The sequence below is a fragment of the Amycolatopsis sp. genome (assembly GCF_036008905.1).
Lineage (GTDB): Bacteria > Actinomycetota > Actinomycetes > Mycobacteriales > Pseudonocardiaceae > Amycolatopsis.
Window position 1 is genome coordinate 56656 of the sequence record NZ_DASYMU010000255.1, and the last position, 57671, is coordinate 114326.

At 66.6% G+C, this 57671-nt stretch carries 47 protein-coding genes and 1 pseudogene (2 of these 48 only partly in view); 24 read left to right on the forward strand and 24 right to left on the reverse strand.

Going from position 1 to position 57671, the window contains the following annotated elements; translation table 11 throughout:
* The 3 genes from VGP60_RS40610 to VGP60_RS40620 all read right to left on the reverse strand — a co-directional run.
* On the reverse strand, positions 1-1009 hold the beginning of the coding sequence (locus tag VGP60_RS40610) for a PhoX family phosphatase (RefSeq protein ID WP_327553557.1). The gene continues 1094 nt to the left of window position 1, outside the view; only the first 1009 of its 2103 coding nucleotides appear in the window; its start codon is at positions 1007-1009; its stop codon lies beyond the left edge, outside the window.
* Positions 1010-1122: 113 nt separating this feature from the next.
* Positions 1123-2340: an MFS transporter gene (locus VGP60_RS40615; protein WP_327553558.1), complete on the reverse strand. Its 1218-nt coding sequence runs from the start codon at positions 2338-2340 to the stop codon at positions 1123-1125.
* Positions 2330-2776: a MarR family winged helix-turn-helix transcriptional regulator gene (locus VGP60_RS40620; RefSeq protein ID WP_327553559.1), complete on the reverse strand. Its 447-nt coding sequence runs from the start codon at positions 2774-2776 to the stop codon at positions 2330-2332. Before VGP60_RS40620 ends, VGP60_RS40615 begins: the two co-directional genes overlap by 11 nt.
* 66 nt (positions 2777-2842) lie before the next feature.
* Between VGP60_RS40620 and VGP60_RS40625 the strand changes: the two genes are divergently transcribed.
* Positions 2843-3484, forward strand: a complete 642-nt coding sequence (locus VGP60_RS40625) for an HAD family phosphatase (protein ID WP_327553560.1) — start codon at positions 2843-2845, stop codon at positions 3482-3484.
* Here VGP60_RS40625 and VGP60_RS40630 read toward each other — a convergent pair.
* The 3 genes from VGP60_RS40630 to VGP60_RS40640 form a co-directional block, all read right to left on the reverse strand.
* Positions 3474-4319 carry an SDR family oxidoreductase gene (locus VGP60_RS40630; RefSeq protein ID WP_327553561.1) on the reverse strand — a complete coding sequence of 282 codons (846 nt, stop codon included), beginning with the start codon at positions 4317-4319 and terminating at the stop codon, positions 3474-3476. The genes VGP60_RS40625 and VGP60_RS40630 overlap by 11 nt on opposite strands.
* A 138-nt stretch (positions 4320-4457) precedes the next feature.
* Entirely contained in the window at positions 4458-5552 is a 1095-nt protein-coding gene (locus VGP60_RS40635; protein WP_327553562.1) for an inositol-3-phosphate synthase, read from the reverse strand.
* A gap of 54 nt (positions 5553-5606) precedes the next feature.
* Positions 5607-6164, reverse strand: a complete 558-nt coding sequence (locus tag VGP60_RS40640) for a PadR family transcriptional regulator (protein ID WP_327553563.1) — start codon at positions 6162-6164, stop codon at positions 5607-5609.
* 282 nt (positions 6165-6446) lie between these two features.
* Between VGP60_RS40640 and VGP60_RS40645 the strand changes: the two genes are divergently transcribed.
* Positions 6447-6851, forward strand: coding sequence for a DUF5318 domain-containing protein (locus VGP60_RS40645; RefSeq protein WP_327553564.1), 405 nt, complete (start codon positions 6447-6449; stop codon positions 6849-6851).
* A gap of 310 nt (positions 6852-7161) precedes the next feature.
* Entirely contained in the window at positions 7162-9726 is a 2565-nt protein-coding gene (locus VGP60_RS40650; protein ID WP_327553565.1) for a transglycosylase domain-containing protein, read from the forward strand.
* A 96-nt stretch (positions 9727-9822) separates the two neighbouring features.
* On the opposite strand, the gene VGP60_RS40655 is transcribed toward VGP60_RS40650, so the two are convergent.
* The 5 genes from VGP60_RS40655 to VGP60_RS40675 form a co-directional block, all read right to left on the reverse strand.
* Complete coding sequence (locus VGP60_RS40655) at positions 9823-10284, reverse strand: hypothetical protein (protein ID WP_327553566.1); 462 nt, start codon at positions 10282-10284, stop codon at positions 9823-9825.
* Between the two features lie 68 nt (positions 10285-10352).
* Entirely contained in the window at positions 10353-10844 is a 492-nt protein-coding gene (locus VGP60_RS40660; RefSeq protein ID WP_327553567.1) for a hypothetical protein, read from the reverse strand.
* 8 nt (positions 10845-10852) lie between these two features.
* On the reverse strand, positions 10853-14719 hold the full coding sequence (locus VGP60_RS40665) for an SGNH/GDSL hydrolase family protein (RefSeq protein ID WP_327553568.1): 3867 nt from the start codon (positions 14717-14719) through the stop codon (positions 10853-10855).
* A gap of 272 nt (positions 14720-14991) precedes the next feature.
* A complete protein-coding gene (locus VGP60_RS40670) occupies positions 14992-16635 on the reverse strand; it encodes an amidohydrolase family protein (RefSeq protein WP_327553569.1) in 1644 nt (547 codons plus the stop codon).
* Between the two features lie 33 nt (positions 16636-16668).
* On the reverse strand, positions 16669-17727 hold the full coding sequence (locus VGP60_RS40675) for a Gfo/Idh/MocA family oxidoreductase (protein ID WP_327553570.1): 1059 nt from the start codon (positions 17725-17727) through the stop codon (positions 16669-16671).
* Positions 17728-17782: 55 nt separating this feature from the next.
* On the opposite strand from VGP60_RS40675, the gene VGP60_RS40680 reads away from it, so the two are divergent.
* Together VGP60_RS40680 and VGP60_RS40685 are read left to right on the forward strand one after the other, a co-directional pair.
* Positions 17783-18880, forward strand: a complete 1098-nt coding sequence (locus VGP60_RS40680; protein WP_327553571.1) for an ROK family transcriptional regulator — start codon at positions 17783-17785, stop codon at positions 18878-18880.
* A 10-nt stretch (positions 18881-18890) separates the two neighbouring features.
* Positions 18891-20453, forward strand: a complete 1563-nt coding sequence (locus VGP60_RS40685) for a glycosyltransferase family 87 protein (RefSeq protein ID WP_327553572.1) — start codon at positions 18891-18893, stop codon at positions 20451-20453.
* Between the two features lie 98 nt (positions 20454-20551).
* Here VGP60_RS40685 and VGP60_RS40690 read toward each other — a convergent pair whose 3' ends face one another.
* Complete coding sequence (locus tag VGP60_RS40690; protein ID WP_327553573.1) at positions 20552-21322, reverse strand: deoxyribonuclease IV; 771 nt, start codon at positions 21320-21322, stop codon at positions 20552-20554.
* A gap of 171 nt (positions 21323-21493) precedes the next feature.
* Here VGP60_RS40690 and VGP60_RS40695 point away from each other — a divergent pair, with 171 nt between their 5' ends.
* The 13 genes from VGP60_RS40695 to VGP60_RS40755 all read left to right on the forward strand — a co-directional run bounded on the left by VGP60_RS40695 (position 21494) and on the right by VGP60_RS40755 (position 32383).
* Positions 21494-22243 (forward strand): hypothetical protein, encoded by a 750-nt coding sequence (locus tag VGP60_RS40695; RefSeq protein ID WP_327553574.1) that lies wholly within the window; start codon positions 21494-21496, stop codon positions 22241-22243.
* Positions 22244-22386: 143 nt separating this feature from the next.
* The gene (locus VGP60_RS40700; protein ID WP_327553575.1) at positions 22387-23277 is read left to right on the forward strand and encodes a hypothetical protein; all 891 of its coding nucleotides are present in this window, start codon (positions 22387-22389) and stop codon (positions 23275-23277) included.
* A gap of 98 nt (positions 23278-23375) precedes the next feature.
* Entirely contained in the window at positions 23376-24269 is an 894-nt protein-coding gene (locus VGP60_RS40705) for a hypothetical protein (protein ID WP_327553576.1), read from the forward strand.
* Between the two features lie 134 nt (positions 24270-24403).
* Positions 24404-24763, forward strand: a complete 360-nt coding sequence (gene rpsF, locus VGP60_RS40710) for a 30S ribosomal protein S6 (protein WP_327553577.1) — start codon at positions 24404-24406, stop codon at positions 24761-24763.
* Positions 24764-24777: 14 nt separating this feature from the next.
* Positions 24778-25293, forward strand: a complete 516-nt coding sequence (locus VGP60_RS40715; RefSeq protein WP_327553578.1) for a single-stranded DNA-binding protein — start codon at positions 24778-24780, stop codon at positions 25291-25293.
* Positions 25294-25331: 38 nt separating this feature from the next.
* Positions 25332-25580, forward strand: a complete 249-nt coding sequence (gene rpsR / locus VGP60_RS40720; RefSeq protein ID WP_327553579.1) for a 30S ribosomal protein S18 — start codon at positions 25332-25334, stop codon at positions 25578-25580.
* Positions 25581-25592: 12 nt separating this feature from the next.
* Entirely contained in the window at positions 25593-26051 is a 459-nt protein-coding gene (rplI, locus tag VGP60_RS40725) for a 50S ribosomal protein L9 (RefSeq protein WP_327553580.1), read from the forward strand.
* A gap of 182 nt (positions 26052-26233) precedes the next feature.
* Positions 26234-26623, forward strand: a complete 390-nt coding sequence (locus VGP60_RS40730) for a hypothetical protein (protein WP_327553581.1) — start codon at positions 26234-26236, stop codon at positions 26621-26623.
* A 14-nt stretch (positions 26624-26637) separates the two neighbouring features.
* A complete protein-coding gene (locus tag VGP60_RS40735) occupies positions 26638-27252 on the forward strand; it encodes a DUF3558 domain-containing protein (protein WP_327553582.1) in 615 nt (204 codons plus the stop codon).
* A gap of 4 nt (positions 27253-27256) precedes the next feature.
* Positions 27257-28618 (forward strand): PPE domain-containing protein, encoded by a 1362-nt coding sequence (locus VGP60_RS40740; RefSeq protein ID WP_327553583.1) that lies wholly within the window; start codon positions 27257-27259, stop codon positions 28616-28618.
* A gap of 80 nt (positions 28619-28698) precedes the next feature.
* The gene (locus VGP60_RS40745; protein WP_327553584.1) at positions 28699-29496 is read left to right on the forward strand and encodes an ESX secretion-associated protein EspG; all 798 of its coding nucleotides are present in this window, start codon (positions 28699-28701) and stop codon (positions 29494-29496) included.
* A 522-nt stretch (positions 29497-30018) separates the two neighbouring features.
* A complete protein-coding gene (gene dnaB, locus VGP60_RS40750) occupies positions 30019-31425 on the forward strand; it encodes a replicative DNA helicase (RefSeq protein ID WP_327553585.1) in 1407 nt (468 codons plus the stop codon).
* A 169-nt stretch (positions 31426-31594) separates the two neighbouring features.
* Positions 31595-32383: a class III extradiol ring-cleavage dioxygenase gene (locus VGP60_RS40755; RefSeq protein WP_327553586.1), complete on the forward strand. Its 789-nt coding sequence runs from the start codon at positions 31595-31597 to the stop codon at positions 32381-32383.
* Between the two features lie 84 nt (positions 32384-32467).
* On the opposite strand, the gene VGP60_RS40760 is transcribed toward VGP60_RS40755, so the two are convergent.
* From VGP60_RS40760 to VGP60_RS40775, 4 genes are all read right to left on the reverse strand, one after another.
* Positions 32468-35368: a PE-PGRS family protein gene (locus tag VGP60_RS40760; protein WP_327553587.1), complete on the reverse strand. Its 2901-nt coding sequence runs from the start codon at positions 35366-35368 to the stop codon at positions 32468-32470.
* A 194-nt stretch (positions 35369-35562) separates the two neighbouring features.
* The gene (locus VGP60_RS40765) at positions 35563-36600 is read right to left on the reverse strand and encodes a hypothetical protein (protein WP_327553588.1); all 1038 of its coding nucleotides are present in this window, start codon (positions 36598-36600) and stop codon (positions 35563-35565) included.
* A gap of 248 nt (positions 36601-36848) precedes the next feature.
* Complete coding sequence (locus VGP60_RS40770) at positions 36849-40154, reverse strand: hypothetical protein (protein ID WP_327553589.1); 3306 nt, start codon at positions 40152-40154, stop codon at positions 36849-36851.
* 198 nt (positions 40155-40352) lie between these two features.
* A complete protein-coding gene (locus tag VGP60_RS40775; RefSeq protein ID WP_327553590.1) occupies positions 40353-41225 on the reverse strand; it encodes a hypothetical protein in 873 nt (290 codons plus the stop codon).
* Positions 41226-41503: 278 nt separating this feature from the next.
* Here VGP60_RS40775 and VGP60_RS40780 point away from each other — a divergent pair, with 278 nt between their 5' ends.
* The 4 genes from VGP60_RS40780 (at position 41504) to VGP60_RS40795 (ending at position 45243) form a co-directional block, all read left to right on the forward strand.
* Positions 41504-42721, forward strand: a complete 1218-nt coding sequence (locus tag VGP60_RS40780) for an AI-2E family transporter (protein ID WP_327553591.1) — start codon at positions 41504-41506, stop codon at positions 42719-42721.
* A complete protein-coding gene (gene macS / locus VGP60_RS40785) occupies positions 42718-43860 on the forward strand; it encodes a MacS family sensor histidine kinase (protein ID WP_327553592.1) in 1143 nt (380 codons plus the stop codon). Before VGP60_RS40780 ends, macS begins: the two co-directional genes overlap by 4 nt.
* Complete coding sequence (locus VGP60_RS40790) at positions 43857-44522, forward strand: response regulator transcription factor (RefSeq protein WP_327553593.1); 666 nt, start codon at positions 43857-43859, stop codon at positions 44520-44522. Before macS ends, VGP60_RS40790 begins: the two co-directional genes overlap by 4 nt.
* Positions 44523-44583: 61 nt before the next feature.
* Positions 44584-45243, forward strand: coding sequence for a DUF1707 SHOCT-like domain-containing protein (locus tag VGP60_RS40795; protein WP_327553594.1), 660 nt, complete (start codon positions 44584-44586; stop codon positions 45241-45243).
* On the opposite strand, the gene ptsP is transcribed toward VGP60_RS40795, so the two are convergent.
* Genes ptsP through VGP60_RS40810 form a run of 3 tightly spaced genes read right to left on the reverse strand, consistent with a single transcriptional unit; the run spans position 45232 to position 48533 of the window.
* On the reverse strand, positions 45232-46875 hold the full coding sequence (gene ptsP / locus VGP60_RS40800) for a phosphoenolpyruvate--protein phosphotransferase (protein ID WP_327553595.1): 1644 nt from the start codon (positions 46873-46875) through the stop codon (positions 45232-45234). The two genes, VGP60_RS40795 and ptsP, sit on opposite strands and share 12 nt — an antisense overlap.
* A complete protein-coding gene (locus VGP60_RS40805; RefSeq protein ID WP_327553596.1) occupies positions 46865-47614 on the reverse strand; it encodes a hypothetical protein in 750 nt (249 codons plus the stop codon). Before VGP60_RS40805 ends, ptsP begins: the two co-directional genes overlap by 11 nt.
* Positions 47615-47651: 37 nt before the next feature.
* Positions 47652-48533: a ribokinase gene (locus VGP60_RS40810; protein WP_327553597.1), complete on the reverse strand. Its 882-nt coding sequence runs from the start codon at positions 48531-48533 to the stop codon at positions 47652-47654.
* Positions 48534-48985: 452 nt separating this feature from the next.
* Here VGP60_RS40810 and VGP60_RS40815 point away from each other — a divergent pair, with 452 nt between their 5' ends.
* The gene (locus VGP60_RS40815) at positions 48986-49729 is read left to right on the forward strand and encodes a TetR/AcrR family transcriptional regulator (protein WP_327553598.1); all 744 of its coding nucleotides are present in this window, start codon (positions 48986-48988) and stop codon (positions 49727-49729) included.
* Here VGP60_RS40815 and VGP60_RS40820 read toward each other — a convergent pair whose 3' ends face one another.
* The 3 genes from VGP60_RS40820 to VGP60_RS40830 all read right to left on the reverse strand — a co-directional run bounded on the left by VGP60_RS40820 (position 49730) and on the right by VGP60_RS40830 (position 52516).
* Positions 49730-50467: a 3-oxoacyl-ACP reductase family protein gene (locus tag VGP60_RS40820; protein WP_327553599.1), complete on the reverse strand. Its 738-nt coding sequence runs from the start codon at positions 50465-50467 to the stop codon at positions 49730-49732.
* A 71-nt stretch (positions 50468-50538) separates the two neighbouring features.
* The gene (locus VGP60_RS40825; RefSeq protein ID WP_327553600.1) at positions 50539-51180 is read right to left on the reverse strand and encodes a DUF5753 domain-containing protein; all 642 of its coding nucleotides are present in this window, start codon (positions 51178-51180) and stop codon (positions 50539-50541) included.
* Positions 51170-52516, reverse strand: coding sequence for a helix-turn-helix transcriptional regulator (locus tag VGP60_RS40830; protein ID WP_327553649.1), 1347 nt, complete (start codon positions 52514-52516; stop codon positions 51170-51172). Before VGP60_RS40830 ends, VGP60_RS40825 begins: the two co-directional genes overlap by 11 nt.
* 164 nt (positions 52517-52680) lie before the next feature.
* On the opposite strand from VGP60_RS40830, the pseudogene VGP60_RS40835 reads away from it, so the two are divergent.
* A pseudogene (locus tag VGP60_RS40835) lies at positions 52681-53519 on the forward strand (helix-turn-helix domain-containing protein).
* A gap of 216 nt (positions 53520-53735) precedes the next feature.
* Here the strand turns inward: VGP60_RS40835 and leuS are convergent.
* Both leuS and VGP60_RS40845 read right to left on the reverse strand, forming a co-directional pair.
* Positions 53736-56591 (reverse strand): leucine--tRNA ligase, encoded by a 2856-nt coding sequence (gene leuS / locus VGP60_RS40840; RefSeq protein ID WP_327553601.1) that lies wholly within the window; start codon positions 56589-56591, stop codon positions 53736-53738.
* Between the two features lie 164 nt (positions 56592-56755).
* Positions 56756-57671, reverse strand: the 3' portion of a protein-coding gene (locus tag VGP60_RS40845; protein ID WP_327553602.1) for an esterase-like activity of phytase family protein. The gene runs 227 nt beyond the window's last position; the window shows 916 of its 1143 coding nt (coding positions 228-1143); the start codon falls outside the window, past its right edge; the stop codon is at positions 56756-56758.

Below are 57671 nucleotides of genomic sequence, written 5' to 3' on the forward strand. Positions count from 1 at the left end.
TCGCGAGATCCCAGCGCTTGTCGAAACGCTCCCACTTACGGGTGGACGCCGCGCCGGAGAAGCCGTACCGCTTGAGGCGGGCCAGCGCGATCGGGTCGGTGACCGAATTGGTGTTGGCGAAGTACTGGTTGAAGTTCTCCTCGCCCGACAGCACGGTGCCCCACGGCGTCACGCCGCCCGAGCAGTTGTTCTGCGTGCCGAAGACCTTGCGGCCGGTCGGGTCGGCGGAGGTCTTCAGGTACTTCGACCCCGCCGCGTGCCCGCGCACCTCGAACTCGGTGTTCAGCGTGATGCGGCGGTTGTACTTGCTCGGCACCGCGCGCAGCGCGCCGCGCACCGGGTCACGGAAGGTCTGCACCACGGACATGCCGTGCGCGGCCCACGCGATCTTGACCTGCTCCTCGGTCGGGTTCGCCGGGTCGTACTGGTCGACCGGGAACATGTGGATCTCGGTGGTGTACTCGTGGTTCACCACGAGCAGGTTCCGGATGCCCAGCGGGTCCTGCGGGATCAGGCCGACGAAGTCGTTGTTGTAGCCGAACTGCTTCGCCTGCGCGGCCGCCGTCTGCTTGGCGAAGTCGAACTTCGGCGCGCCGGCCTCGACGCCGTCACCCCAGCGGATGACCACGCTCTGCTCGTAGCCCTGGGGGATGCTGACCACGTCGAGCTTGTTCGGCGGGACGACGTCGAAGTCGGTACCGGGCACCGGGCGGCCGGGCTTCGGGTGGGAGGAACCGGTGGCGATGTGGGCCTCGGTGGCGGGCGAAGCGGCGGCGGTACCGGACAGCGCGGCGAACCCGCCGGCGGCAGCGGCCATGACCGCCCCCGCCTTGAGCGCACCCCGACGGGAGACGACGTCCTTGACGACGTCACCGAAGTACTCGTTGTCGGACGTGTTCGGCTCGGGGTGCGCGCATGCGTTGCCGCAGCGGTATTCGCAGGTAACCGACGATCGGCCGCCCGCGTGGGGCGCGAACAAGGGCAGCAAGCGCCCAGGCTCGAAGGACACAAGGCCTCCAGGGTCACTAGTTCGGGAACGCGCTGACGCTAAGCGCCCAAAACGAGCCGACAAGGACATCCAGGTGAACAAAGGATGTATTGACCCTTCGGAGCCGAATGCTCTCAGAACTCTTCGCCGACCAGCACCGCTTCGGCGGGCACGGACTTCGGGTCCGGCTTGCGTTCCTTGATCGACAGGAGCCCGCCGGCGACCACGCACAGCACCGCGGCGACCACGAACGGTGCCTGCGGCGAACCGAACCACTCGGCGACGTGACCGACCAGCGTCGCCGCGACCGCGCCACCCAGCCAGCGGCAGAAGTTGTACCCCGCGCTGGCGACCGGCCGCGGTGCGTCGCTGATGGACATCGCGGTGCCGGTGAACAACGTGTTCAGCAGCCCCGAGACGATCCCGCTGGCGATGATGCCGACGACCAGCACCGGCTTGCTCGGCACGGCCATGACCAGCAGCAACACCGCGTACCCGACGACCGCGACCACGGTCGCGTGCCGCTCGCCTAGACGTCCGGCGAGCTTCGGCGCCAGCAGCACCCCGGCGACCGCGACACACAGGCCCCAGCCGCAGAAGATCAGGCCGACGGCCACCGCACTCCAGCCGAGCACGAACGGCGACCAGGCGAGGACGGTGAAGAAAGCGGCGGTGTAGAGCGCGGAACCGATCGACGTCCGCAGCAGCCCGGGGTGCCCGAGCGCACGGAACGGGTCGAGCAGCTTGATCGGCGGGCGCTTCTCGTGCGCGTCACTCTTGAGGAAGATCGAGCAGAGGACGAGCGCACCGGCCATCAGCAAGGCCGTGCCGAGGAACGGGCCGCGCCACGAGATGCTGCCGAGCAACGCGCCCAGCAGCGGCCCGACCGCGAGCCCGACGCCCAATGCGGCTTCGTACAGCAAGATCGCGCCACCTTGGCCGCCGGTGGCCGCGCCGACGATCACCGAAAGCGCGGTCGCGATGAAGAACGCGTTGCCGAGCCCCCAGACCGCGCGCAGGCCGACGAGCTGCTCGATGGACCCGGCCGCCGCACACAACGCCGTCGCGACGACGACCAGCGTCAGCCCGACCAGCACCGTGCGCTTGGCCCCGAACCGGGCACTCGCCGCGCCCGTGACCAGCATCGCGACCGCCTGGATCCCAAGATAAGAGGAGAACAGAAGCGTCACCTCGGACGGTGTCGCCTGCAGTCCCTTGGCGATCGACAACAGGATCGGGTCGACCAGCCCGATGCCCATGAACGCGATGACCGCGGCGAACGCCGTGATCCAGACCTGCTTGGGCTGACCTTTGATCGCGTCCAACAGGCTTGAGTGGCTCTCAGAGCTCACTGCGTGCCTCCTTGTTCTCCAACAGTTTTCGTAGTGCCGGCAACGCGGCCTCGATCGCCGCCCGGTCGCCTTCGTCCAGCGTCAGCAACCGTTCGCGGAGGAATTCCTCCCTGGCGACGACGAGCTCGTCGTAAAACCGGCGCCCTTCCGGGGTGACCGCCACGAGCACCGCCCGCCGATCCGCCGGATCCGGCGCGCGGCTGACCAGCCCGAGCCGCTCCAACCGGCTGACGACGTCGGTCATCGACGGCATTCGCACGCCTTCGATCTCGGCGAGCGCGCTCATCCGGCGCGGGCCATCGGTGACCAGCTCCTTGAGCACCGAGCCCTGGGTGAGGGTGAGCTGGTGCTGCGGGGTCTCCCGGCGGACGACGTAGTACAGCCGGAAGACCAGCGGACGCAGTTGATGGGCCAGTTCGGCCACTCCGGAGATCACTTAGCCATGCTAACAAATTTAACTTAGCTTGCCTAAGTAATACCGGCCACAAGGTACGGTCGCGGCATGGATGCGGTGGTTTTCGACCTCGACGGGGTGCTGGTCGACTCCGAGCGGATGTGGGACGAGGTGCGGCAGGGGATCGTCGCCGAGCACGGGGGCACCTGGACTGCGGAAGCGACGCGGGCACAGCAAGGGATGAGCACGCCGGAGTGGGCGCGGTATCTCGTGGAGGAACTCGGCGCGAAGCTGACTCCGGAGCGGATCGCCGAGGTCGTGATCTCCGCGATGGCCGACCGCTACGCCGAGGGACCGCCGGTGATCACTGGCGCCGCCGAGACAGTGCGAGCGGTGGCGGAGCGCTATCCGGTGGCCATCGCGAGCTCGTCGCCGCCGGTGCTGATCAAGGCGTTCCTCGAGGCCACCGAGCTGATCGGGCTGGTGCGGGTCGCGCTGTCCAGCGAGCAGGTCGCCGCCGGGAAACCCGCGCCAGACGTCTACCTGGAGGCCGCGCGGCAGCTGGGTGTCGAACCGACGGCTTGTGCCGCGGTGGAGGACACGACCAACGGACTGCGGTCGGCGCTCGCCGCCGGGATGACCGTCTACGCCGTGCCGAACCCGCATTTCCCGCCGGATCCGGCTGTCCTCGCGCAGGCGGCGAAGGTGCTCGACGACATCACGGACCTGCCGAAGACGCTCACTGACTGAAGGCGACTGACGCCGCCAAGTCCTTTTGGGTTTCGAGCGCGGTGAGACGTTCGTTGAGGGCGTCGCGGATGGCTTCGTAGGTGTCGGAGCCGAGGGTGAGGCGCACGGGCGGGTTCGGGTCGCGGGTGGTGTCGTAGATGACGGCGGCCAGCTTGGCCGGGTCGCCGGTGAGGGCGCTCTCGTCAAGGGTTTCGAGGGCGTACCTGGTCTGACCCACGGCGTTGTCCCGATAGGCGTCCGTCGCCGTGGTGAACTGCATGGCCGAGGCGAAGCCGGTGCGGGTGCCACCGGGTTCGACCACGGTGAGGTGGACACCGAAGTCGGCGACCTCACGGCTGACGCTCTCGGTGAAACCTTCCAGGCCCCATTTGGCCGCGTGGTAGCCGCTGTGCGTGGGGATCGCGACCTGGCCGCCCATGCTGGAGATCTGGATGATCCGGCCGCCGCCCTGTTCGCGCATGGGCTTCAGAAACGCACGGGTGATCAGCATCGGAGCGAGCAGGAGGACCTCGATCTGGTCCCGGACCTGCTCGACGGTCATCTCCTCGGCGGCGCCCACGACCACGTAGCCGGCGTTGTTGACCACGACGTCCACCGGCCCGGACCGGAGGGTCCGCTCGATCACCTCGGTGACCTCGGCAGGGCGGGTGAGGTCGAGGATCTCGACGGTCAGCCGGTCGCCGTAGGTCCCGGCCAGGTCGTCCAGGGCCGTCGGGCGCCGGACGGTGGCGGTGACGCGGTCGCCGCGGCTCAGCGCGTGCTCGGTGAGGTGACGCCCCAGGCCACCGGAGGCGCCGGTGACGAACCAGTGGCGTACGGCCTTGTCCGAGGTCATGGGAGTCTCCCGAAATGCTCGACAAACGGAGTGCGTTCCGCTTCAAGGGTAATCGGAACGCGCTCCGGATCGCCAGCGGGGCCGGTCGACGAAAAGCGGCCCGCGCACCGAGGTGCACGGGCCGTTCGAGAGAGAGACCTAGTTTCCGGTCGTCTCACCTTTGATGAAGCGCTCGACCTCGTCGCGGGCCTTGGAGTCGTCGTACTGCTCCGGCGGCGACTTCATGAAGTACGAGGACGCCGAGAGGATCGGGCCGCCGATACCGCGGTCCAGCGCGATCTTCGCGGCACGCACCGCGTCGATGATGATGCCGGCGGAGTTCGGCGAGTCCCACACCTCGAGCTTGTACTCGAGGTTCAGCGGCACGTCACCGAAGGCGCGGCCTTCGAGGCGGACGTAAGCCCACTTGCGGTCGTCGAGCCACGGCACGTAGTCCGACGGGCCGATGTGGACGTTGTTCTTGCCGAGGTCGCGATCGACCTGCGACGTGACCGACTGCGTCTTCGAGATCTTCTTCGACTCGAGGCGGTCGAGCTCCTTCATGTTCAGGAAGTCCATGTTCCCGCCCACGTTGAGCTGCATCGTCCGGTCGAGCTGGACGCCGCGGTCTTCGAAGAGCTTCGCCAGCACGCGGTGCGTGATGGTGGCGCCGACCTGGGACTTGATGTCGTCACCGACGATCGGGATACCGGCGTCGGTGAACTTCTTCGCCCAGACCGGGTCCGAGGCGATGAACACCGGCAGCGCGTTGACGAACGCCACCCCGGCGTCGATCGCGGCCTGCGCGTAGAACTTGTCGGCCTCTTCGGAGCCCACCGGCAGGTAGGCGACGAGCACGTCGACCTCGGCCTCACGCAGGGCGGCGACGATGTCGACCGGCGTCTCGTCGGACTCTTCGATGGTCTCGCGGTAGAACCGGCCGAGCCCGTCGAAGGTGTGACCGCGCTGGACGGTGACACCGAGCGGCGGCACGTCGGCGATCTTGATGGTGTTGTTCTCCGAGGCGAAGATGGCCTCGGACAGGTCACGGTTGACCTTCTTGGCGTCCACGTCGAACGCGGCCACGAACTCGATGTCGCGGACGTGGTACTGACCGAACTGCACATGCATCAAGCCGGGTACTCGCGCGCCGGCATCGGCGTCGCGGTAGTACTGGACGCCCTGAACCAGCGACGCCGAGCAGTTCCCGACGCCAACGATGGCCACCCTCACACTGCGGCGGTGCTCGCCCATGCCGGTGTCTCCTTCATTCGTGTAGCTGTTTGTAGGTGCTTTGCCGAGCGCGGTTCAGGTGTCCTGGCCGCGTTGCTCGGCTTGTTCGTGCGCGATCAGCTCGTTGAGCCAACGCACCTCCCGCTCGCTGGTCTCCAGGCCGAGCCTGTGCAGTTCGCGGGTGTAGCGGTCGATCTTTTCCTCGGCCCTGGACATGGCCGCGCGTAGTCCTTCGCGACGTTCCTCGACGCGACGGCGACGGCCTTCCAGAATGCGCATCCTGACGTCTGCCGGTGTCCTCGAGAAGAACGCCAGATGGACGCCGAAACCTTCGTCGTCCCACGTCTGTGGTCCGGCGTCGCCGAGGAGCTCGGCGAAATGCTCCTTGCCCTCGGCAGTGAGTTTGTACACACGGCGTCCCCGCCGCGCCCACGTCTTCGGTTGCTCCGTCGTCTCCGGTTCGTCCTGCTCTTCGACGATGAAACCGGCTCGCAGAAGCCTTCGCAGGGTCGGGTACAGCGAGCCGTATGAGAACGCACGGAACATCCCGAGCGTCTCGTGCAGACGTTTGCGCAAGACGTAGCCGTGCATGGGCGCCTCGTGCAGCAGCCCCAAGATCGCGAACTCCAGCACGGTGCACCCCCCTTTCGGGATCAATGCGGCGCCTCCGGGAACAACCGGGGGCCCACGGCGTTGCCATGGATAACCGCTACCGCTGTAAGTAACCTACCGCCCGAGTATATCGCGCCGATACATCGAAGTGGCGTACCTAACCTTTTAAGCGACCCGGTACGGGTGACGGCAGGGCGATATTCACCCGAGAGTTACCGAAATCGCGGCGTGTCGGACTTGTCGCGGTGCGTGCGCAAAACAACAGCTCGTGGCCTACACAGCAAGAACCCGTACTCTGTTGTCGTGCGAAACCAGCGGCAGGTCGTGGACTACGCGTTGCAGCGCCGTGCGTTGCTGGCCGGCGTGCAATCCGGACGCGTCGGCCCCAACGACGTCTGCGACGCCAGCCCGTACCTGCTGAAGGCCGCCGGATTCCATGGCGAACCGAGCGAGCAGTCGTGCCCCGTCTGCCGAAAAGAAGCGTTGACGCTGGTCTCCTGGGTCTACGGTGACGAACTCAAGCACGTGGCGGGATCCGCCCGTGCGCAGGAGGAGCTCACCCGCATGGCAGGACTGTTCTCGGAGTTCACCGTCTATGTCGTGGAGGTATGCCGGAGCTGTCGCTGGAACCACCTGGTGCAGTCATACGTCCTTGGCACAGGAGACCCGCAAACGCGGTCCGGCTCGCGGAAAACCGCGGGCCAATGACGTCAGCTGAGAAAACCGCTGTTGACCACAGAACGGCGTACCCCGAAACGCCGATCTGGGAGGCCATTTCGTGAACGACCATCGCAATCGCTCCTGGCCTGGCCAGGAGCCTGATGAGCCCCGCCGTGCCCAATGGCCGAGTGGTGACGAAGCGGGGCCCCAGTGGCCCGGCGAAGACGCACCCCGGCGACCGCAGCGCCCGCCCACGCCTTCGCGTGGGGTCCCGCAGGGGAATTCACCGCAGTGGCCCTCCGGCGAGGACGAAGTTCCCCGTCGTCCGCAGCGACCCCAGAACCCACCGCCCGGTGCCATGCCGCCCCGGCGTCAGCCCCCGCCCCCTCCCGGCGCGCGCCCGCCCGGCCCGCCGTCACCCCCCGGTGGCTACCGTCAGCAGCAGCAGCAGCAGCCGCCGCCCCAGCCGCCTCGGCGCCCGAAGGTGGATCAGCCCACCGGCATGGTCCAGCCCGTCATCGGGCCGAACGACCGTGAGCCGTCACTGCTGACCCATCATGAGCACAACGGCAGCAGCCCGGACGACTTCGACTACGACGACGGCCCGTACACCGGCGACCAGGCCCGCTTCAACGAGCAGGGCCAGGACGACGACGGTTACGACGACGAGCCCGAGTACGACGAGAACGGCAAGCTCAAGAAGCCGCCGCTGACGCCCAAGCAGCGCAAGAAGCGGCGCTGGAAGATCATCCGCCGGGTGCTCTACGCGATGTTCGGCCTGTTCGTCGTGGTACCGGCGATCGTGTTCGTCATCATGTACTTCTCGGTCGGCGTGCCTTCGCCGGACAGCGTCGCGGCCCAGCAGAACCAGGCCGTCACGTACTACTTCAGCGACGGCACCACCGTGATGGGGAAGGACACCCCGCCGCAGGGCAACCGGGTCATCCTCAAGTACGAGCAGATCCCGGACATCATGCGCAAGGCCGTCTACGCGACCGAGGACGCCACCTTCGAGACCAACTCCGGTTTCGACATCACCGGTATCCTCCGCGCGGTCTACAACCAGGCGACCGGTGTCGCGGGTGGTGGTTCGACCATCTCCCAGCAGTACATCAAGCAGGCCACCGGGAACAAGGACGCGACGCTCACCCGTAAGGCGACCGAGCTCGTCCAGTCGTTCAAGATGAACCAGACCTACAGCAAGAACGACATCATCACGGCGTACCTGAACACGATCTACTTCGGTAACGGCGCCTACGGTGTCGGCGCCGCGGCGCAGACGTTCTACAACAAGAACGTCATGGACCTCAACGCCTCCGAGGCCGCCCTGCTCGCCGGGCTCATCCAGCAGCCCGGCCGCGCCGGCAAGCCGGAGGTCCAGCAGGCACGGTGGACCGTCGCGATCGACCGGATGGTGAAGAACAACTTCATCACCCAGGCCGAGCGTGACAGCGCGGTGTTCCCGACCCCGGTCGAACGGACGGAAGCCAACCAGAAGGAAGGCGAGGTCAACACCTTCATCAAGAACCGGGTGGCGGACGAACTCGCCAACCAGGGCTTCACCGACGAGAAGCTGTATGCCGGTGGCTACAAGGTCGTCACGACGATCGACCCCAAAGCCCAGACGGCCGCCGAAAAAGCCGTCGCCGACAACATGAAGGGGCAGACGGACCCGCAGATCCTCAACGCGCTCGTCGCTACGGACCCGAAAACCGGTGGCGTGCTGGCGTACTACGGCGGGCCGACGCTCACCACGGGTCCCAACGGCCAGCAGCTCGCGGGCCGAGACCGGGCCAACGAAGCACGTAACCCGGGTTCGTCGATCAAGGCGTTCGACCTCACGGCGTTCCTGAAAATGGGCAAGGGCCTCGGCGAAACCTTCGACGGTACGTCGCCGCGGACGTTCCCCGGCGTCGCGAAACCGGTCCGGAACGCCGGCGACAGCCTCAACTGTGGCAAGGAATGCACCGTCGCGGCCGCCATGGAGGTCTCGGCCAACACCGTGTTCTACGACATGGTCCTCAACGTGACGAAGCCCGCCCGGGTCGCGCAGGCGGCCAGGGATGCGGGCGTCAGGGAATCTGCCCAGGGCGGCCGGTCGAAGTTGGGTGAGGACAACAACATCTCCCTCGGTGGTGGTAGCACGGTCGCCACTCCGGAGGACATGGCCGCGGCCTACGGCACCTTCGCCAATGACGGCATCCGGCACAAGACGCACTTCGTCAAGAAGCTCACGAACTCGAGCGACGAGACCGCGTTCGAGTTCCAGGACGAGAACACCCCCGCGTTCGCCAAGGACGACGCCACGTTGAGCAAGCAGATCGCGGGCAACGTCACCGAAGCATTGATCCCGGTCATCAAGCACTCCAACCTCAAATGCCCGACCGGCCATGAATGCGCCGGCAAGACGGGAACCCAGCAGTACGAACTGCGTGACGGAGATAAGCCCGCACTGGCCAACTTCAACGCACAAACCTGGATGGTGGGCTATACACCGTCGGTATCCGCAGCAGCCTGGGTCGGAGGTGACGGCATTAAGGCGTTGAAGGGCAAGGACGGCAAGCCGATCTTCGGTTCCACCCTCGCGGGCCCGATCTGGGAAGACTTCATGTCGCTCTACCTGACCGGCACGCCTTCGGAGAAGTTCCCCGCGGTGAAGGCGATCGGCAAGGACAAGGACGCGGCCCCGCCGACGCCGACCACCACCCCGACCACCCCGACGACGACCACCACCCCGACGACCACGCCCACCACGCCCACCACCCCGACGGACACGAACACGCAGGAGTCGACCCCGACTTCGCCGACGCGGTCGCGGCCGGGGCCGAACCCGCCCGGACTCGGTAACGGCGGCGGACCGGCGTTGGGGAGCAACGGCGGCGGCAGCGGAGGTGCGCTGCTACCGAATGACCCGGCCGGCTAGCAGCCGGCACGACAGAAATGAAGGGGCCCTTGGTGCGACTGAGTCACACCGAAGGCCCCTTCATTTAATCTGACCAGCGCTGCCTTTCAGTGATATTCAGTGCCAATGCGAGAGTTGCATTTCACCATTGACCAATGCACCGGCACGGAAGATCCAGTAAGGGCTGGAGCTGGTCTTTTTCGCAGCCGAAGTGATCGAAGCTTTGCCCTTGGAATTCGAAAACGGTCCACACTGAATCCAGGTTTTGCCGCCATCCTGAGACCAGTCAAGCCACACGCTCGCATTCGTCTGAAGGGGTTCAAAAGACCCCTCGAACAGCAGAGCCCATCCCCGAGTGGCGCCGCTCACCGTCCCGAAGTTCAAGTACAACCAGTGATTGCCGATGCGTACATCTTCAACGTCGGTCCCACCAAGAGTGTCCGGGATATCAACAAATCCGTTCGCCCCGCCCGCGCAGTCCGCAGCCGACGCTGACGCGGAACCCGGAACCGCGACGGCCGTAACTCCAGCCAACATCATGCCTACGACAAAAATACCGAACTTTTTCTTCAAAGACACTGTTGTCAACCCCTCAAGTAATCCGAAAAACGGACAAGCTCCAGCCACTTTGCGATATGCGGCAACTATCAACCACCGAGAGTCGTCGTGCTTTCGACAGGCAAATTCTTGACAGACGAAGGCAAGCCCGCCGGACAAGTAAGATCTATAATTTCCACTCGCCCCATTGGTCCCACCGTTCCCGAATAACGCACACAGAGACGCACGGCTTTCTGCACGTAGTCACCTCCACCGCCGGCCGCAGTAATGGCAACAAAAGACATGTCGGCCAAGAAAATTCCAGCAGGATCCATACTGCTGCCAATTATGCCAACCTCGGTTACTTCCCCGACCTTAATATCATCCAAGACCTTCTGCACCACGCCAGGAGCAACCGGTGAGATCAGAAGTTCCTCCCGTATGCGCTTCAACGATCTCTCCGCCGCTTCTCGGGCAGCTTTCGCGGACGAGGCCCGCGCATCATCCGCCGAAGAACCGATCAAACCGGAACATCCGAAGCATCCCAATACCACCAGGCCGACAATACAGAATACTTCGAGCGAACTCCTGCGCATACTCATGTCTCAATCTACATTTCACGAAAAGCTGCTGTGGCCACACCTGCGTAAGTGGTCGCACCTTCGACCGTGGGATGCAACGTCTGAGCCGAGGTGACGCCATGACCAGGCCAAAGTTCAGTTTTGTCATCACCTCTGGTCAATGCCAGAACCACACCATGAATCTGAGCGTTCTGACTACAGGCGCCTTTGCCTTCGAAAGCTGTACGCGGATCAGCAAACGTAGCTTCAATACCTGCAGCATGTGCATTATGCGCCGCAGTTCTGATGGCTTCGTCCAACACATTTCCCATCTCAACGAGCCACGGGTACTCCGACGTTCCGAGCCCAAGGATACAACTTCCTCCTGCGTCCAATAATTTCGGATAGCCCATCACGAGTATCTTCGCATTTCTCGCCTTCGAATGTATTTCGTTCAGCGCACTTTCAATGGCCGGACGCACCTCGTTGTTGATGCGCTTAGGCTCCCAGTCGACCAGTGGTTCCGGATCACCCGGCAAGGTTGAATTCTGACAAAGGCCGGTAAGTTTCACCACGCATTCCTGGATGATAGGAGTGAACTTCGCGTCATTTCCACCAACCGACAGGGTCACCAATGTGGTGTTCTGATCAAGGTAACCCTGATCAGGCTGCGGGCCCTCCTGATATTGCCCGGAGCCGCCACTACGCAGGTTCTGCGCTACCGCCCCACTACACGCCGACATGTGGTAGTCGAGAGATTGATCGAAATTGTCCGAACGGTAACCAATACTCTCCGTACTGTCAGGAAGTCTTGCTTGCCTTGACCAAGCCCACGGCGACCGGTGGCAGGCATCACGGAATCGGTTGTCATCTCCGCTGCCGTCACGGCCGTCGTGATCGCTCGACCGTAGGTACGCCCACGCGCCCCTCACTGGGTCGCTGCTGGCTCCCTCACCTGAAGCGTACGAGTCGCCGAGCGCAACAACCTGGTTCGTGGGCTTTCCGGGCAACTTCTCGAACGCGACCGCGTCCCACGGCACATCCCGAAGGTCGTCCACCCAAGCGCTGTCGACCCCGGCATGTGTCATGTTGTCGAGCGACACGCTTGGGATACCGGAAAAGTTGAAGGCACCGATCGAAACCCACCGCCCCGAAGCCGGACGACGATCGTCGTCAAGGTAGTTCCCCTCAACCACTGACCGGCTCGGTGCCTCGGAGTCAGAACCGTTCACCGTGTAAAACGCCTGCGGCGTGCCCGCCCGATGATCAGGGACATATACCAGGACCCGAGCCCAGCCATTGATCTGCTGATCCAGAGTCCAAGTACCAGTCACCTTGTGCTTCGCGTTGCCAGGAGTGTTCGTCCAGGTATGGGCACTCCACATATGTCCACCGAATCCGCCATCAACCTGATGAAAGTCAATTTTGGACGGGAAGTTGCCCTTGGCGTCCGCAGCGAACTTGAAGCTCAGAGTGCCGTGGTTGTCCCAGTCCTTCTGGCAGCTTCGTTGCGTCGTGACACTCGTAGGCACGTCATCGATGACGAGCGCACCGACAGGAAGCTGAGACCGACCGGAGCAGTCTTGCGGATAGAGTATTTTTCCGTCGAAGGAAGGTTCGGCAGTTCCCGGCGGATAGGTGATGTTTTCGGCCCCACACGAACTGGCGCAGACTGTCCAGGTGGTGGATACATGCCACCAGCACTTCAGATCGTCCCGCAGGCAATGGCTTCCTGGGTCTTCCGGATACTGACTCGGCTTGTGGATCTGATCCATATCGCACTGAACCGCGCTTGTACAGAAACTTCCGAGAGGCGGTCGGACCGGCGAATTATTGGTCCACCTCGCCGCGACGTAGGCCTGTCCGTATTCACCGGTTTTCCAGTTCAGCCGTAGTAGGGGATGGTGAGCCCAGCCAAGAACGCGTTCCGGATATGCCCAGTGGTTGGGGAACTTCGCGTCACCGAAACCGGCATCAAGAAAGCCCAGCCGGTCCGCCGGGAAGTCCTCGTTGGCAACATTGTTGCCCCAGCCCAAACCGTAGACACCGGAAGGATCTCCGCCTTGAAGGTGCCAGCCACTGTTGTAAGCCCACAGGGCATACCACCAGTTCTCGATCTTCGACGGATCGCCGTCGTTAACGCTGACACCGAGCTGCTTCATTTGATTCCACTTGTCGACCAGGATCTGCAGGCCCGCAGCGATATTGGCGGCGTAGTCGACAGTGAGTGCCGTCCGCTGGGTTGGCGTATAGACAACGGAACCAGCTTCCATACCCGTGGTTACCTGTGTTGCGCCGTAGCCGCAGTCAGCGGTGCTGAAATTCACGCTGTCCACACCGACATTGCGCCCGTAGAAGCCGCCCTGGTTGAAGTTTCCGCTCTCACCGTCAGTGGTCGTGGGACCGGCCTGCCACATGTTCGACTCCTGGGCCATGATCCCGAGCAAGACCTGCGCGGGAACCTGTCCTCCGCCGACCAAAGCTCGGGGTGGAAACAGTCCTTGTGGACTGTATGCAGGCAGTGTTGAACCGTTCCAGTTCGCCGGTCGCTGGATGTTCAACTGTCCCTTGACCGCAAGATCCGCCGCCCATTCACTCATTTCCGGAGTGGGCTGCAGCGACTGGATCTTTGGATCATTTCGTAGGACTTGGCACTTGGCGTTGTTGTCGGTAGTGACGGTTGACAGGTCCTCCGTGACCTTCATTCCTCCCTTGGGTACACCTTGACTACCAAAGGCCACTGGCGAAGGCGTGATACCGGCCGCGAGTTTGAGTGCTTGAGGCTGGACCGAGAAGCTCGGTTGTGCTCCCGTGGCCATAACTTTGGCTGTGATCGTTACGGCTAACGGGCTTCCAGGCGTACTCGCCACTGGCTTGTCGCCAGCGCTGCCCTTCACATTGGTCGATCCCGTGATAGCGAGCGCCCCGGTTGTGGACATCTGCGCAGCGCTGGCGACGTCTGCTGCTTGCCAAGATCCCGGAAGCACCGTGGCAGCGAAGTCCTTTCCTACGCCACTGCCCTGAACGAAAACTTGCCCCCCGACCTGGTGAAGCTGCACCGAGTCAACTGGCACGATCGCGACTGTGGTGTCACCGGCAACGGTGTATCGGTGGATCTCGGTATGGCTAATTGTCCGGACCTCGTAGCCGATACCACCAGCCTTGTCAACGCCCAGACGGAACGGCGTATCCGCCGCTTCGGCAATCCGGTGTAGCGTGCCTTTTTCATCAACGCTCGAAAGCCCGCCTCTAGCGGCAACAATTGTGGTGTCCCGATAGGGAACAGCCGATGTCACCTGCCCCTTGGCATCCACTTTCCTGACGACTGAGCCAGTGGCCGCGTCAACAGTGGTCAAACGGGACACATACTTGTCCACCGCGAAGAAGTTTTGCGTCAAGACGACGTTGTCATCGGCTCCGCAGCCGGGATTGTAGTAGGCGAGCGAGACCAGCAGGGGTAGCTTCCGCACGTCACCGGTGACGAGGTCGACGATCGCAGAGAATCCGCCCGACCGGAACGCTTCCTCATGATTGACTGCCTGCCGCGGGGCGTAAACAACTGCGGCATACCGTCCGGAACCGGTGACACATTGCTGTCCTACCCATTGATCGGTTTCGATTCCAGGTTCAGCCAGCGTCGCCGCCGTTCGCCACGTATATCCGTCTTTCGCGTCGGCGGTCAGTACATGGAGACCGGTCGAATCACCATCAGTGGTGACCGCCCGATCGGCGGAGTTACGCCAATCATTGGGAAGAACGCGATCCCGATCCGCTTCCAGCACGGATGCCCGGTTTTCTCGAGCCGTCGGTGCAGCGCCCGGTGCCGGAGGCTTCTCCGGTGGCGCCGCCAGGGCCGCCGGCGCCGCGGCCAGCGCACCGGCCAGCACCGTTACCGCAGTCAGGACTCTCGCAACCATGGACGCAGGTCTGGACAGACCACGCGCACAGCTTGAACGGTTCAAAGCTCCCCCTCAGAAGATGGTTAATTTCTGGCAAACTCGTCTTTTTGCCAGGAATTAATCCGCAGGAGAAGTACATCTCATCCGAGATCCGGACCGCAATAGGGCAGTCGAGTGATCGTCTATCCTACCCGGAATCCCAAATGGCCCATAGAAGCGATATGTCCGATACCTACGTTTCAAGAGGTCGAAATCCCAGTCAGTGGCAATAAACTCGACGTAAATAGGATTTATGAATATACAGAGACGATTCGACTAGAATATCCGCCACTACGGGAAACGGGGGAGTGGCAAGCACATCCGGCGGCCACGGCCGCACCGGGCGGTGTCTCCGCGGCGGCCTTTTCGACGTCGGCGAGCATTCGTGTCCGTTCGTCCGACGGGATGTACCGGCCGCGCAGGACCACCGAGTCGATCTTCGTGGTGTTGCGGATGTCGTCGAGCGGATTCGCGTTCAGCACCACCAGATCGGCGATCTTCCCGCGGGCGATCGTGCCGGTGTCACGTTCGGTGCCGAGGAACCTCGCGGGCTCGGAAGTGGCCGCCTGTAAGGCATTCATCGGCGAGAGCCCGGCGCTGACGAGATGTCCCAGTTCTTCGTGGAGGGCGAATCCCGGGTAGACCTCGGGAGTCCCGGTGTCCGTCCCGGCCATGATCGGCACGCCCGCGCGGTGCATTTCGCCGACGAGGTCGAGCCGGTGGTGGAACATCTCGGCCCATTCCGCGTCGAGCTGCGGAGTGCGGTTCTTCAGGTAGAACTCGTCCCGGATGAAATCGTTGAACTCGACGGTGTCCTTGGGAAGGTACTTGCGCAACGGATTGTCGCGGGGAATCGCCCGCGCGTTGTCGAGGACGTGGTTCAGGATGAGGGTCGGGACCTGCCGGGCTTGCCGCGCGGCGAGTTTGGCGTACAGCGCTCGCGCCTTCACCGGGCTTTGCGTGAGTGCGGCTTCCCGTTCCACCGGGTGCATCGCGGTGAACCAGCTGTTGTAGTCGCCGTCGGTGAGCTTGAGTTTTTCCAGCTTGGCAAGGAGTTCGGCTTCCTTGCGCGAGTTCGCGTAGAAAATCCCGAACAGGTGCTCGAAGCTGCGCTGGCCCAGATCCACCGCCTCGGTCAGCGGCACCATGTCCGGGCAGTGGCCGACGAACGCCAGCCCTTGGCGCCGCGACTCATCCGCGACCGCGCGCAGGACCTCGCGCGAGAGCCGGGTGTAGACCTTCACGAAGTCGGCGCCTTCGCTTTTGACCAGACGCACCGCCGCCCGCGCTTCGGCCTCGGTCTTGACGATGATGACCGGGACCAGCGCCGGATCCCATGGTGACGGCGAACCGTCGATGACCCGGCTGCCGACGTACCACCTCGGCCCGGTCAAGGTCCCGTCGTCGATCCGGCGGAGCCAGTCGGCGAATCTGGGGTCGCCGCTCATTTCCCGGACCGTGGTGACGCCGTTGGCGACGTACAGCGCCGGTTCGATCCGGTCCGAACCGCTGTGGACGTGCATATCGCACAGCCCCGGGATCAGGTATTTGCCACGCAGGTCCACTTTCCGCACCCCGGGCGGGACGCGGACGTCCTGAAAACGGCCGAGGGAAACGATCCGATCATCCTCGACGACCACGGTCATGTCGGGCTGTGCCCGTGCCCCCGTGGCGTCGATGACCGTCGCATGAGTAAAGGCGATTCCCTTGCGGGTCACGGTTTCCGCGGACACAGCCGCGGACGCGTGCCCGGCGAGTCCCACAGTGGCCCCCGCGGCGAGCCCGGCGACGAGCGCGCCCCGACGGGAAAGTTCCTTCGACATTCCAACCCCCAGCTGATCGACGACGACTTCACTTTGTCGCGCCGAACCACCGAAGTCCCTACCGCCGGCCACCGGGCCGACGGTAGGGCTAACCGGAATACCGGGTTATCCCAGGCGAACCACGCGACGCTCGGCACCGGAGAGATGCGCGGCCTCGATCACGCGCAGCGTCTCCACCGAGCTTTCCGGGTCGACCGGGAACTCGCCCTTGCCGAGCAGCGCGTCCCGCACCTCGGCGTAGTACTGCTCGTAGTGGCCCGTCTCGGTCGGCACGATTTCAACGTCGTCGTTCACGCCCAGCGTGCCCGCGTCGGCTTCCGGCTCCACGCCCCAGCCTTCGTCGCCGGGCCGCAGACCGTCCTTGATCTGCGGTTCCTGCACGTCCAGGCCGTACTTGGTGAAGGTCGCCTGGGTACCCATCAGCCGGAAGCGCGGGTTGCGGGTGGCCGCGAGCGTCGACGCCCACAGCTGCGAACGGACACCGCCGGTGTGGTGCAGCGAGACGAAGACGTCGTCGTCGACGGCGACACCGGGGCGACGGCGATCGACCTCCGCGTACACCTCGTCGACCGGGCCGAACAGCTGCAGTGCTTGGTCGATGATGTGCGCGCCGAGGTCGTAGAGCACGCCGCCGGCTTCGGCCGGGTCGCCGAGCTCGCGCCAGTTTTCGCGCGGCTTCGGGACCCAGCGGTCGTAGCGGGACTCGAAGCGCACGACCTCACCGAGGCGCCCGGCGTCGAGGAGCTTCCGCACGGTGAGGAAGTCGGAGTCGAAGCGCCGGTTCTGGAACACGGTCAGCCCGACGCCGGCGGCCTTCGCGGCCTGGACGACGGTTTCCGCTTCGGCCGCGGTGGGCGCGAACGGCTTGTCGACGAGGACCGGCAGGCCGAGCTCGATCGCCCGCAGCGCGAGCGGCACGTGGGTGCGGTTCGGCGTGCTCACGACGACCAGTTCCAGCTCGCCGGGCTGCGCGAACAGCGCGTCCGCGTCGGCGACGACGTCGGCCTCCGGGTAATCCGCGTGGGCCTGCGCGGCGCGTTCGGGGTTGGCGGTGACGATGGTGGCGACGGTGAGCCCCGGGGTCGCGGTGACCAGTGGCGCGTGGAAGACGCGGCCGCCGATGCCGTAGCCGAGGATGCCGACACGCAAGTCCGAATTAGCCATGCACCCATTAAACAACAGTGTTGCTTAATTGGCCAGACGTGGAAGACTCCGCACCATGACGGAATCCGGGGTGAACCTGCGTGGCCTGCGCCAGCACAACCGGGCCATGCTGCTCACCGCGATCCGCCGCGCCGGCGGGCTGAGCCGCGTCGAGCTGGCCGGACGCAGCGGGCTCACCCAGCAGGCGGTGTCCAAGATAGTGCCCGAGCTGATCGCCGCGGGCCTGCTGGACGAGCAGCAGCTTCCCGCGGCGGGCGTCGGCAAGCCCAGGATCCGGCTCGCCATCCGGCCCGAAGCTCGCTACGCACTGGGCGCCCAGTTGGATCGCGACGAGGTCCAGGTCGTGCTGACCGACCTGCTCGGCGCGGTCGTGGCCGTGACCACCGCGGCGCTACCGCCCGGCTTCCCGCCCGCGGAAGGTGTCGCGGCGATCGGGCTCGGCGTCGACCGGTTGTGCGCCGGGATCGACAAGACCAGGGTGCTCGGGCTCGGCGTCGGCGCGACCGGGCCGCTCGACCACCGCACCGGAATGGTCCGCGACGCGACGCACCAACCCGCCTGGCACGACGTGCCGCTGCGCGACCTGCTCACCGCCCGCACCGGCTTCGACGTCGTGGTCGACAAGGACACGAACGCCGCCGCCTTCGCGCACCAGTGGCAGACCGACGGCCCGACGCCCGCGACCGCGGTGGTGCTCGTCGGCACCGGAATCGGCGTGGGCCTGCTCATCGGCGGGCGGCTCTACCGCGGCCCGCGCACCAACGCCGGTGAGTTCGGGCACACGACGTTGTCCTACGACGGCCCGCGCTGCCCGTGCGGGCGGCGCGGCTGCGTCGAGGTCCTCCACAACCTGGCGAAAAGCCCGGAAGAGGCCGCCCGATTGCTCGGCATCGGACTCGCGGACCTGGTGCAAGTGCTCGACCTCGAGCGGATCGTCCTGGCCGGACGTGCCGTGCGAGCGGCACCGACGATCTACGCCGAAGCCGTCGCGGCCCAGCTCGCCGAACAGCTCCCGGCGCCGCACTGGCAGCGGATCCGGCTCGACGTCAGCGAGCTCGGTGAGGACGTGGTCGCGATCGGCGCGGCGGCCGAAGTGCTTTCCGTTTTCTATGCGGAACCCCAAATGACAGGTGGCTCACCTCCAGCGCAGTAAAGTCCGCCTCGTGCCCGAACCGACCGCCAAGGAAACGGCCCTCACGCTCACCCCTGAGCAGCGGGTCATCCCGAGCTGGAACGACCCACTGGCGGCCGCGGTCACGAGACCCATCGGCGGTCCGCTCGGGGAACACGCCGTCGTCGGCAAGCACTGGTTCTGGTCGCCGGTGCGGGTCGGGCTGCTGCTCGCCGTGATGGCGCTGGTCGCGAGCTGGTTCGGCAAGGCGTCGTGCATCCAGCAGTACCAGGACGACCAGGGCGTGAGCCAGCTCGACTGGCGATCGGGCCGCCCGTTCGTCGCGATGTGTTACACCGACATCGTCCCGCTCTACAGCGCCGAGCGGCTGAACAACCCGGACACCTTCCCGTACCGGACGTCGTGGACCGACAACGCGGGCACGCCGGAGGCGCAAACCCGTTATATGGAGTACCCGGTGCTGACCGGGATGTTCCAGTGGGTCAACGCGAAGATCACCCACGCCTGGCTGAAGGTCGCCGAATCCGGGTGGCTGCCCTCGGCGTTGCCGGTGGCGGTGTACTTCGACATCACCGCGGTCTGGCTGGCGCTGGCGTGGTTGATCACGGTGTGGGCGGTGGCCCGGACACACAGACGAAGGCCATGGGACGCGGCGCTGGTGGCGATCTCGCCGATAGTCCTGGTGCACGCGTTCACGAACTTCGACACCCTCGCCGCCGCATTCGCCGCCACCGGCCTGCTCGCGTGGTCGCGGAAGAAACCGGCGCTCGCCGGGCTGTTGCTGGGCTTGGGCGCCGCGACGAAGTTGTACCCGCTGCTGTTGCTCGGCGCGCTGCTCGTGTTGTGCCTGCGCGCGGGCAAGATGCGGGCGTGGGGGACCACCGCGGCGACCACCGTCGGCACCTTCCTGGTGATCAACCTGCCGTTCGCGCTGCTGACGCCGGACGGCTGGCAGGAGTTCTACCGCCTCAACACCACCCGGCCGATGGACCCCGACTCGCTCTACAACGTCGTGTCCTTCTTCAGCGGCTGGACCGGGTTCGACGGCGTACTCGCTCGCGGCGAAACACCGATGTGGCTGAACTTCGTCAGTGGCACGCTGTTCCTCGCCTGCTGTGCGGGTATCGCGTACGTCGGGTTGAAGGCGCCGATGCGGCCACGCCTGCCGCAGCTGTGTTTCCTCGTCGTCGCCGCGTTCCTGCTGACCAACAAGGTGTGGAGCCCGCAGTACTCGCTCTGGCTGGTGCCGCTGGCCGTGCTGGCCATTCCGCGCTGGCGGGTGCTGCTCGCCTGGATGGTGCTCGACGCGCTGGTGTGGGCGCCGCGGATGTTCTACTACCTCGGGGCGGATCACCGCGGGCTGCCGCAGGGCTGGTTCCTCGGCACTGTCGTGGTGCGTGACCTGGCCGTAGTCGGGCTGTGCATGCTCGTGATCCGGGAGATCTACCGGCCGGGTACGGACCTGGTCCGGCTCGCGGGCGACGACGACCCGGCAGGCGGGTTCCTCGACGGCGCGCCGGACAAGGTGCCCGCCGCGCCGCGCGAGCCAGTCTTGTCGTCAAACACGGCAGGGCCCCGGCCGTCGGTGCCGTGACCCTGCCGCTTTTCGTGCTACCGCGGTCGTGAGTGGCAACAAGTGTTAGAACACTTGTTGCCACTCACGAGCCACCCACTCAGCCGCACCGGCGTAGCTCAGGCTTTGGAGCGGACGTAGGCGATGTCGGCGGCCTGGCCGTCGGCGGGGGTTTCGACGATGACCGGCGCGCCCGCTTCGGCGGCGACCGCGGCGAGTACCTCGGGGTCGATCGTGCCTTCGCCCTCGACGACGCTGGCGTGCCTGTCCCGCGTCGAGCCGAACTCGTCGCGGGAGTTGTTGAGGTGCACCAGGTCGATCCGGCCGGTGATGGCCTTGACCTGCGCGACGGCCTTGCTCAGGTCCCAGCCCGCCGCGAACGCGTGACAGGTGTCGAAGCAGAATCCGGCACCGAACTCGCCGACCTGGTCCCACAGCTTCGCGATCATGTCGAGCTCGCGGGCCATCGCGGCGTCCCCGCCGGCGGTGTTCTCGATCAGGATCGGCACCGGGAACCCGCCCTGGTCGGCCTGGCGCTCGAACATCTTGCGCCAGTTGGCCAGCCCGGTTTCGAGGTCTTCGCCCTGCCGGACGTGCCCGCCGTGCACGACAAGCCCTTTCGCGCCGATCGCGGCCGCGCCCGTGGCGTGCTGCAGCACGGTCTTACGGGATGGGATGCGGATCCGATTGTTCAGCGACGCGATGTTGACCGGATACGGCGAGTGGATGAACACTTCGACGTCGGAGCCGAGGATCTCCTCGGCATTCGGCAACGGTGGTGGTGTTTTCCAACTCTGCGGGTCGGCCAGGAAGAATTGGACGACGTCCGCGTCGCGCTCGCGGGCGGCGGCCAGTACATCGTCGGAGTGGATGTGGGCGCCAATCTGCATGGCAGCACGTTACCGCTGAACAAGCGAGGCCTGAGCGCGGACTTGGTGACGCTCGTGGAGTACCGTGGGTGCGTTCTGTGATCACGTTAGGCCGAATGCCGTCATCTGCGGAGCACGCAGCCAACGCTGGAGGGCGAATCGATGGGGAAGAACGCAAGAAGGTTCTGCGTGATGGGGTTCGCGGTGGCCGCTTCGGCGACACTGGCCTTCCCCGGCAGCGCCTTCGCCGATGACACCTTGTCGGGCAGTTGCGCGACGACCCTCGAAGGCGCCCGGGCCCAAGGCCTGACCCTCGACCTCGGCGCGCCGCTCAACATCCCCGGCACGCTCACCGTCGGCCTCGACGCGCAGAACTCCGCAGCCCGCCAAGAAGGCGCCCCGCTGCTTTCGCTGCCGGTCGGCGACGTGGTCCGCGGGCTCGGCGTCGGCAAGGTCCCGGTCGTGGCCGAGGCGTGCAACGGTGTGCAGAGCACGGTCAACGCCGTCGGCAACACGACCCAGGGCCTGCTCGGTGGCAATCAGCCCGAGAACCCGGGCCAGCCGCCGACGGAACCTGGCACCCCGCCGACCAACCCCGGTACCCCGCCGACGAACCCGGGCGGCCCCGGCAACGAGATCGGCCCCGTGGTGACCGGCCCGAACGGCGACCTCGACGCGATCTCCGGGGTGTTCATCAGCGCCGCGTTCGTGCCCGGCGGCCTCGGCGCACCGGTGATCATCCCGATCGTCCCGCCTGGCCAGGCCCCCATTGTCGGTGAGGCCGGCGCGCCGCCCGTCGTGGTCGCCGACCGTTCCGGCACCGCCGAAGCCCTGCCCGCCTCCAACACCCCGGCCCGGCTGCCGTTGCTGCTCGCCGTGCTGGCGCTCGCCATCGTCGCGGCCGCGCTGATCCGCACCTGGCTGCGCCGCAACCCGGCCTGACGATCACCCGCAGTCATCACCGGTGACGTCCGTTCCACTCGATTGCCAGATCTTTTTCGAGTGAGCGGGCGTCACCGTCGTCTATTAACGTCGTTATCCGGGTATACGTCCTGGAAGTGGACACGGTGAAGGGGTCGAAAGCGATGCAGGGTCGGACACGGCGAGCAACGGCGATCGGAGCCACGGCTTTCGTCCTCGCGGGCTCGGCTTTGTTGGGCATGCCCAGCACCGCTTCCGCGGTGGAGATTCCCGCCAAATGCGGCGATACCGTAACCGTGCACGCGGGGGATGTCGTCAGCACACCGTTCGGTCTCAGGACAATTACCGACGGACTCACCTCACTGGTAGGTGGCCTCCTCAGCGGGCTTTGCCACATCACCGTGAACGTGGTCGACACGGTGATCGCTCCCGTTCCCGTGGTCGGTGCGCCCTTGGCCGGTGCCGTCAACGGAGCAGCCGCCAACACCACCAACGGCCTTGCCGGAGCGACAAACGACGTTGGCCGCGCACTTAGCGGGCAAAACGCGCCCGGGCAGCAACAGCCCGGTGGCACACCGGGAAATCCCCAGTCGCCAGGCGGAAACCCCGGCTCGCCCAACCCCAACGCCCCCGCGGGCGGCAACCCGGCGGGCACGCCGATCCCCGACTCGAACAGCCCGGTCCTCGCCGGTGGTTTCACCGCACCGAACTTCGGCGGCCTGCCGTTCAACTTCTCCACCGGCTACGCGCCGATGCGCGACTACAGCAACATCCCGATGGTCAACGCCGGTCTCTACTCGCCGTCGCCGGGTCTCCGCTACGGCGGGCAGGTTCCCGGTTACTCGCCGGAATTCGGCATCCTCGGCCAAGCTCAGCAGCAGCCCATGGGTGGCGGTCTCCAGAACGCGGGCCAGGCCGAAGCGCTGCCGGGCGAAGGCGGCGGAATGGTCGACGGCGCCGGTTTGCCCATGCTCATCGCGGTTTTGTCACTCTCCGTCGTCAGTGCAGGCCTGGTTCGGACCTGGGTACTACGCCGAATGGCCGCTGCGAGTTAGGCCGACCGCCTAGTACCTTTTCCTCATCCACCTCGTTCTACCTTTGATACCTGATGCCATGACCCACGCCCCCAGAGATGTCCCGGAGGACAGCGCACGTGCGGAAGAACCTTGTTCGGCAGACCACCCGCAAAGCGCTCACGGTCACCGCGATGGCGGCCGTGGTCACGGGAGGGGCGTTCCTGACGAGCGGCACCGCTTCGGCCGGGACGATGCTGGCGGAAAGCTGCGCGACGACGGTCACCGGCAACATGGGTGACCAGATCGCGATCACCGGCGCCTCGGTCAAGGAGCTCGTTCGCATGGGCGCCAACGAAGCCGGAACTCTGGCTGTGGGCGACTGGGCGGCCAACGACATCGCCAAGATCCCGACCATCGTGATCGGCCAGATCCCCGCCACCGTCGGCGGCACGATCAGCGGTGAGAGCGTCGGTTCGGCGGTCCGCAAGGCGCTGGACACCTCCGGCACCTGGGGCCTCGGACTCGACCGGATCAAGACGCTGGACAACGTCGCCCGCAAGGTCGCCGGCAGCTGCCAGGTCACCGGCCTCGCCTCGAACTACGTCGCGCCGACCACCCCGCGCAGCGACAACCCGGCCGACAACGGCCAGACGGGCGGTGGCACGCTCGCCCCGACCACTCCCGGCGGCCAGCTGATCCCGAACCTCGGCACCGGCTCGCTCAGTGCCCCGCAGCGCGACTACAGCAACATCCCGGCGGCCACGCCGGGTGGCTTCGCGGTGCCGCCGGGCATCAAGTACCCCGCGGGCAGCCCGGTGCCGGGCCAGCAGTCGCCGGAGTTCGGTGTCCTGGGCGCCGGAAGCGCCGACCCTGGCCAGTCCGCCGACGTCCGCAACGCCGGAAACGCCGACTCGCTGGCCGCGCCCGCGTCGGCCGACGACGTCCAGCTGCCGATGCTTCTCGCGGTACTGGCGCTGGCCGGAGTCACCGCCGCACTGGTCAGGACCTGGGTGCTGCGCAACGTCTCCTGACGCCATACCGTCGCCCACCACCACCCTCAACGGAGGCGCCGCGCGCCGCCAATCTTTACCCAGGTAGGCTGACCTCGACAAACCCTCCTGTTACGGACAGTCCGTGACCGCGAGCCCATAGGAGGTGAGTGGTTGTGTCACGCCATTACGAGGTAATGGTCATCCTCGATCCCACGCTTGACGAGCGCACAGTCGCCCCGACGCTGGACACGTTCCTCAACGTGATCCGGACGTCCGGCGGCAGCGTTGAAAAGGTCGACGTGTGGGGCCGGAGGCGGCTCTCGTTCGAAATCATGAAGCACGCTGAGGGCATCTACGCCCTGCTGGACCTGAACTCCTCGCCGGAAGCCGTCAAGGAACTTGACCGGCAGCTTTCCCTGCAGGAGACCGTGCTCCGCACCAAGGTCATGCGCCGCGAGGTTCCGAAGCCGGGCGCCCGCGTCCTGCGTCGCCCGCCGGTCAAGCCCGCCAAGACCGCGGCTGCCAAGGCCTGAGGTAAGGAGACGTCATGGCTGGAGACACCGTAATCACGGTTATCGGCAACCTGACCTCCGACCCGGAGCTCCGCTTCACCCCGTCCGGTGCGGCCGTTGCCAACTTCACGGTCGCGTCCACCCCCCGCACGCTGGACAAGGCGTCGGGCGAGTGGAAGGACGGCGAAGCGCTGTTCCTGCGCTGCAACATCTGGCGGCAGGCGGCCGAGAACGTGGCCGAGTCGCTGACCAGGGGCGCACGCGTCGTTGTACAGGGCAGGCTCAAGCAGCGGTCTTTCGAGACCAAAGAGGGTGAGAAGCGCACCGTCGTCGAGCTCGAGGTCGAGGAAATCGGCCCTTCGCTGAAGTACGCGACCGCCAAGGTGAACAAGGTTTCCCGTGGCGGCGGCGGTGGCGGCGGTTTCGGTGGCGGCTCCGGTTCTTCTGGTGGAGGCGGCGGTAACAGCGCGCCTTCCGACGACCCGTGGGGCTCCGCGCCCGCGACTTCCGGTAGCGGCGGCGGCGGTTTCGCCGAAGAGCCCCCTTTCTGATCAACCACTTGTATTTTTTAGTATCCCAGGAGTGAATTGTGGCGAAGCCACCCATTCGCAAGCCCAAGAAGAAGGTTTGCGTGTTCTGCAAGGCCGTGAAAAAGGGCCGTCCGGAGTCGATCGACTACAAGGACACCAACCTGCTGCGCAAGTACATCTCGGACCGCGGGAAGATCCGCGCCCGTCGTGTCACCGGCAACTGCAGCCAGCACCAGCGTGACATCGCCATCGCGGTCAAGAACTCCCGTGAGATGGCGCTTCTTCCCTACACCTCGACCGCCCGATAAGGAGGCACGTCAATGGCGAAGATCATTCTCACCACCGACGTCGCCAACCTCGGTGGCCCCGGCGACATCGTCGAGGTCAAGGACGGCTACGCGCGTAACTACTTGCTGCCGCGCGGCTATGCCATGCCGGCGACCAAGGGTTCCGAGAAGAACGTCCAGACCATCCGCCGCGCGCAGGAGGGTCGCCGTATCCGCGACCTCGACCACGCCAAGGAGCTCAAGGGCTCGCTCGAGGGCCTCGGCGCCGTCCAGCTGGCCGCGAAGGCTGCCGCGGGTTCGAAGAAGCTGTTCGGTTCGGTGACCGCGTCCGACATCGTCGCCGCGATCAAGACCGCCGGTGGACCGCTGCTCGACAAGCACGTCATCGAGCTCGGTGAGCACATCAAGACCGTCGGCAAGCACCAGGTCAACGCCCGATTGCACCCCGATGTCAAGGTGAGCGTCCAGCTCGAGGTCAAGGCCAAGCAGTAACAGCCTGACCAGGTACCGCGAAAGGCGGGAACGCCTCCTTCACCGGAGGTGTTCCCGCCTTTTTCGTTCGCCCGTATTGCCGGGAACTCAAGCTGGGGGCGACACGTCGAACCTTCAGGTTGACGGCGACTGCTGGGCTTGAGGAAACTGGGCGTTATGGGGAATTCGAGAGGGGACCGGCCATGATTCCATCCGATGGCGGCTCGAGCGGAAAAGTCAGCATGGCCGCCCCCGCGGCGGGGGCCGGTGGCCCTGGTGGTGGTTACGAGTTCGATCCGGAGAAGATCGACGACGTCATCCGCCAGTGGCAGGACCTGCAGAGCGACCTCAAGGCGGACGAAATGGACGCCCGGATGATGGCGTCCGTGAAGGCGCCGGGCAAAGAGTTCGCCAGTGGCGACTTCGCCAAGTCCGCGAATCCTTCCGGTAAGGCGTTCCTCGAACAGAACGCGCGGATGCAGGACTACGTCAAGAAGTACGTCGACGCTCTGCTCGACGCGAAGAAGAAGATCCAGACCAAGGAAGCCGACGTCCAAGCGGACATCAACAAGACGGGTACCAGGGCGCAGTGAACAAACACCGGGGTTTGAGCATCACTTTCGCGGCACTGACAGCCGGCGTGCTGCTGGCCGGATGCGGCGTCAAGTCAGGCGACGCGGGGAACATCGCGCCGATGTCTTCGCAGCCACCACCGTTCATACCGTCGTCGAGCGGCAGCGCTCCGGCAGGTTCGACGGGGTCGGCACCCAAGGTGAGCAACCCGCTGAATCCCGCCCCGATCCTGGCCAACCCCTGCGCCGCGCTCACCTCTGCCCAACTCACGACTTTCGGGCTTGAAGCAACAGGCCGTTCACGCACGAACGACGCCGGACCCACCTGCGCCTGGGATTACGCCGACGGCAGCACCAACACCATCAACGTCGCGTCGATCGAGGCGAACAAGAACGGCTTGAGCGATCTGTACGACCAGAAAGCCGAAAAAGCCTACTTCGAGGAGACGACGGTCTCCGGCTACCCGGCGGTGTACACCGACATCACAGATGACCGGAACCGCGGCCGGTGCAGTCTCCAAATCGGGGTGACGGACCAGCTCACGGTTTACGTCTTCACCCAGCTCGACGACAGCCCGGACAGCAGCAAGCCCTGCCCTGTCGCGGACAGGGTCGGCGCCGCGGTGGTCCAGACGTTGAAGGAAGGTTGATCGCATGTTGTTCCTGGTCCCGATCGTGGCCGCAGGCGCCGCCTACCTGACGCGTGACGAATCCGGCTCGTACAACGCGGGCGACGGCAGCCGAAAGATCGACTGCTATCAGATCTGGGATCAGATCACCCACGGCCCGGGACCGGGTTCGATCGAAAACGGGCAGCGGGCCGCGACCCGGCTCAAGAGCAGCTACGAAGACCGGGTCACCACGATCGACAAGTTGGCGAAGGACATGGACGCCGCCTGGACCGGCAAGGGCGCGGCCGCGGCGCAGGACGCGGGTGCTCATCCGATGAAAGCGTGGATGACCGACTCCGGCACCAAGCTCGCGGACAGCGACAAGTACCTCGGTGACCAGCACAACGCCTTCACCACGGTGGCGGCAAAAGTGCAGGAGGTTCCGCAAAGCCCGCCGGACAACGGTTTCCTCAACTCGGTCACGCCGTGGGAGACCGACACCGACCGCGCGATCGAGGACTACAACCGCAACGGCCAGGCCAACGTCGACGCGTTCAACGAATATTTCAAGGCCAGCAGCGAAAACGGCGCCGGTCTGCCGACGTACAGCGCGGTCGACGGTTCGCTGGCAAAGGTCGGTGTCTCCGAAGACGACCAGAACGGCAAGGACAAAAACGGGAACGGCAAGGACGGGACCGGCCGTGACGGCGGGACCAGCGACCCGGGCGGAAGTGGTTACACGCCAGGGAATCTCCCCGGTGGCGGTGGTGATTACCAGCCCGGCAACCTCCCCGGTGGCGGTGGTTACAAGCCCGGCGACATCCCGGGTCCCGGTAACGGTGGTGGCGGTTATCAGCCGCCGAACATCCCCGGCGGAGGCAACTACCAGCCGGGCAATATTCCTGGCGGCGGCGGTTACCAGCCCGGCAACATCCCGGGGTACGACGGCACGAAGGCCGCCGGGTACACACCTCCGAACATTCCCGGTCCCGGTTCCGACTACGGCTCGGGTAGCGGGTTCGGCCCTGGCGGCGCGGGCAATCTGCCCGGCGGCGGCGCGGGCGGCTTCGGGCCCGGCGGCGCGGGCAGCCTGGGTGGCGGCTTCGGGCCGGGCTCCGGCGGCGGTCTCGGCGCGGGTTCGAGCACGGGCGTGGGCGGATCGTCGGGTTCGGGCGCGGGTGCCGGGATGGGGCGCGGTGGTGCCGGTGCGGCGGCGGCCGGTGGCGCCGGAATGGGCAAAGCGGGCATGGGCGGCATGGGCGGCGGAATGGGCGGCATGGGCGGAGCCCGTGGCGGCCAGGGCGGCGAAGACGAGGAACGTACGTCCAAGTACCTGATGGGCGACGACCCCAACGACCTGTTCGGCACCGACGAACTCACCGCGCCGCCGGTCATCGGCGAGTAACCCCACGAATCGGCGGCCGGGCATGCCAAAATATGTCCGATTGCCGTACTTCTCGACTGATCCACAAGGGGGACATCGCGGTGCTGGACAAGCAGGTCACGATCTCGACCAGCACCCTGATCAACCTGATCCGGCGGCGCGACGGCCAGCCGCACACTGTGCTGGCCGAAACGCCGACCTGGTACAGCGAAGAGGCGCTCCGCAAGGAAGCCGAAATCGCCAACGACGAGCTGTCCCGTTTCGGACTGAGCGGACGTGGCGGTCTGCATCCCGGCCTGGTCGCCACGCTCGAAGCGGTGGCGCGGCCGCAGGTCGAGTACTACGGCTGGATCGACGGTGGTTACGAGGGCAAGGCGCTGAGCTACACGCTGCTCGCGGGCAGCGCGGGCGGGGAGGCCTTTGTCCTCGCCCGAAACCCGGACGCCGAAAGTGTGGTGCTCGCGTCGCTGAAGCCGTCGGAATTGCTCGAAGGTTTCATCACCCAGATCCCGAAACTCGCGCCCGGCCGCGGCACCCCGCTCGCGGTGCCCAAGAGCCAGGTGCTGAATTCCGGCAGCGCGTCGACGGCACGGGACGACGACGGCTACTCGGTGATGCGCAGCGCGAAGCCGAGCCCCGACAGCCGGGACGCCGCCGAGCTCCGCCGCATCCTGGGACTACGCCGAATGGGTGGCGGCAGTCTGTACGTGGCCGCGCGCGGGCGTGGCGGCGGCCGCCGGCGGATTGAACGGCCGGTGAACTACATCGATACGACGGAAGGCCGCTGGCTGACCGAGGAAGTACCTGGTAGTGGCGAACCTCTGATCTCGTTCGCGCCCGCCAACCAGCAGGTTCTCGCCGAACGACTACAGAGCGCACAGAGCAAGCTCTTCTCCTAGCACACCACTTCTCCGTTCAGCCTAGCGAGTGGTCGCTCTACGCTCCGTAATATTCATCCACAGGCTCACCCCGGATCGTCCCCAGTGACCATTCGCGACACGCCGAACACGGCATGGAGTGCGACACGCCGAGCGGACGAAAAGAAAGTTCTCCACAGCTTGCCCACAGGGTCTGACCAGGCATTTTAGGATTGTCCACGGTTGTTGTCCCCAGGTTGTACACAGGGTAGCGCCGACCTGTGACTGGATACCCTCATTCATCCCCAGGTTGTACACAGGGCGGTCCCCAGCCGGTTTGCGCTCGTCCTTCTGGGGGACATAGCGTGCCCCAGCGGCCCGGTACTCACGGTTGCCGCCGGGGGTCGAAGCGTGTCTCTAAAAGCGTGTCTCTAAAAGCGTGTGTCCCAAGCGGGCGGAGCGGACACCCGGACGGAGCTGCCACCACGGTGGCGACTCGGGGCGTATCTTGAAGTCGCGGCACAGTCGAACAGATGTTCGCATTACGAGGAGGTGTCTTTAGCGGTGGCGCTCACCGATGACCGCGGTCCCGCATTCGCGGCGTCCGACCCGGGCCCCAGCGATCCTGGCCCGCGTTCCGAGTTCGATCGCCAGCCGCCACAGGACCTCGCGGCCGAACAGTCCGTGCTCGGCGGGATGCTGCTGTCCAAGGACGCCATCGCCGACGTCATCGAGGCGCTCGGTCCCGAGGACTTCTACCGCCCGGCGCACCAGGCCGTCTACGACTGCATCCTCGATCTCTACGGCCGCGGCGAACCGGCCGACCCGATCACCGTCTCCGCCGAGCTCGAACGGCGAGGCGAGTTGGGCCGCGTCGGCGGCGCGCCGTACCTCCACACCCTGATCGCGACCGTGCCGACGGCAGCGAACGCCGGGTACTACGCGGAAATCGTGTCGGAGAAGGCGGTGCTGCGGCGCCTGGTCGAGGCCGGCACCCGGATCGTGCAGTACGGCTACGGCGCCAACCAGAGCGACGGCGCGAGCATCGACGAGGTCGTCGACCGCGCCCAGGCGGCTATCTACGACGTCACCGAGCGGCGGACCAGTGAGGACTACGCCGCACTGGAAGACCTGCTGCAGCCGACCATGGACGAGATCGACGCGATCGCGTCGCGCGGTGGCTCGTCGCGGGGTATCCCGACCGGCTTCATCGACCTCGACGAGGTGACCAACGGCCTCCACCCCGGCCAGATGATCATCGTCGCGGCGCGGCCCGGTGTCGGTAAGAGCACGCTGGGGCTGGACTTCATGCGCTCGTGCTCGATCAAGCACGGCCTGTCCAGTGTCATCTTCTCCCTGGAAATGAGCCGGACCGAGATCGTCATGCGCATGCTCTCGGCCGAAGCGAAGATCCGGCTGGCGGACATGCGTGGTGGCAAGATGTCCGACGACGACTGGACCCGGCTCGCCCGGCGGATGAGCGAAATCTCCGAAGCGCCGCTGTTCATCGACGATTCGCCGAACATGACGATGATGGAGATCCGGGCGAAGGCGCGGCGACTGAAGCAGCGCAACGACCTGCGGCTCGTGGTCGTCGACTATCTGCAGCTGATGAGCTCCGGCAAGCGGGTCGAGTCGCGGCAGCAGGAAGTCTCGGAGTTCTCCCGGCAGCTCAAGCTTTTGGCCAAGGAGATCGAAGTCCCGGTCATCGCGATCAGTCAGCTGAACCGTGGTCCAGAGCAGCGGACCGACAAGCGCCCGATGCTGTCCGACCTCCGTGAGTCCGGCTCGCTGGAGCAGGACGCGGACATCGTGCTCCTGATCAACCGGCCGGACGCCTGGGAGCGCGACGACCCGCGCGCCGGTGAAGCGGACCTGATCCTGGCGAAGCACCGTGCCGGTCCGACGAGCACGATCGTCGTGGCCCATCAGCTGCACTACAGCCGCTTCTCGGACCTCGCACAGGGCTAACGGCTGATTTCGGTGTAGCGGCGGGATCAGCGACGACGAGTACGTGGCCACGGTCGGTGTCCTCGAGCGGATGGCGTCGAACTTGGAGTCCCTTACCTGAGCGGCCCGGAATATATCGCCACGCGGAAGCGTCGAGTATTAATTGAACTTTCAAATACTGGAGGCAGCGATGACCGCGTCCGACGCACATACCCCGGTGCTCTACCTGAGCCACGGCGCGCCCCCGCTCGCCGACGACAAGACCTGGACCCGCCAGCTCGCCGATTGGTCCGCCGGCCTCACGAAGCCGAAGGCCATCCTGGTGGTGTCGGCGCACTGGGAGGAAGCCCCGCTCACGCTCAGCGCGACCACCACCCAGCCGCTGATCTACGACTTCTGGGGGTTCCCGGAGCGCTACTACCAGGTGCAGTACGCCGCTCCCGGCGCGCCGCAACTGGCCGCACGCGTCCGGAAACTCCTGCACACCAACGAAACCCCGGTTCTTGACGCGCGAGAGCGCGGTCTCGACCACGGTGCGTACGTCCCGCTGGTGGAGATGTTCCCCGCCGCCGACATCCCGGTGCTGCAGGTTTCGATGCCGTCTCTGGACCCGCAGGTGCTGTTCCGCGTCGGGCAGAAACTCGCGCCGCTGCGAGACGAAGGCGTGCTGATCGTCGGCAGCGGTTTCTTCACGCACAACCTGAGCGCGATGCGCTCGATGTCCGGCAAAGACGGCACCCCACCCGCGTGGTCCAGCGAATTCGACCATTGGGGTGACGAGACGCTGAAGTCCGGTGACCTCGACGCGCTGCTCGACTTCCAGCACAAGGCGCCCGCCGCGCTGATCGCGCACCCGCGTATCGAGCACTTCGCGCCGCTGTTCGTTTCGCTGGGCGCGAGCACCGAAGGCACGAAATCCGAAACCGTCATCGACGGCTATTGGTACGGCCTGGCGAAACGCTCGTTGCAATTCTCATGACATAAACAAAAAGCCGGGCCCGGAGCGACTTTGCTCCGGGCCCGGCTTTTTGTTTTTCGAACAACCTAAGCGACTAGCTCAGTTTCACTGGGTGTGGAACTTCTTGCCGGTCAGGGTCGCGACGAGCTTGGAGAACATGCCCAGCGGGCTGCTGTCCATCTGCGCCAGAGCCGGGACCTGCACCTGCGGGGTACCCGAGATGCCGTTCACGATCGGCAGGGCCGAAAGCGAGGGCATGGTCGGGAGCTCGGTGGGCAGAGCCGGGACGGACGACATTGTCGGCAGCTTGGTCGGCAGGGCCGACACGGTCGGCAGCTGCGTGGGCAGCTGCACCGGCACGGGCAGCGCCGTCAGCGACGGCAGGGCCACCGGCAGGGCGGGGACCTTGGGGAGGTCGGCGCGCTGCGCGTACATCGGCATCGTGGTGGGCAGGGTCGGCAGCTCGTTGGCGCCCAGCTCCGACATGTCGATCGGGAGGTCGATCAGCGCCGCGGGCTCGATCGCCGTGGAGTTGGCCGCTTCGGCGGTGGCCGAACCGAACAGGTCGAGCGCGAGGCCGTAGACCTGCACGACCGCACCGATCGGCTCCTGCAGGTTGAAGCCGGAGATGCTGCCCGCGTCGCCGTCGGTCGACGCCTCGCCACCGGTGACACCGGTGGTCTGGTTGTCGCCGAACGCGTTGGCGGCACCGGCGACGGCGACAGCGTCACCGAAGACCTGGGCCACAGCCGCGACGGGGACGTCGAGGATGTTGCCGGAGAAGCCGCCTTCGACACCGGAGGTGGTGACGTCGCCGCCCGTGGTGGCAACGGTGGTGTTGGTGGCGTCACCGGAGGTGACGGCACCCGCGGCCGCGGCCACGCCGAAGACCTGAGCGATCGGGAGCGCGTCGGCACCGATGATGTTGCCGGCCAGGCCGCCACCGTCACCGTTGGTCTCGGAGTCCCCACCAGCGGTGGTCACGACGTCGTTGGTCGCGGTGCCGTGGCCGAGGCCGGCCAGTGCCACACCGTCGCCGAACACCGTGCCGGCGCCCGCGATCGGGGCCTGGATGATGTTGCCGGCGACGCCGCCGCCCTTGCCGTCGGTGAGCGCGGTGCCACCGGCGGTCGAGTCGGTCAGGCTGTCACTGGCACCGGAACCGGAGCCGATGAACGAGCCACCCACACCGAACGCCTGCACCGGCAGCGAGGCCGGGACCTGCACGATGTTGCCGGCGACTGCGCCGAGCGGACCGGCCGCCGCGACGTCGCCGCCCGCGGTGGAGGTCGTGTCGGCCGACGCCTTGCCGTGGCCCTGTCCGATGAACGAGCCACCGATGCCGAAGACCTGCACCGGGATGGAGAGCGGCGCGGTCACGAGGTTGGAGCTGGCTGCACCGTTGTCGTCGTTGGTGCTGCCACCGCCGCCGCCCGTGATGACCTTGGTCTCGTCGGCCGAGCCGGAACCCTGGCCGATGAACGAGCCACCGATGCCGAAGACCTCGGCGGGCACCGCGAGCGGCACCTGCACCAGGTTGCCCGAGGCGGACGAGTCGTTGCCCTGCGTGCCGTCGTGGCCACCGGCCGTGACGGTCTTCTCTTCGGTCGCCGAACCAGTGGCGTTACCGATGTGCGAGCCACCGATGCCGAAGACCTCGGCGGTCAGCGCGTCCTGGGTGTTGATGATGTTGCCACCGAGAACGGCTTCGTTGCCGTTCGAGTAGCCCTGGCCACCGGCGGTCGCGTCGGTGGTGTTGTCGTGGTTGGCGTGCGCGTTACCGATGTAGGTGCCACCGATACCGAACGCCTCGACCGGCAGGGCCACTGCCGGGTCGACGATGTTGCCCGAGCCGCCGGCGCCTTCACCGTTGGTGTTGACGTTGCCGCCGGACACGACGGTGCTCGAGGACGAGCCGCCGTCGGTGGCCGCGTTGCCGATCCACGAACCCGCGACACCCGCGACGTTGGCGATGAGCCCGCCCTGCGGCGCGATGATGTTGCCGGCGAGGAAGGAGTCCTCGGCACCGGTCGAGATGAACGAGTCCGAGCCCTCGGCCTTGGCGTCGTCACTTGCCACACCGGCGGTGGCGTCGTTCGAGGTGTTGCACTTGCCCGTGTCGGCGTCGGAACCCCAGACACCGCCCGCGTTGCAGTTGAACTTGATCGGCAGGGCGATCGGGACACCCGCGACGTTGCCGGTTCCGGCGCCGCCCTTGCCGTTGGTCTCGATCGAACCGCCGGAGGTGGCGGCTGTGTCGGCGTCGAACTCGCTGTAGGCGTTGCCGAGGATCCAGGACGCGGCGTTGCCGGTCACCTGGACCGGGGTGGCGAACTGGCCGGCGACGACGTTGCCGGAAAGGCCGGAGCCCGTTCCGTCCGTCGTGACGTTGCCGGTCTCGGTCGCGCTCTGGCTGGCGGAACCACTGGCGTAACCACTGCCGCCGGCGAGACCGCCCGCGTTGCCCGCGATCTGGATGGGCGCGGCCCAGTCCAGCGCGACGGCGTTGCCGGCGATGCCGGACTTGGAGCCGTCGGTGGCGATGTCCTGGTTGTGCGACCAGCTCTGCGTCGAGCTGCAGTCGGAGACCGAAGCGTCGCCGATGACGCCGACGGCGTTGCAGCTGACCTGGATCGGGACGACGACGTCGCCCGTGACCTTGTTGCCCTTGAGACCGGACTCGGTCGGGCTGAAGCCTCCGTCACCAACCTGCGAGGGGCTGACCGGGCTGACGTTCTTGTTGAGCTCTGCAAGTGCTGCGTTGGCCGGCTTCGTGATCGGCTTGGTGCTGACCTCGGTGTGCACGCTCGGGATGTCGAGCTGTCCCAACGGCGTGCCGACGGCGTTGCCCTCGATGTCGATCGGGACGGTGACGTTGAGGTCGAGTGGGCTTGCCGGAACGTCGGGGTTGACGTTCTCATCGGCGGAGGCGATGCCGGTACCCAGCATCAACAGGCCACCCGTGACCAACGCGGTCTGGAGTCCGCGCTTTGCCCAGGACTGCATGTGGGAGTTCTCCTTCATATTGGTTTCCCTTGCGGGTTTATGGGGGTGCTCCATCGGAGGCGACGAAGCACCGGGATGGGACAAGCGGACGCACTTGGGCGCACCGCTATGAGCGCGGGGTTCAGGAGTGACGCGAGTATCGGCGCACAGAAGCGCGGATATCAGGGTGCGTCAGCTACCCCGCGAAGAGTGGTTCAGTCAGGAGTGACACCGGGCTGAGAGCCCGGAGTGAGCGGCATGTACCGCACGCCGACGCGGAGAGTTCCGGTCTTGGCGTCGTAGTAAGTGGCCGAGGACCAGACGGGGACGCCGTAGGCCGGACCGTCGAGATGACCACCGGGGGCAGAGCCGCCGGGGACAGTGGGCGCCGAGAGCGGGGCGAAGGGCATCCCGATCGGCGCGAAGGGGGCAGGAAAATCGCCCCGGTCGTCGCTGTGCAGCGAAGTGTTGTTGTTCGTTTCGGCCAGACCGGCACTGCGTGCGAGGCGCGAGGCTGCTGCCTCAGCTGCACCCGGCAGTTCGATCGTGGCCGGGCCGGTGAGCGACGTTGCCGCGTCAGGGACCACTTCGGGGGTTTCCGGGAGCACGCCGTCCCCGACCGGGAACCCGGGAAGACCGGGGAGCTGGAGCAGGCCCTCGCCGTCGTTCTTGTGGAGAAGGTCCCAGAGATCCTTGCCGAAGTCCGCATTGTCGGACGGCTTCAGCGAGTCCTCGATGACCTTCGGCGCGTCTTCGGGCTTGTTGGCGATGTGCTCGACCGCGCCGAGTGTGCGCTCGACGGGAGCGACGACCGCACTGTCGGCGAAGTTGCCGACTGCGCTGCTGACCCTGTCCGACACGTCCCTGTCGATGACGCGGTGCGTGCCGTGCTCGCGGCAGCCGGCGGGAGCGGCGGGGCGCTTGGACTCGCTCGCCGGGAGCGACCAGCTGGTGGCTCCCTGCTGGCAAGCCGCGTTCGACGCGGCCGCGGAAGCCGCACCGCTGGCGTCGCCGACGAGCTCCGCGGTACCCCGGGTGATGCCACGCAGGTTCGCGGCTGTCGCGGCGGTGACCGGGGTGACGGTGGCGGTGGCGTCCGAGACGGCATCGTCCGAAGGAGCCGCGGAAGCGGTGGCGCCGGAGACTGCCCAAGCGGCGGCCGTACCGGCGGCGACACCACCGAGCACCAGCAGCAGGCGCGACGCCCAGCGAACGGGGCGAACAACGCCCTGTCGCTCAGTCGTCGGCGCCACTTGGTTCTCCTATAACGGGTTCTGAATGCGTTTCGAATGCGGGTCGTGAACTGATTCGATCCGCTGTGTGCCTCCCGAGGTAAGCAAATTGCAGATCGCTCGCGCATCTTTCACGCGGCTTAATGCCCCAATCGTGTAAGAACACAGCGTGTGTCCACGCGTCACGTTGAGTGATCAATGCTGGCAGAAACGCCAAAGGGCGCCTTCAGTGCAGGGAGTGCACTGAAGGCGCCCTTTGGGCTGATTACTTACTTCTGCAGCTGCTGGAACACCGAGTCGAGCTGCGCCATCGCCGGCACCTGGGAAGGCACGGAGGTGACGAGCCGCGGCAGGCTGCCGGTGAACGAACCGACCTCTTCCACGACCGGAAGCTGCGGAGCGGACAGCTTCTGGTTAGCCAGCGACAGAGACGGCAGACCGGTCGGCTGGTCGGCACGTGCACCCGGCAGGGGCAGTCCGGCCACGGTGGGCAGAGCCACCTGCGGCAACTGCAGCGTCGGCACCAGTGCACCGATGATCGGCAGCTGTGCGACCGGGAGCGAGTTCAACGAGGGCAGCGCCGGCAGACCGGCGGCCGGCAGGTCGCCGCGCTGGGCAACGGGCAACGTAGGCAGCGTCGGCAGGTCGGTCGCGCCGAGCTGGCCGACCCCCGGCACGTCGGACAGGCTGATCGGGATGACGTTCAGTTCGTCTTCGCCGACCGGGATGTCGGTGTTCGTGGTGACCACGTTCTCCACATTGGCCAGCACCGGGATGGTGACGTCGTAGACCTGCGGTGCCAGCCCGATCGGGAGCTGCTTCGGCAGGATCAGGATGTTGCCGCCCGTGGGAACGCCGCTGACCTGTCCGGTCAGGTCGTTTTCGGTCTGGTTGGTCACACCGGCCAGCGCGCCGACGCCCCAGCCGAAGACCGCGGGGTCCAAGGCGACCGGGAGGTCGAAGATGCCGCCGGACAGCCCGCCCGCACCCGAAGTGGCCTCGTCGCCACCGACGACACCGGAGGTCTGGCTGGACACCGCGTTGGTCGCGTTGCCCGCCGCGGCGATCCCCAGTCCGAAGACCTGCGGGAGCGCCTGCGCCTCGGCCGAGATGATGTCGCCGGAAACGCTGCCGCCGTCACCGGCGGTCGTGATCGGGCCACCGGCGACAGTGCCGGTGGTGGCCGTGGTGTTCGACTCCGTGTTGGCCACGAAGCTGATCGCGCTGCCGAAGACCTGGGCGACCGGGTTCATCTGAGCCGCGACGACATCACCGGCGATGGAACCGTTCTTGCCGGAGGTTTCGACGGTGCCACCGGCGATCGACATGACGTCGTTGTCCGAGCTGGCGGTGTTGTTGCCGATCCACGAAGCGGCCAGGCCGAACACGTTGGCCGAGCCCGCGAGCGGAGCCTCGACCACGTTGCCCGCCACCGAGCCGCCGTCGCCGACGGCCTTGGTGTTGCCACCGGCCTTGACGTCGGTGAGGTTGGAGCCGATGGCTTCGGCGTTTCCGCCCCAGGTCGCGGCGAGCGTGTTGACCTGCACGGGCAGTGCACCCGGAGCCTCGACGATGTTGCCAGAACCGGTGCTCTTCTTACCGGTCGCCTTGGTGTCGCCACCGGCCTTGACGTTGGTGTCCGAGTCGACCGTGCTGGTGGGGTTGCCAACCCAGGCGGCCGCGATGTTGAACACCTGGACGACCGGAGCCAGCGGAGCGGTGACGAGGTTGCTCGAGACGGTGCCGCGGTCGTCGTCGGTGTTCGCACCGCCGCCGGCGGTGACCTCTTTGTGCTCGGTCGCGGAAGCGGTCGGGTTGCCACCCCACGCACCGGCGACACCGAAGACCTCGGCGACCGGGGCCAGCGGGGCCTGCACGATGTTGCCGCCACCGGTCGCGGTGTCACCGGTCGTGCCGACGTAGCCGCCCGCGGTCACGGTCTCGTCGTTGGTGCACTCGGATGACGGGTTGCCACCCCACGCGCCGGCGTTGCACAGCACGTCGGCGACCGGGGTGCCCTGAACGGTGGCGACGTTGCCACCGACGGTCGACTTGTCGCCATGAGTGATCGAGCTGGGGCCACCGGCGGTCGAGTCCGCGGTGTTGTCGCACAGCGCGCTGGAGTTGCCACCCCAGTCGCCCGCGGTGCAGGTGACCTGTGCGACCGCGGCGATCGGTGCTTCGATGATGTTGCCGCCGGCCGTCGAAGCAGTACCCGTGGTGTTGTCTGCGCCACCCGCGGCGGCGGTGGTGTCGTTGGTGCACTCCGTGCTGGTGTTACCACCCCAGGCGCCCGAGGTGCAGTCGACCGAAACCGGACCCGCGACCTGCGGGTGCACGACGTTGCCACCCGCGGTGGAAGCGTCGCCCGCGGTGTCGGCGGTGCCGCCGGCCGTGGCGGCGACGGTGTTGTCGGTCGTGGCGCTGGAGTTGCCGCCCCACGCACCGGCGGTGCCGAGCGCCGAGACGGGCAGGCCGACCGGAGCCGCGACGGAGTTGCCGCCGACGGTGGACTTGTCACCGCCGGTCGCCGAGTCACCGCCGGCCGCGGAGCTGAGGTCGTTGGTGCACTCGGTGGCGGCGTTGCCGCCCCACGGACCCGAGGTGCAGTTCACCGCGGCGAGGCTGCCGATCTGGGGCAGCACGGTGTTGCCGCCGACGGTGGACTTGTCACCGCTGGTCTGTGCGTACGCCTCGCCGTCACGCGCGGCGGAGCTACCCTGACCGGCCACGGCCGAAACCGTGTTGGTCGAGTTCGAGTAGGCGTTGCCACCCCAGGCCCCGGCCGTGCCGTCGACCTGAGCGGGCAATGCGACGGGTCCGCCGACGATGTTGCCACCGATCGTGCTGGCGTCTCCGTTGGAGGCGAGCTTGCCCTTCGAGCTCGCGGACTGGTCGACCGAGCCGTTCGCGATGCCGATACCGCCCCAGCCGGCGCCGGTGTTGTGCACCCCGACCGGCAGTGCGCCCTGCAGCGCGACGATGTTGCCCGAGCCGACGCTCTTGTCGCCGTCGGTGGTGATGTCACCATCGGTCGCGGCGCTCTGGGTGACGGTGTTGTCGGCTTCGGCCTTCGACAGCGTGCCGAAGCCGAGACCGGTGACCCCGATGGGAGCCGCGATGGGAGCGGCGACCACGTTGCCGGCCAGCGCCTGCTCCTGCCCGCTGGTGGTGATCGGGACCGGGTTGCTGTAGTCCAGGTCCACGTTGTTCTCGACGTAGGCGTTGCCGCCCGCGCCGACCGCCCAGCCCGAGATCTCGATCGGGGCGAGCACGTTCGGCGCGATCACGTTGCCGCGGGCGATCGGGGCGAGCGGGGTGCCCACGCTCTTGAGCAGAGCGCCCGTGCTGATCTCGTCGGTGTCGAGGATCATGGGGATGGTGAACTGCTCGCCCAGTGGCGTGCCGACCGCGATGTTGCCCACGTGGACCGGTACGGCGACGCCGCCGTCCAGTAGTGAGGGAGCACCGTCGGGGTTGACGTTTTCCTCGGCGGAGGCGATGCCGGTACCCAGCATCAACAAACCACCGGTGACCAACGCGGTCTGGAGTCCGCGCTTTGCCCAGGACTGCATTTGGGAGTTCTCCTTCATATTGGTTTCCCTTGCGGGCTTTAAGGGGTGCTCCATCACGGATGGCGAAGAAGCACCGGGATGGGACAAGCGGACGCACTTGGGCGCACCGCTATGAGCGCGGGATTAAGGAGTGACGCGAATACCGGCGCATAGAGCGCGGATATCAGGGTGCGTCAGCTACCCCGCGAGAAAAGGAATTCAGTCGGGAGCAACGCCGGGCTGAGAGCCCGGGGTGAGCGGCATGCACCGCAGGCCGACGTGAACGATGCACGTCTTGGCGTTGTCGAAAGCAGCCGAGAACCAAACGGGAACACTGAAGGCCGGGCCGTCGAAATGAGCACCGGAAGCAGGACCAGGAGTTCCGGGGGCGGCGGGTACCGGCAGCGGGGCGCTGGGCAGCTCGGCCGGCGCGAAGGTGGCCGGAAGATCGACTTGGTCGTGGTGCACCAAGGCGGTGGCAGCCGGTGCGCTGACGACGGCGACGCTCTCGACGTGCTGGACGGGAAGCGCCTCAGCGATGGCGGGCACCTCGGTCGTAACGGGGTAAACCGCGTCCGAGCCGGAAATCTGCTGGCCGGTTTCTTGATCCGACGGCAAGCCTAGGAACTGGACCAACCGCTCCTCGCCGTCGGAGTGCAGCAGGTTCCAGACCTTTTTACCGAGGTCCGGAGCTTTGCCGGAACGAGTCAGCGAGTCCTTGACGACCTGTTCGGCGGTACGGGACTTCGCGATGACACGTCCGGCCACGCCAAGGGTGCAGCGCACCACGCGAACCACCGGGCTGCCGGCGACAGGCTCCGGAAGGGCGACCGGCGGCACGGACCACGCTGTCGCCTCCTGCTCGCACGAGGCTTCTTCGGTGATGACAGGCAATCCCGCAGTGGAGGCCGTGTCGGAGACCGGCGGGATGCCCGTGTCGGGAACGGCGGAGTCCGCGGAAGCGGAAGCGCCGGAAATCATCCAGGCCGTCGCGGTGCCGGCGACGACGCCACCCAGCACCAGCAGCACACGCGACGCCCAATGGCCGGCGCGTGATACGCCCTGCCACTCGGTCGCCAACTCGTGCGCCACTCGATCTCCTATTTCTCTGATTTCGGTAAGAGGGCTTCGAGAAATGGTCTCGAAGAATGATTCCACTTGTTGATCGAGGATATAAGCAAACAGTGGCCTGATTGCGCACCCCAAACACGGCTTGTTAGCCCAAACGTGTACCTATAACGCCCCGAATTCACCGATAACCGAGGGTGACACCCTGCTGCCGACGACCCGGCCAAGATCAACTATGCGGTCGGTTTCCGGCGCTCGTGTCGGTACCTGGTCCGATTCGCCCGGACCGATACTGTTGCCGGGTGACCGAAGCGAAGCGTGGCAACACGGAAAACCCGTCCCTCTCAGAGGGATCCGATGTCGCCGGACTGGTGCCGAGAGGTCTGCGGATCGGCGCGGCCCTCGCGTGGCGCTTCCTGGTGGTGATCGCGGCGCTCTACGTCATCATCTGGCTCATCGGTTATCTGTCCGTGGTGGTCATCCCGCTGTCGATCGCGCTGCTGCTCGCCGCGCTGCTCGCACCGGCGGTTTCCCAGCTGGTCAGCGTGAAAGTGCCGCGGGGGCTCGCCGCCGCGATCGTGCTGATCGCCGGGCTCGCGATCCTCGGCGGGCTGCTGACCTTCGTCGTCGTGCAGTTCTCCGGCGGCCTGCCGCAGCTGCAGAGCCAGTTCAACGAAAGCCTTCACCAGATCCAGGACTGGCTGATCGACGGGCCGATCCACCTGCGCCAGGAACAGTTGAAGGACTTCGTCGGCCAAGCGGTCGGCTTCCTGCAGAACAACCAGTCGGCGATCACCTCGGGCGCGCTGACCACGGCCGGCACCGTCGGCGAGATCCTCACCGGCTTCGTGCTGACGCTGTTCATCCTCATCTTCTTCCTTTCCGGCGGCGGTCAGATCTGGAAGTTCCTGGTCCGCGCGGTGCCGGCGCGCGTCCGCAACCGGGTCGACGTCGCAGGCCGCCGCGGTTTCGCCTCGCTCGTCAGTTACGTGCGGGCCACCGCGCTGGTGGCCGTCGTGGACGCCGTCGGTATCGGCATCGGGCTGGCGATCATCGGGGTGCCGCTGGTGATCCCGCTGGCGACGCTGGTGTTCATCGGCGCGTTCATCCCGATCATCGGCGCGGTGATCACCGGCGGGGTCGCGGTGCTCGTGGCGTTGGTGACCAACGGTTTCGTCGGCGCACTGATCGTCCTGGCCGTAGTGGTCGGGGTCATGCAGCTCGAAAGCCACGTGCTGCAGCCGCTGCTACTGGGCCGCGCGGTCCGGCTGCACCCGCTGGCCGTAGTCCTCGCCATCACCGCGGGGCTGGTCACCGCCGGTATCCCGGGGGCGCTGCTGGCCGTTCCGCTGCTGGCCGTGCTGAACGCCGGGATCCGGTCACTGCTGCACGAGGTCGACCCCGATCCCGAGAAGGTCAACGTCCTGGCGGACAAGGCCGCGCAGCCGAACGACGACCAGCCGTTGGTCGAGGAGCTCGGAACGGATTACAACGACGCGAAGCCCGACAAGAAGAAATGACCCGCCGGGGCACAGCCACGCCTGATCCGGCGACCCCATTGTGGTGGGCCACGATCGCGCTGCGCGTGGTCACCCTGTTGTTCGGTGTCGGCGCGGTTTTCGTGCACCGGGCCGACTTCGACCGGCCGTGGCTCGCCTGGACGGTCGTCGGCGTGATGGTTGCCTGGACCGTGGTGACGAGCCTGGCCTACGCGCGGGAGAACTGGCGCCGGCACTGGCTCGTCATCATCGACGTCGTGCTGACCAGCGCGTTGATGATGACTTCGCCGTGGGTGCTGTCCGACGCGCAGTACGCCGTCGACGATCCGCTGGTCACCACGGTGTGGGCGGCGGTGCCACCGCTGGCCGCGGGCGCCAGGTTCGGCGCCAGCGGCGGAGTGCTGGCCGGGCTGTTCGTCGCTGCGGCGACCGGGATCGCGCGGACACAGTTCGACCTCGACGTCGCACGCGACGCGGTATTGCTGACGGCGAGTGGCCTGCTGGTCGGGATGGCCGCGACCATCGCCCGGCGTTCGGCGGCCGCGCTGGAACAGGCGTTGCGCACCGAAGCCGCGACGGCGGAACGCGAACGGCTCGCGAGGTCGATCCATGACAGCGTGCTGCAGGTACTCGCCAGGGTCCGCAAACGCGGCGGTGAAGTGGGCGGTGAAGCTGCGGAGCTCGCGAAAATGGCCGGAGAGCAGGAAATCGCGCTGCGCGCACTGGTCACCACCGAGCCGATCGTGCCGAGTATCAGCGGCACGACGGATCTGCGCGCCGCACTGCAACTGCTGGCGACGCCTTCGGTGAACGTCTCGGCGCCCGCGGGCGAGGTCGCCCTGCCCGTGCATACGACGGCCGAACTGCTGGCGCTCACCAGGGAAGCACTGACGAACGTCGAAAAACACGCGCCGGCCGCGAGCGCATGGGTCTTGCTGGAGGACCTCGGGAACGAAGTCGTGGTCAGCATCCGCGACGACGGCCCGGGAATCGAGCCTGGACGGCTGGAACGCGCGGCGGCTCAAGGACATCTAGGGGTGGTGGAGTCCATCAAGGGCCGCGTCCGTGACCTCGAGGGAACGGCGACGCTCGACACCGCTCCCGGGGGTGGTACGGAATGGGAAGTCAGGGTGCCGACGAAAGCGAGGGGAAAACGATGACCGGCTCGGACAAGACGAAGGTGTCGGTCATGGTGGTCGACGACCACCCGATCTGGCGCGACGGAGTGGCCCGCGATCTCGCGGAGAACGGTTTCGACGTGCGCGCGACCGCGGCCGACGGCGCGGCGGCGATCCGGATTTCGCGTGCGGTGCGCCCGGACGTGGTGCTGATGGACCTGAATCTGGGCGAAACCTCCGGCGTGGACGCGACCAGGGAGATCACCGCGGCGCTGCCGGAGACGAAGGTGCTCGTCCTGTCCGCCAGCGGCGAGCACAGTGACGTCCTGGAGGCGGTGAAGGCCGGCGCTTCGGGCTATCTGGTGAAGTCGGCTTCGGCGACGGAACTGGTCGACGCCGTCCTGCGCACGGCCGCGGGCGATCCGGTGTTCACCGCCGGACTGGCCGGGCTGGTGCTCGGCGAGTACCGGCGGATGGCCGATTCGCCGTCCGAAGGGCCGCCTCCGCCGCAGCTCACCGAGCGCGAGACGGACGTGCTGCGCTTTGTCGCCAAGGGCATGACAGCGCGGCAGATCGCGGAGAAGCTCGTACTTTCCCATCGCACGGTCGAAAACCACGTGCAGTCGACGCTGCGCAAGCTCCAGTTGCACAACCGCGTCGAACTGGCGCGCTACGCGATCGAGCACGGTCTCGACGAAGAGTAAGGGTCCGTTCAGGGTTTTTCCCGGATCTACCTGGGGCTATCCGAGTCCTAACATGGTTGTCATGGGCGAGGAAGAGACGGTTTCGGCGAGTACAGGCACCAAACCACTGAGCGACCGGGACCTGCGGGTGTCGGACAGCGAACGGGAGCACGTCGTCGGCGTGCTGCAGAAGGCCATCGGCCGGGGCATGCTCGACCTCGACGAATTCACCGAGCGCACTGACGTCGCCCTCGCCGCCCGCACGCGCGGCGAGCTGAACGCGGTGCTCACGGACCTGCCGGGGCTGGTCCACCGCGACGCGGTCCGGCAGTCCGTGCCCAGCGGATACGGCCCGCCGCGGAACTTCGCCACCAACTTGCCGGGGGAGCCGCTCGTACTCAACGCGAAGTACTCGTCGCTGGTCCGCAGCGGGCCGTGGCTCGTGCCGCAGGCGCTCGTGGTCCGCAACAAGTACGGCTCGACCAAACTGGATTTCAGCCAGGCGCAGGTCGACTACCCGGTCGTCTACATCGAGCTCGACGCCAAGTGGGGCTCGGTCGAGATCATCATTCCCGAGCACGCCGCCGTGGACGTCAACGCGATCACCGAGGTCAAGTTCGGCTCACTCGAAGACAAAACGCACTCGAACGGCCGGGAAGGCAACCCGCGCTACGTCGTGTCCGGGCGGGTACACGGCGGCTCGCTGGTCATCAAGCACCCGCGACGCGGTCTATTCGGATAGGGCTTCTTTCACGGCAACGCGCGCGGCGGCGGGGTTCGCTGCCGCGAGTGCTGCCTGGGCGACGGCTTCGCATTGCGCCAACGTCGTCGCGGCCAGGCTCGCGCCGACACCGCGGACGGCGGCGGCGTTCATCGAAAGACTCGTCAGACCCAAACCTGCCAGTACTAAGGCGAGTTTCGGGTCGGCCGCGGCTTCACCGCACACCCCGGCCGGTTTCCCGGTGGCCTTGGCTGCCTCGCCGATGAGCGCGATCAGGCGCAGCAGCGCGGGCTGCCACGGGTCGTTGAGCTTGGCGACCGCGCCGAGCTGGCGATCCGCGGCGAAGGTGTACTGCGCCAGATCGTTGGTACCGATGGAAACGAAGTCGACGACGGCGAGGATCTCGCGCGCGACCAGTGCCGCGGCGGGGATCTCGATCATCACCCCGGCCCGCTGGATTCCGGCCGCGCGAGCGCGCTCGGCGAACCAGGCGGCTTCTTCAGCCGTGGCGACCATCGGCGCCATCACGGAGACCTCGGCGCCGGAATCCTTGGCCGCACCGGCGATCGCTTCGAGCTGACGATCGACGATCTCCGGCCGGTCGAACGCGACGCGCAGGCCACGTACGCCCAGCGCGGGGTTCGGCTCCGCCTCCGGGGAGAGGAAAGCCAGCGGCTTGTCGGCGCCCGCGTCGAGCGTGCGGACGATGACGGGTTTGCCGCGGAACGGCGAAAGGACAGCGGTGTAGGCAATGCGCTGCTCGTCGACGGTCGGCTCGGTCGGTGCGTCCAGGTAACAGAATTCGGTGCGGAACAGGCCCACACCCTCGGCACCGGCGTCCGCCGCGGCCTGCGCGTCCGTGGCCGAACCGACGTTGCCGAGCACCTTCACGCGGTGCCCGTCCTTGGTCTCGCCGGTGCCGTCCCACTCGATCGCCCCGGCCGAAGCCGCGGTGACCACGGGCGCGTTCGGATCGGCGACCTCGACCGTGCCGGTGTCGCCGTCGACAGCGAGCGCTTCGGCGTCGAGCGCGAGCAGGCCACGAACGGCGACGACAGCGGGAATCCCGAGCGCACGGGCGAGAATCGCGGTGTGGCTGGTGGGACCGCCCTCTTCGGTGACGAGCGCGAGCACCTTCGCCGGGTCGAGCCCGGCCGTGTCGGCGGGCGCGAGGTCGCGGGCGACGAGCACGCTGGGCGTCGCGAATTCGGGAACGCCGGGAGGTTCGACGCCGAGGAGTTCGGCGACGATCCGGTCCCGCACGTCACGGATGTCGCGGGCGCGCTCGGCCATGTAGCCACCAGCCGCGAGCAGTGCCTCGGCGAAGCCTTCCGCCGCTTGGAAAATCGCACGCGCCGCCGGAAGCCGGTCCCTGGTCACGAACTCTTCGGCCTGGCTGATGAGCGCCGGGTCGCCCGCCATCGCGGCGGTGGTGATGAGAATGGTGGCCGCTTCGCCACTGGCCGTCTCGGCGAGCGCTTCGAGCCTGCCGACGACGATCTGCGTCGCGGGGGCGATCCTGGCCGCTTCGGCGGCGAGATCGGCCGGAGCCGGACCGCTCGCGGGCTCACCGAGAGGCTCGGAGACACGGACGACAGGACCGCTCGCGCGGCCAGGACTGACCGCGACACCGGAGAGGGCTTCAGACGACATGGTCTAGACCATAGCTCAAATACGTCTGGATATCCCAAGGCGGAGTGCACACGCCCTTGTCGCGTAGCTCGTTCACCACGGGCATGACCTCCTCGTCCCACCAAGCCGCCGCGAACTCCGCCCGCGCATCCTCGTCACGCCCCGAGAGACCGCGCCGGAAGCCCCACGCTTCCGCGGAATCCGCCATCCGGAACCAGTCCTTCGGGTCGTCCAGCCAGAGTCCCACCCGGACCTGTTCTTCAAGGGGAACACGCTCGAGAAACTTCCGCTCGGCGGCTTTCGACCGCAGATGGGCGACCGTCAGGCAGCCCATGCCGAAGGCGATCGTGCAGATCTTGCGCACCTGGGCGGTGACCGTCACCGCGCCACGAGCTCGCGCGATCGACACCCGATGATGGCCGTCCTCGACGAAATACAGGTCGCCGAGACGCACCAGCCGGACGGGCGGTAGCTCGGCGTCGGTGCGCGCCAGCGTCTCCCAGCGGTGACGGAGTGCTCGGTTGAGCGGGCGGAAGCCGCGGTCGAAATCCCCGGTTCGCGCGATCGTCCCGACGATCGCCACTGCTGGGACGTCCTGACGGCCCAGGTCGGTCTCGCCGTCTTGGCCGAGCGCGGAAAGCGCGTCCGACAGCGGCATGATCGCGAGCTCGTCAGGAGGACGAACGCCGGCGGCCACCCCGAGCTGGGCAAGGTAGCCACGACGCCAGGCGGCGCTGAAGGTGTCTGGCGCGGTGCTCATATGAGGTACAACACAGCTTGCGAGGACCCCATTCCGCTCAAAGCTGGTCGGCCCGCGGGTAGGACGGCTGCGCACCCCGGCGCGTCACCGAGAACGCCGCGACCTTGACTGCCTTGCGCGCCGCGTCGGCCAAACTCGCCCCTTCGGCGAGCGAAGCCGCCAGCGCTCCGGCGAACGCGTCCCCGGCGCCGGTCGTGTCCACGGCCTCGACCTTCGGGGACTCGACCTCGGTGAGCCCGTCCGGCGTAACCACGATCGCCCCGCGAGCGCCGAGCGTGACCACCGCGGACTTCGGCCCGAGGTCCAAGAGCTTCGCGGGGTCGTAGCCCTCGGTCCCCAGCAGCCAAGCCGCTTCGTGCTCGTTGACGAGCAGGACGTCCAACGCGCCCAGCGTCGCGGCGGAAACCTCCGCGACCGGCGAGAGGTTGAGGAGCACCCGAACCCCGGCCTCGGCCGCCGCCGCGACCGCGTATTCGACGGTCCGCAGCGGGATTTCCATCGACGCGACCATCACTTTCACCCCGGCTACCTTCACCCCGTCGAACACGCCTTCGACGTCAGCGGGCTCGAGCGCGGCGTTGGCTCCCGGCGAGACGAGGATCGAGTTCTCGCCGTCCGGGGTGACGGTGATGTAGGCGATGCCCGTCGGCCGCTCAGTGGTCCGGACCAGCGCAGTGTCCACGCCGGACTCCCGCAGTGAGTCCAGCAGGATGGCCGCATAAGCGTCTTCGCCGACCGCCCCCAGCAACGCCACCCGCGCCCCGAGCCGCCCGGCCGCGACAGCCGTATTGGCCCCTTTGCCGCCAGGCGAAATTTCCGTGTCACCGCCGAGGACGGTTTCGCCGCCCTGAGGACGGCGATCGACGGGAACGACCAGATCGGCGTTGGCCGACCCCACTACGAGGACGTCAGCGGTCATCGTTGAACCATGCCATGACCTGGCCATTCACCCACACAACGCCTCCTCGTACGCATATGTGAAGGTTTTTGTAACTTATCCGGGTTCTGGTGCGACAATCATGCGAGCGCTTGACCGCGTCACTCGATCGGGGGATATGCATCCCCCAGCCGTCACTTCGAGCCGCAAAGGCCCTCCCTAGTCACGTTGCCGCGTTCGCGCGGTGGCGTTGCCCCAACCCCGGTGGAGATCGGGGGACAGGGCATCGTGTCGCCGACGTCGATCACGTAGCCCCCCGAGTGATCGGCGTCGGCGGCGCCTAACCGGTCCTATTCGCCCCTGCGCCGGGGCGAATAGGACCGGTTAATACTTTCCGGTGGGAAACCCTGACGACCTGGCAAAACCGACTTCTCGCCCCAGTCGTGACCGGCGCGCCCGCCGAAACCGTGGGTGGGAACTCCTAGACTGCTGGTATGACCAACCCCACACGCAGGGTTCGCGTGCGAGCGGCGACGGACAAGGACATCCGCCGGACCGCCCGCACGCTCCTCGTCGCACAGGGGCCGGAAGCCGTCACGCTGAGGGCGATCGCACGCGAGCTGGGTATCACCGCGCCCGCGTTGTACCGCTACTACGGCTCGCGGGACGACCTGGTCGAGCATCTCCGGCTCGACGTGTGCGCGGATCTCGCGGCCGAGCTGGCCGAGGACGTCGCCGGGTTCGAAGACGACGGATCGCTGCAGCTCTTCGCCATCTGTAAGGGTTTCCGGCGCTGGGCGCTGACGCACACCAAGGAGTTCACGCTGGTGTTCGCCTCGCCCACCGGCGACGTCGGCTCCGCGCCGGGAAGTGCGCTGAGCCGGGTCGACGAGCCGTTCGGCCGGATCTTCCTCGCCACCGCCGGGCAGATCCTCGCCAAGCAGGACCTGGTGACCCCGCCCGACGACGTCGTGCCGCCGGAGCTGCGTGACGACCTCGCCGCGTTCCAGACCGAGCTGCTCGCCGTGCTCGGCGGGTCCGGGCACACGTTCCCCGCGGAGAAACTCGACCTGGGCACCACATACCTGATGATCCAGTTCTGGGCCCGCCTCTACGGGCACGTCACGCTCGAGGTCTTCGGCAACTACCCGATCCCGGTGTCGAAGCCGGACATCCTCTTCGACGCGATGCTGCTCGACCTCGCCCGGGAGATCGGCCTTTCCCTGCCCGCCGCCTGATCAGGCGGCGTGGCCGCCGTCCACGGAGATCGACGTCCCGGTGAGGTAGCGGGCCTGGTCCCCGGCCAGGAAGGCGACCGTATCGGCGATTTCCGCCGGTTCGGCGTACCGGTCGGACACCGTCAGGCTCCGCTGGTCAGCCGCGTACGGGCCGTCGGCGGGGTTCATGTCGGTGTCGGTCGGTCCAGGCTGCACGAGGTTCACCGTGACACCGCGCCCGCCGAGTTCCCGCGCGAGCGCCTTGGTCAAGCCGATCATCGCCGTCTTGCTCAACGCGTAAAGCGTCATTCCCGGACCGGGCACCCGATCGGACACGCAGCTGCCGATGGTGATCACCCGGCAGCCTTCACCCAGGTGGGGCGCGGCGGCCTGGGTCACCAAGAACGTGCCGCGCACGTTGACGGCGAGCACTCGGTCGACGTCTTCGAGCTGGATCTGGTCGATGGGCGCGATCACGCCGACACCCACGTTGTTGACCAGGATGTCGAGCCTGCCGAACTCACCGATGGTCGTTTCGACCGCCGCGACGACCGCCGCCGCGTCTCCGCTGTCCGCGCGGATGGCGAGTGCGCGACGGCCGAGTTCCTTGACACGGTCCACGACTGCGGCCGCGAGCTTTTCGTTGTGCTGGTAGGTAAGGACGATGTCGGCACCGTCAGCGGCGAGCCGGATCGCCGTGGCCGCGCCGATGCCACGGCTGCCGCCGGTCACCAAGGCGACTTTGCCGTCGAGCGTCATGTCTTCTCCGTTCGATGGGGAATTCGTACTCCCTCATCGAAGCGAGAAAGACCCCTCCGAGCTGGCGCTTATCAGCCGTCGCGGTGGGCTGGGTCAGGGCTCGGGAACAGGTGGTGGCTGGTAGCGCGCCGAGACGGCCAACAGAATCGCTCGAGCCGCGTCTCCCTCGGCAGCGCACTCCCACAGGGATTCATCAAGTCCGAATAGACCTGTGCGTCCTCCGGTTCTCTAGTGGTGATCTCGGTGTTGACCACCTCGACCCCCACCCAGTCATCGAGCATCCAGAACCCGTGCAGGACCGGGTACCGCAACTGCACGCCGAGCGGAACGATGCCGAAGCGAACGTTAGGGACACCAATCACCGCGAGCAGGCGGTCGACTTGACCGGCCATCACCCCAGATGGCGCGACAGGTGTGCGCAATGCTGCCTCGGTGACGAGCAATTCGATCGTCTTGGTGGAGTCGTAGAGGACGGACTGGCGCTGCAGGCGCGCAGTGACGGCGGCCTCCGTGTCGTTCGGCGTGTCTTGGAGTTCGGCCATGGCGACGAACACCGCGCGTGCGTAGTCGGGTGTCTGCACCAGCCCGGGTACTAGGCCAGTCTCGAACACGCGGATTCGCAGGGCAGCTTTCTCGGCATCGCCGAATGACTGCTGGACAACCTCATGCCCGGCGCGCAGACGATTCTTCCAGCGCGCTTCTTCACCCTTCATGTCCGGCACCGTTTACCTTGAGCTCCAATCGCGCCTGTGCCAACGGTTCCGTGATGGCCAGCGCGGCGGGGTCCTTGGGGAAGAGCGTGTGCAGCTCCTCCTCGAGTTCGTCGGCGATCATGACGAGCTGCTCAGCCGACTTGCGAGACGAGCTGAGTGCCACGCGTGTCCATTCGGCTGCACTGTCCAGGTCACCTTGCCGAAGTGATGCCATAGCCAGGGTCAGCCGAGCCTCGGTAGCTCGCATGGGACTTTTGTCGCTGCCATCGGCACGACGCGAGATGGCCAGCACTTCACGAGCATGATTCACCGCTCGCTGGTTCTGCCCGACCAGGCGATAGCAGTCCATCGCGTAGAAATCCCACTTCTGCGGATCGATGACGAAGTGGTTCTCGGGACGCGACGGCCGGTCGTGGCGCTCCAGGGAACGGTAGCCTTCGTCAAGGATTCGGTGGACAGTCTCGCGCTGCCCCATCCTGGCCGCGGCTTTCGCGGACTGCGCCGCGAGCTGTACAACCACCGAAGTGTTGGGCGCGGCTTCGCTGCCCGCAGCCGCAAGCGCCGCAACTGAGCCGAGATTCCCCTGAGTGAGCGCGAACCAAGCACTCATTTCGAACGTCCAAGCGATTATTCCACCGTGCCCGGTGTCCTTGCCGATGCGAAACGCGGCCGCCCGGCTGTGTTCGGCTTGGTGCTTCCTGCCCTGGTCGTACTCGACACACCCGATGAGCAGCAACAACCAGCCTGAAATCACCAGCAACTCACGGTGCTCCTTGAGCGTGCAGGGTCCGCCGAGTAGCCCCGAAATGTAGCGCAACCATTGGTGGGCATCAGTTTTCAACTCGTCAGGATCTCGCCAAGCGTATTCGCAGCACAGCTCCTCAGCAGCGAAGTGCAGGTGCTCGATCGTTCCCGGACCGACATCAGTCCGGTAGAGCCGCCGCACGTGCTCCACGGTTTCCTGAGGAATCGCCTGCTTGGGCACCTCCGTTGTCACACGCGCCGGAGATGTCGTCGTGTGAAGTCGTTCCGCTTTCGCGCGGGCTTCAAGAAGAGCGGTCTCGCGGACGCGCGTCTCGTGATCCTGCTTGACAGCCTCGAATTTCCTGAACTCAGCGAACAGGCCGCCGTCTGCACCACAGTGGCTATCGGCGGCTTTCCAGAATTTCTCGTCGCCCCGGGCCCGACCGCCTTCGATGTGCGTCACAGTCGTACGGTCGCAGAAAGTGGCTTGGGCGAGTTGCAGCTGCGTCAGGCCTGCGGCGGTTCGGTAGACCGCGAGAAGCTTACCGAGCAGCTTGCGTTTTTCGGAAAGCTCTTCCGACTCACGTCCCATGCCGTTCACGCCTTCGAGTATGCCGGGCATTCTCTGTCGATCACAGTATTCGCAGGTGACAGGTGGTGTGGTGAAGATGTGCGAGCAGTGACGCACATCAGGCTACACGCCCCAGAGTGATCGTAGGAGTACTAAAAGTCAGCGAAACGACAGTAGGAAAAACGGTGTCCAAGGAAAAATCGACGTTGCCCACTGTTCGCAGCCGGGAGTTGGGCAACGGGTTGCGGGCCGCGATGGCGGCGGCTGGGCTTGGCGTGCGGGAGCTCGCGCGCAAACTCGGCTGGTCGCATCCGTACCTGTCACATCTGTTGAGCGGAAACCGGTCCGTCAGCGATACCGATCTGCTAAGCGTGCTGTTCGCGTGCAACGTCCGCCTCGCTGAGCGGGAACGCCTCCTCGGGTTGTCCGAGGAACTCGGACACCTGGGCTGGCTCCAGCAGTACGACAGTGACGTGCCGGAGGCTCCCCGAACTCTGATCGAGCACGAACGCAAAGCGCTCGAGGTATCGGAAGTCCAGCTCATGGCCCTGCCGAAACTGCTGCAAACCCAGGCATACGCCCGTGCGGTCCTCGGGGCAAGGAAAGACACCGAAGCACGGACCCAGGCCCGACTCGCCCGGCAGGAGATCTTCGACCAGCATCCGCGGCCGCGGATGCCGTTCTTCCTGCACGAGTTTCACTGCGCTCGATCGCCGGTGGCGCCGTCGTGATGTCCGAGCAGTTGCACCACCTGCTGCGAATGTCGGTGCGGCCGCGTGTGGAGATCCGCATCATCCCGCCAGGAACTCATGTCGGCCGGGGAGGTTCGTTCAGCCTGCTGGAGTTCGCCGAGTTCCACCCGGTCGTGTACCTCGAAGGCGAGGTGACCGCGGTGTTCCTCGAACAACCGCACCAGATCGCCGCGTACCAACGCATCCTGACCACGCTGGCCGACACCGCGTTGAGCCACAACGACTCCAAGGCCCTGATCACCACTTTGGCGACCGAGCTCAACGCCGATTAGAACGTGCCCACGCGATCAAGAGTCCCGACCGCCGCGTTCGCGGCAGCGTCTCGACACCATGTCGCGGAGGCACCAAAAGCTGAAGGGGCTTTCCTCGCCTCAGCGCGGGAAGCCCCTTCAGACACGGGTCGTGAGTGGCAACAAGTGTTCTAACACTCTTTGCCACTCACGAGCCACGCTGGGTCGGGGCTTGCGTGCGCAGGTGTCCGGCGGCGGCTACAGAACGATGTTGACCAGTTTGCCGGGGATCACGATGATCTTGCGCGGCGTGCCGCCGGCGACCAGCGCGACGATCTTCTCGTCGGCCAGCGCCGTGGCCTGGACCTCGTCCGTGCTCGCGCCGGTGGCCACGGTGACCCGCGAGCGCACCTTGCCGTTGACCTGGATCGGGTACTCCACGGTGTCCTCGACCAGGTACTTCTCGTCGACGACCGGGAACGGCCCGTGCACCAGGGAATCCGCGTGGCCCAGGCGTTTCCACAGCTCCTCGGCGATATGCGGCGCCATCGGGGCCAGCATCAGCACCAGTGCTTCGGCCAGCTCGCGTGGCGTTTCCTGATCCGCACCATAGGTCTTGGTCAGGTAGTTGTTGAACTCGATCAGCTTCGCGCCGGCTGTGTTGAAACGCAGCTCCGCGTAGTCCTCGCGGACCCCGGCGATCGTCCGGTGCAGCTGCTTCAGGTCCGCCTCGGTCGCGGTCGCACTGTCCGAAGTGGACACTCGCAGCTCGCCGGTGGTCTCGTCGACCACCAGTCGCCACATCCGCTGCAGGAACCGCTGCGCGCCGACGACGTCCTTGGTCGCCCAAGGCCGCGAAACGTCCAGCGGGCCCATGGACATCTCGTAGAACCGGAAGGTGTCGGCACCGTAGGCCTCGGACATGTCGTCCGGGGTCACGACGTTCTTCAGGCTCTTGCCCATTTTTCCGTATTCCTGCGTGACGACCTCGTCGCCGTAGTAGAACTTGCCGTCCTTCTCGACCACCTCGTCGGCGGGAACGTAGATCTCGCGGGAATCCTTGTACGCGAACGCCTGGATGTAGCCCTGGTTGTACAGGCGGCGGTACGGCTCCTTCGACGAGACGTGGCCCAGGTCGAACAGCACCTTGTGCCAGAACCGCGCGTACAGCAGGTGCAGCACGGCGTGCTCGACCCCGCCGACGTACAGGTCCGTGCCGCCGGGATCGTCGACGCCGTGCTCGGCCGGACGCGGGCCGACCCAGTACTTCTCGTTCTCCGGGTCGACGAACGCTTCCGAGTTCGTCGGGTCCAGGTAGCGCAGCTGGTACCAGCAGGAACCGGCCCACTGCGGCATGACGTTGGTGTCGCGGCGGTACTTCTTGGGGCCGTCGCCCAGGTCCAGCGTCACCTCGACCCAGTCCGTCGCGCGCGACAGCGGCGGCGACGGGACGGAATCGGCGTCGTCCGGGGCGAAGGTGCGCGGGGTGTACTCGTCGACCTCGGGCAGCTCGACGGGCAGCTGGTCCTCGGGCAGCGCGATCGGCAGGCCGGACTCGTCGTAGACGATCGGGAACGGCTCGCCCCAGTACCGCTGCCGCGCGAACAGCCAGTCGCGCAGCTTGTACTGGACGGTGCCTTCGCCGTGGCCGTTCTCCTCCAGCCAGGCGATGATCGTCTTCTTGGCGTCGCCGATCTCCAGCCCGTCCAGGCTCAGCGCGTCGCTCGACGAGTTGATCGCCGCACCGGCACCGGTGAACGCCTCGCCGTCGAAGCCCGCGCTGGGCTCGACCGTGCGCACGATCTCCAGGTCGAACTTCTTCGCGAAGTCCCAGTCACGCTGGTCCTGGCCCGGCACGGCCATGATCGCGCCGGTGCCGTAGCCCATCAGGACGTAGTCGGCGACGAAGATCGGGATCTTCTTGCCGTTGACCGGGTTCACCGCGAACGTGCCGGTGGCGACGCCGGTCTTCTCCTTGTTCTCCTGGCGGTCCATGTCGGACTTGCGTGCGGCGGCCGCGCGGTAGGCGGCGACGGCCTCGGCGGGCGTCTTCTCCCCGCCGGTCCAGCTTTCCGTGACGGCGTCCGGCCACTCGGCGGCGGTCAGCTTCTCGACCAGCGGGTGTTCCGGGGCCAGCACCAGGTATGTCGCGCCGAACAGCGTGTCGGGGCGAGTGGTGAAGACCTCGACGCTCTCGTCACCGACGGCGAACCGAACTCGGGCACCGTTCGAGCGGCCGATCCAGTTGCGCTGCATGGTCTTGACCTTTTCGGGCCAATCCAGCAGCTCCAGGTCGTCGACCAGCCGGTCGGCGTACGAGGTGATCCGCATCATCCACTGGCTCAGGTTCTTGCGGAACACGGGGAAGTTCCCGCGGTCGCTGCGCCCGTCGGCGGTCACCTCTTCGTTGGCCACCACCGTGCCCAGGCCCGGCGCCCAGTTGACCGGCGCGTCGGAGATGTAGACCAGCCGGTGCGAGTCGATGACCTTGCGCTGCTCGACGTCGCTCAGCTCGCCCCAGCCGCGGCCGTCCGGAGTCGGGCGCTCGCCGCCGGCGTACTGCTTCTCCAGCTCGACAATGGGACGGGCTTTGGCCTGCGTCTCGTCGTAGTAGGAGTTGAAGATCTGCAGGAAGATCCACTGCGTCCACTTGTAGTACGCGGGATCGGTGGTCACCACGGATCGGCGCTCGTCATGGCCCAGGCCCAGCTGACGCAGCTGGCGGCGCATGTTGACGATGTTCGCTTCGGTGGTGGTGCGCGGGTGCGTGCCCGTCTGCACCGCGTACTGCTCCGCGGGCAGCCCGAAGGCGTCGTAGCCCAGCGTGTGCAGGACGTTGCGCCCGATCATGCGGTGGTAGCGCGCGTAGACGTCGGTGCCGATGTAGCCCAGCGGGTGCCCGACGTGCAGGCCCGCGCCCGACGGATACGGGAACATGTCCTGGACGAACAGCTTGTCCGACGGGACCTGCACGCCCTCTTCGGCGAGCGGGCCGACCGGGTTCGGCGCGTTGTACGTGCCGTGGTCAGCCCAGTAGTCCTGCCAGCGCTTCTCGATCTGGCCCGCCAGTTCCGCCGTATAGCGGTGGGGGGTTGCGTCGGTCGCCTCAGTCATCGCCGAAATCCTCCGTGTGGGTGCTCCAGAAACAACTCGACCCCTCAGCCCGTGGGCATGAGGGGTCGCCGCGCTGCTCCAGATGGCTGGTTCAGCGCGGCAGGCTAAGGAGCAGCCGAGCCGTGTTCATGGGTCTATCTTACTTCCCTGGTCAAAGCGATTCGTCAGCGGACCGCGAGGGCGATGAACTGGGTGACTTGGGTGGCCGCGAAGTTGTTGTCACTCACGAGAACCAGCGTTCGCTCCCCGTTGGGAAGGCGCGGACCCCAGGTCATGCCCTCGACGTTGTCGATGGTCGAGAGCGGCAGGTCCGCGAGGTCGACGAGCAGCCGCTTCTTCACCGGTTTCACCTCGGCCCCGGAAAGTGTCGACAGCTTCGCCACGTTGGTCGCGCCTTTGGTGTCGATCTCGTAGATCCGGATCTTGTTGCCGACACCGGTGACGAACGCACGCTCCATGACCAGGAACTTCGTCGGGTCGACCTGGTCCACCGCGAGCAGCGACGAGACCCCGGTGGTCGAGAACGCCGTCGGCGGCACGGGGGTGGCGAAGATCTTTTCCTGCGGGTACGCGTACTGCGCCAGGATCGGGCCGAAACGCGACTGGAGCGTGATGCGCGACAGCGCGCCGCGCTCGACGGTGGGCACCGGGCCGTCCTGCAGCAGCGGACCCTCGACCGAGCTGGCCACCAACGAGCCCAGCGCCGCGAAGGTGAGGCCTTCGAGCGCGAGGTTCTGCGGCGGCCCCGTGGTCGGCGTCATCTTCTCATTGGCGAGGATCGGCAGGTCACGAACGTATTTGCCGTCGCGTTTGGCCTCGCGGATCGACGGGTCGATCAGGAACGCCGGGTTCCGCTCGCCCTCCTGCGCCCAGAGGTAGTCGCCCGTCCACGGGTCGACGCGCAGCTCCTCGGGGTCGATGGTCTGCTCGTTCTGCGGCGCCTTCGGGTCGTTCTGGGTCAGCGCCGGGTAGGTGGTGCCGTCCGGGCGCAGGAACGGCTTGGTGCTGGTGAACGTCACCGGGCCGACGCCCTTCGCGGTCACCGGGAAGTTCGCGGTGTAGAACCGCGCGGGCTGCAGC

Excerpts from the sequence above, each read along its gene's own strand:
- VGP60_RS40695 (WP_327553574.1), top strand. The coding sequence starts at position 21,494 with ATGGGGTTCGCGGTGGCCGCTTCGGCGACACTGGCCTTCCCCGGCAGC.
- VGP60_RS40755 (WP_327553586.1), top strand. The coding sequence starts at position 31,595 with ATGACCGCGTCCGACGCACATACCCCGGTGCTCTACCTGAGCCACGGC.
- VGP60_RS40625 (WP_327553560.1), top strand. The coding sequence starts at position 2,843 with ATGGATGCGGTGGTTTTCGACCTCGACGGGGTGCTGGTCGACTCCGAG.
- VGP60_RS40680 (WP_327553571.1), top strand. The coding sequence starts at position 17,783 with ATGACGGAATCCGGGGTGAACCTGCGTGGCCTGCGCCAGCACAACCGG.
- VGP60_RS40650 (WP_327553565.1), top strand. The coding sequence starts at position 7,162 with ATGCCGCCCCGGCGTCAGCCCCCGCCCCCTCCCGGCGCGCGCCCGCCC.
- VGP60_RS40660 (WP_327553567.1), bottom strand. The coding sequence starts at position 10,844 with ATGAGTATGCGCAGGAGTTCGCTCGAAGTATTCTGTATTGTCGGCCTG.
- VGP60_RS40805 (WP_327553596.1), bottom strand. The coding sequence starts at position 47,614 with ATGAGCACCGCGCCAGACACCTTCAGCGCCGCCTGGCGTCGTGGCTAC.
- VGP60_RS40630 (WP_327553561.1), bottom strand. The coding sequence starts at position 4,319 with ATGACCTCGGACAAGGCCGTACGCCACTGGTTCGTCACCGGCGCCTCC.
- VGP60_RS40810 (WP_327553597.1), bottom strand. The coding sequence starts at position 48,533 with ATGACCGCTGACGTCCTCGTAGTGGGGTCGGCCAACGCCGATCTGGTC.
- VGP60_RS40760 (WP_327553587.1), bottom strand. The coding sequence starts at position 35,368 with ATGCAGTCCTGGGCAAAGCGCGGACTCCAGACCGCGTTGGTCACGGGT.
- rplI (WP_327553580.1), top strand. The coding sequence starts at position 25,593 with ATGGCGAAGATCATTCTCACCACCGACGTCGCCAACCTCGGTGGCCCC.
- VGP60_RS40715 (WP_327553578.1), top strand. The coding sequence starts at position 24,778 with ATGGCTGGAGACACCGTAATCACGGTTATCGGCAACCTGACCTCCGAC.
- VGP60_RS40830 (WP_327553649.1), bottom strand. The coding sequence starts at position 52,516 with ATGGGACGTGAGTCGGAAGAGCTTTCCGAAAAACGCAAGCTGCTCGGT.
- macS (WP_327553592.1), top strand. The coding sequence starts at position 42,718 with ATGACCCGCCGGGGCACAGCCACGCCTGATCCGGCGACCCCATTGTGG.
- VGP60_RS40825 (WP_327553600.1), bottom strand. The coding sequence starts at position 51,180 with ATGAAGGGTGAAGAAGCGCGCTGGAAGAATCGTCTGCGCGCCGGGCAT.
- VGP60_RS40820 (WP_327553599.1), bottom strand. The coding sequence starts at position 50,467 with ATGACGCTCGACGGCAAAGTCGCCTTGGTGACCGGCGGCAGCCGTGGC.
- VGP60_RS40700 (WP_327553575.1), top strand. The coding sequence starts at position 22,387 with ATGCAGGGTCGGACACGGCGAGCAACGGCGATCGGAGCCACGGCTTTC.
- VGP60_RS40675 (WP_327553570.1), bottom strand. The coding sequence starts at position 17,727 with ATGGCTAATTCGGACTTGCGTGTCGGCATCCTCGGCTACGGCATCGGC.
- VGP60_RS40790 (WP_327553593.1), top strand. The coding sequence starts at position 43,857 with ATGACCGGCTCGGACAAGACGAAGGTGTCGGTCATGGTGGTCGACGAC.
- VGP60_RS40740 (WP_327553583.1), top strand. The coding sequence starts at position 27,257 with ATGTTGTTCCTGGTCCCGATCGTGGCCGCAGGCGCCGCCTACCTGACG.
- VGP60_RS40815 (WP_327553598.1), top strand. The coding sequence starts at position 48,986 with ATGACCAACCCCACACGCAGGGTTCGCGTGCGAGCGGCGACGGACAAG.
- VGP60_RS40795 (WP_327553594.1), top strand. The coding sequence starts at position 44,584 with ATGGGCGAGGAAGAGACGGTTTCGGCGAGTACAGGCACCAAACCACTG.
- VGP60_RS40665 (WP_327553568.1), bottom strand. The coding sequence starts at position 14,719 with ATGGTTGCGAGAGTCCTGACTGCGGTAACGGTGCTGGCCGGTGCGCTG.
- ptsP (WP_327553595.1), bottom strand. The coding sequence starts at position 46,875 with ATGTCGTCTGAAGCCCTCTCCGGTGTCGCGGTCAGTCCTGGCCGCGCG.
- VGP60_RS40690 (WP_327553573.1), bottom strand. The coding sequence starts at position 21,322 with ATGCAGATTGGCGCCCACATCCACTCCGACGATGTACTGGCCGCCGCC.
- leuS (WP_327553601.1), bottom strand. The coding sequence starts at position 56,591 with ATGACTGAGGCGACCGACGCAACCCCCCACCGCTATACGGCGGAACTG.
- VGP60_RS40730 (WP_327553581.1), top strand. The coding sequence starts at position 26,234 with ATGATTCCATCCGATGGCGGCTCGAGCGGAAAAGTCAGCATGGCCGCC.
- VGP60_RS40635 (WP_327553562.1), bottom strand. The coding sequence starts at position 5,552 with ATGGGCGAGCACCGCCGCAGTGTGAGGGTGGCCATCGTTGGCGTCGGG.
- VGP60_RS40770 (WP_327553589.1), bottom strand. The coding sequence starts at position 40,154 with ATGCAGTCCTGGGCAAAGCGCGGACTCCAGACCGCGTTGGTCACCGGT.